Source organism: Vibrio sp. EA2 (assembly GCF_033042495.1).
Classification (GTDB): domain Bacteria; phylum Pseudomonadota; class Gammaproteobacteria; order Enterobacterales; family Vibrionaceae; genus Vibrio.
This window is the reverse complement of record NZ_JAWLID010000003.1, coordinates 172,423-230,093: the sequence shown is the minus strand read 5'-3', so window position 1 is coordinate 230,093 and position 57,671 is coordinate 172,423. Positions and strand designations below refer to the sequence as shown.

Below are 57,671 nucleotides of genomic sequence, written 5' to 3'. Positions count from 1 at the left end.
CAAGCACCGGACAAACAAACTTCACGTAAGCTGGCCATACTTTACCAAACCAGCCTAGAGTAAACTCTGGAAAGCCTTGTTCAAGCTCTTTAATCTTCGAGTTACGGCTCCATACCCAGCCACCAAACAGACAGAACAGTAACGCCGCCGTTGGTTGTAAGTACTGAGTCGCCACGGTTGCCACCAAGCCGAACATAGCGCCGAAGTTATACACAATCACGACACTGAATAGAGCAATCAAGCCACCAAGAACCCAGCTGGTTCCGCTGCGTTTGGTATTAAAGCGTTCACTTACCAGCGCGACCGGACACTCAAGCATCGAAATTGATGATGTCAGCGCGGCAATGGTCAGTAGTAAAAAGAACACGATCGCGAATAACTGGCCAAGTAAGCCCAAGCTATCAAACATCAACGGCAGTACAGTAAATACCAACGTATCTGAGCTAAGGAGCGAACCATCTTCTGCGTAAATCTGCACGCCTTTTTGCATGGCAACAAACATCGCAGGCATGACAACCAGACCAGCGATAAAGGCCACGGCAGTGTCCACTAGAGTTACGTTCATCGCCATTTTAGGCAGGTTCTCTTTCTTACTTAAGTAAGAACCGTAAATCAGCATTGAACAGCCACCAATGGTCAGAGAGAAGAAGCCCTGACCCATTGCAGCCAGGATAAGCTTTCTGTCCCAAATCTTGTCAAAATCCGGTACAAGGTAGTGTTTAAGGCCTTCCATCGCGCCGTTTTGCGTCATGATGTAGACAAACAGCAATGCAAACAAAACGAACAGTGCTGGCATTAAGCGTGTTGACCACTTTTCAATACCTTGTTTAACGCCACCTTGTACGATCAAAACAGTAAGAATATAAAAAGTAATCGTACCAAACAGATTGCGCTCTACACTGAACCCTTTGAACCAGGCAGTAATGGCTTCCAGACCCATGATGTCTGTGATCGCGCCAAGTAAAAAGCAGATCAACCAGCCACCAACAATAGAATAAAATGCAAGTACCGCACTTGGTACACTCAGGCCGATCCAACCAACCATGCCGCCAAATCTTTTACCGACAGAGTTATGGGTCAACGCACGCATACTGTCGACAGGGTTCGCCTGGCCATGACGACCAATCGCCATTTCAACCACAAGCATTGGAAAAGCAACGATAAGAATCATCACTAAGTAAACTAACAAGAATGCACCGCCACCATTACTGGCAGCTTGCGTAGGGAAGCCCCAAATATTTCCCAGGCCCACTGCCGCACCAGCTGCAGCTAAAATGAATCCGAGACGAGAGCCAAAATGCTCGCGAGGCTGAGAAGAAGTTTGTTGTGTCATACCACTCACACAATATATCAATGAACTAGCTAACTAGTACATTATAGAAATATCAACTAATCAGCAAGAGGAACCAGGTTAAATACTCGACAACAAGAACAATCAGCAGACATTCGGTTTGTAAAGTATTACGTACATCTCAATTTTTTCCGTCGTAATACAAGTCACCGTCATTAAATGTTGAGAGATAGAGGAGAATAAATGCTTGAGAGCAAGGCATCAGGTTTATGGGGAATTTAGGCGATTACTTTTAGTAAGAGAGCGCACGTCGGCGCTCTCTTTGATTATGTGCAGAGTTTAAATGGTAAAGACTCGATAATCTTTCAACTCAGGGATTTTCCTCAGGACGTTTTCCTCCTGCTCTGCCATATCATCCAGAGAGTCACACATTTTTTCTGCTTTCTGCTCTATGCCTTTCGAGTGTTCATTGATGCGTTGTTCCACTTTAGCACTCAGCTCCGCCATACTTTCAGACAGTGCCGTCAGGTTAAGACCATCTTCTTCTTGCATCTTCTTGGATAGTGCCTCAAACGCACTGGCTAAGAATTCTTTGTTGAAGATCTCCTGAGCTTTAGCAAAATCGTCTGTCCAGCTTTGTGTCATCGATTCAAAGCTTTCCGCTGGCAGAATAAAGTCACCGTCTTTGTAGTAGCGAGCTTCTACGTCGGCAAAAAACGCTTGTACTGAAGCTTTCACATTATCAAAAGCACCAGGGGCATCCAAACTCTCAGCGACGTCATCAATGATGGCATTTGCCAGTTCTAAACCATCACTCGCTAATTGTTTAGCCTGAGGGATGTATGCATTCATGTTCTCACGGTAGCCTTCAATCGCCGCTTTCTGATCGGCATCGAGTTCGACTTGCTCCCCTTTAATAAACAGGTTGTTTTGTTCATCGACAACCGCTGTATCACCAGTGGATTGATGAATTTCCAAACTCTGTCCATCCATACGAACTTCATTGTTGATGTCCACACGACACTGCGCTGTATAGCCAGAAGCACTCACTACCAGCAATGAAAGTGTAAGAAGTTTCTTCATGTCTTTCTCTTTTATCCAACTTTACTACTGTTAAACATAACACTGGGTTATAGATTTGATGTCAGAAAACCGTCACCACCGAATAACCCATTGTTTTATCGCCAATTTTAACATCAACATCCTCCCCTTCTTCTTTCCCTACCAGTGCTCGACCAAGTGGGGATTTCGCCGTTAAGACAAAGACGTGCTTACCTTGCCACTCCACCGTTAAACCACCAGAGCAAGGGCCGATGAAAAAACACTTTTCATGCAAATCATCGTCTTCGAGCAAGACAAAAGCCCCGACGCCAATCGGTGCATCCGTAAAGTCTCGAATGACTAGCGAACGGTACTGCTGCAACTCTTGTTCACTCTCCTGAACGCGCATTGCCTGACCATGAGCAAGGTAAGACGCCTCTAACGCCAGTGTGTCGTACTTGTGTTCAGGAACAGTCTCTTCATCCGTCGCGGCATCGATGGCTCTTTGGGTAGAAGCGTGCGCAATTTGCAGCTTTTCTTCTAACTGCTGAGTGATAATTTGGACTAACTCGGCTTTGTTCATACTTTTTGGACGCGCGTTATACAATCAGGATATGTTAATGTGCTCTAGTTTATCATCAAAGAAAGGTTTCCCTATTATGCAAAGTCTACCATTTCAGCAAACTCTTCAATCTGTGTTTGGTTTTGACTCATTACGCTCTGGTCAGCAACCAGTCATTGAAGCAGTCATGAATGGGGACTCTGCAGCGGCCATATTTCCAACCGGTTCAGGGAAATCACTTTGTTATCAGTTGCCCGCAACGCAACTGCCAAATCTGACGCTGGTGATTTCGCCACTCCTTGCGTTAATGAAAGACCAGCTTAACTTTTTACAAAGTAAAGGCATTGCGGCCGCGTCAATTGACAGTAGCCAAAGTCGGGAAGAATCTCAGCAAGTAATGGCAGGGGTGAAAAATGGTCAGATAAAAATTCTAATGATTTCAGTCGAGCGGCTCAAGAACGAACGATTCCGTGAGTTTATACGCCAGATCCCGATATCACTAATGGTCGTAGACGAAGCACACTGTATCTCTGAATGGGGACATAACTTCCGTCCCGATTACCTGAAGCTACCGCAATATCAGAGTGAGTTGAATATTCCTCAAACTCTGTTGCTTACTGCTACGGCAACACCTGCAGTTATTAACGACATGCAGCAGAAATTCAATATTGCCAGTAAGAATATTACCGTCACGGGCTTCTACCGCCCAAACTTGGATATCTCAGTCATTCCGTGCACAGAATCCGAGAAACAGACCCAGCTTAACCGCATCGTCGCGACACAACCTACCCTGCCAACCATTGTGTATGTGACTCAACAACAAACTGCCGAGCAGGTGGCAAAAGCGCTTATCCACATCGGAATTAACGCCCATGCTTATCATGCTGGGATGAAAAGCGACGTTCGAGAACAAATTCAGCAGCAATTTATGCAGAGCCAAATTGACTGCATTGTGGCGACGATCGCGTTTGGTATGGGCGTGGATAAGTCAGATATCCGCCGTGTGATCCACTTCGACCTGCCGAAATCAATCGAGAACTACGCACAGGAAATTGGACGGGCAGGACGTGATGGTCAACGCTCTGAATGTATTCTCCTCGGCAATACGTCTGGCTTAACCGTACTGGAGAACTTTGTTTATGGTGATACGCCAGAGCGCACCTCTATCAGGTATGTTTTAGAGCAAGCCCGGGAACATGCTCCACAGTGGGAAATCGTGCCGCTGCGCCTGTCTCGTGAAAGTAATATACGTCAGTTACCACTTAAAACCCTGCTGGTGTATTTGGAGTTAGAGAAAGTCATCGAGGCGAAATACAGCTACTTTGCCGAGTATCGCTTTAAGTTTCTCCAAGACCAGCAATTTATCCTTAATCAGTTTCAAGGTGAAAGACGCCAGTTTGTAGAAGCCATATTCACCTGCTCAACAAAAGCTAAAGTATGGTGTCAGGTAGATTTAGACGCACTCTGGATGCACTATCAGTCAGAACGAAGCCGAGTCGTCGCCGCACTGGATTACTTTCATCAAAACGGCTGGATTGAATTGGAGAGTAAACAATTAACCGATGTGTACGCGGTTCTTCCGACTCAACAAAGCTCGGAGACGCTGGAACAACACCTTTACGACCTGTTTCAATCTAAAGAGCACAAAGATATCGAGCGTATTCATACCATGCTCAACTTGTTCCAATCGTCAGATTGCTTAAGCTATCAGCTCGCACACTACTTTGCGGATCACAACGCGCCGACTCAATGTGGTCATTGTTCGGTGTGTCGCGGACAAGTGGCTGCGTTTCCGGCTCAGGAAAATGAAATCCCCGAGCACAAACAGATCGTCTCCTGGGTGAACGAGTTTGTGCAATTATCTCCAACAGCAATCAGTAATGAGGCCGTAGCCCGATTCTTATGTGGGATCAGTACTCCGCTTATCAGTCAGCTTAAAGCGACGAAAAAGTCCGGCTATGGCGCAATGGCGAATGTATCCTTCGATAAAGTCATCGAACAGGTGAGTAAAGTCCGAGCTTAAAGAAATGGTTCGGAATAGGAGCCGGGCTTAAATACCGTCCTTAGAAAAAACTAAGCTGACGAGCTTGAACTTCAGGCTTGAGCATCACACTCAGGCCTAAAAGGCGTATTTCTCTCCCTTGCTGACGTTTGAGCACGTCTCTCAGCAATACCTTGAAGTCATTTAGCTCAAGCTGAGGGTAGATGTGTTCTATGGTTGTCAGCTGAAAATCAGCAAACTTCACTTTTATGCCTTGCTTGACGATCGACTTATCCGGGCTTGCGCGTTCGAGGCGCTTTTCGAGTTCCGGAAAAAGTTTGCTCTCAATGATCTGCCAGCATTCGTCGTAAGTGGATATATTCTGGCTAAACGTGCGCTCGACTCCGACAGACTTTCGCTCCCGTTCAACCACCACTTCTCTGTCATCAATTCCCTGACTCCGTTTCCATAGCGAAGCACCTTGACGGCCAAACCGACGCAGCAACTCTCGGTAATCACTGTTTTTAATGTCTTCACAAAGGTAGAAACCCGCTTGATGCAGTTTTTCCAAGCTGACTTTGCCCACACCCGGAATTTTCTCCAATGGTAATTTGTCCACGACTTGCTGAACTTTGTCGGGAGGGATCACAAACTGGCCATTGGGCTTGTTCATATCTGATGCGACTTTCGCCAGAAACTTGATTGGAGCGACACCGGCTGAAGCGGTCAAGCCAAGCTCATTCCAGATATCACTTCGAATGGCTTCAGCAATTAATGTCGCGGAGCCATGACAAGCTGTTGCATCCGTCACATCTAAATAGGCTTCGTCGAGAGAAAGCGGTTCTATGATAGGGGTATAGCGCTCAAAAATAGCTCGGATCTGCTGAGACACTTGTTTGTAAATGTGCATCCGTCCGGGTACGACTACAAGATTAGGGCACAGTTGTAACGCCCGGGCAGTGGACATCGCACTGCGCACACCATATTTACGCGCTTCATAATTGCAGGTACTAATGACCCCACGCTGCTTCTCATGGCCACCGACAGCCAGTGCAATGTTCCGGTAGTTTGGGTTATCTCTCATCTCTACGGCAGCATAAAAACAATCCATATCGACATGAATAATTTTTCTGATTCGCTCTGACATAACCCATATCACACTGTTTAAAAATACAGTATAGATAAATTCATGCGCGAAGAAAATGAAAGTTTAGTCACTTAACTGACCGCCAAATCCATAAGGTTCGATAAGCCATTGACTGGCCAGTTATTATATTAAGCTAGTCCCTCAACATGACGTCTAGCTGATCGACTAACTCAGCCCAGTCAGCGTCTTCCTCTATTGCCTGCTTCAAGAAAGCTGACTGTGAATTTGTCCAAAAACTCGCTTCATATATCGGTGCTGAGTCGCGTTTATGTCGATGATTATTCACAAAGTCTTTAATTTCCCTTGGTGAACTGCCCAAGCCAAGCTGCTCAAACAACTCTGTCATACCATGTTGATGCATTTCCATATCTGCCTCCTAACAGGAATACTTATCAAGAGTATATACCCTGTCTGGCTGACGATAAAAAAATAACCCAGCCGAAGGCGGGTTATTTAAATTCGATGATTGTGCGACAACCTTACCGAGTTATGCGATACGGTCTTTTTCCCAAGCTGCCAGCTTTTCTGCGCGCGCGGCTTCACGGGCTTCTCGCTTTTTACGAGCGTCACAAGGCTCTGGGCAGTTACACACTTTTTCAATGCCTACGGCACCAAGACCGCCACAGCTGCCCTTCACCACTTTTTTCTGAAAGATATAGCCGACTGCCATTGCCGCAATAACAGCGACAAACACAGCAAATGTAATTAGAAATGTACTCATACAAACATGCTCACTTCTGTTGTTATTTGTTCATAAACGGCTTGTAGGTTTCTGAAGCCAGTTCTTTAAAGCCATCATCCGTCTTAACGATCATGAAGGCTGGAATGTTATTTTCATTCGCGATAGCCATGCCTTTGTCTTCACCCAGCACCATTAAGCCAGTTGCTAGGCCATCAGCAGTCATCGACGATTTATCCAATACCGTAACAGACACAACTTTGTGATGAATAGGTTTGCCTGTTTGCGGATTTATAATATGAGAGTATCTCACACCATCGCTCTCAAAGTAATTACGATAGTCACCACTTGTTGCAATTGCCATATCACCCGGCTCGATAATTTCTTGAATTGAGCGTTCGTCGACGGTCGGTTTTTCAATAGCAATACGCCAAGGAACACCTTCTCGGTTCACCCCTTTTAGACGCATTTCACCACCAACTTCAACCATATAGTTATCAACACCTTCAGATTGCAGATAGTTAGCAATAACATCAACTCCCCAGCCTTTAGCGATGGTAGAGAGATCAACGTACAAATGTGGGATATCTTTCGACAACTTGTTCCCATCGACAGTTAAGTGATGAATACCGGTATTCGCTTTTCGCTCCGCGAGCTCTTCGTCTGAAGGAACCACATCCGGACGAGCTTCCGGGCCAAAGCCCCATAAGTTGACCAGTGGACCAACCGTTACGTCAAGCGCACCTAATGTCAGACCGTTTAAACGAATCGCTTCTTTCACGACCGTCGCTGTTTGTGTCGATACCTCAAACGGTTCACTCGTCTGGTGTTGATTGAAACGACTCAGTTCGGAATCTTTACGATACGTCGACATCTGGTCATTCACTTCCTCTAACAAACGGTCAATTTCCGTTTGCAGCGCTTTAGGATCAGGGATTCCATCTTGCTCAATGTATTTGATGTTGTACGACGTGCCCATCGTCGGGCCACTTAAATGAATTTGCTCTACAGGCTGTTCACAACCAGCCAAAACCAATAGAGAAGCGAATGCAACAAGCCACTTTTTCACTTGTTTACTCCCATTGTTGTTGAATTGATATTGAAAATGGATCGGTGAGTCTCAAACCCATTGCCAATATCAACTGCTGTTTATGGTTTATTACTTACAAAAAACAATGGCTGACTATAGTTAGCCAGCCATTTCATACGTTTAATTTCCAGTAGTTGGAGTTGTAGCTAGGCGGTAAGTAAACCCAATCCTATGAGCATAGATCGACTATGTGATTTCAGGTTGGGTTTATGAAACCAACAACGCTACAGCTTCAAATACGCCGAAATTTAGCCGCCAAAGTCATCAAGTAGGATGTTCTCATCCTCAACACCTAGATCTTTCAGCATGCCGATAACCGCTGCGTTCATCATCGGTGGACCACACATGTAGTACTCACAATCTTCAGGCGCTTCATGATCCTTCAGATAGTTTTCGTACAATACGTTGTGGATGAAGCCTGTGTAACCATCCCAGTTATCTTCTGGCATTGGATCAGATAGCGCACAGTGCCAAACGAAGTTGTCGTTCTCTTCTTGTAGGCCATCGAAATCTTCTACGTAGAACATTTCACGTTTAGAACGCGCACCGTACCAGAAAGACATCTTACGCTTAGAGTTCAGACGCTTAAGTTGGTCGAAGATGTGCGAACGCATTGGAGCCATACCAGCACCACCACCAACGAATACCATTTCAGCATCTGTATCTTTAGCGAAGAACTCACCAAATGGACCAGAAATCGTACACTTGTCGCCTTCTTTAAGAGACCAGATGTATGAAGACATGATACCAGGTGGTACATCAGGATTATTAGGCGGCGGCGTAGCGATACGCACGTTCAGCATAATAATACCTTCTTCTTCTGGGTAGTTAGCCATTGAGTAAGCGCGGATTGTCTCCTCGTTTACTTTAGACTCATAGCGGAACAGGTTAAATTTGTCCCAATCTTCGCGGTACTCTTCTGGTACATCGAAGTCAGCGTATTTCACGTGGTGAGCAGGTGCTTCAATCTGGATGTAACCACCAGCACGGAAAGGTACTGATTCGCCATCTGGGATTTGTAGCTTAAGCTCTTTGATGAATGTCGCTTTGTTATCGTTAGAGATAACCGTACATTCCCACTTCTTAACGCCGAAGATTTCTTCTGGAAGTTCGATGTCCATGTCCGTTTTCATTGCAACTTGACATGCCAGACGTTCACCTTCGCGAGCTTCACCTTTAGTAATATGGTCAAGTTCAGTCGGTAGAATGTCACCACCACCAGATTTAACTTTTACGCGACACTGACCACATGAGCCACCGCCACCACAGGCAGAAGAAACGAATACACCAGCGCCAGCAAGAGCGCTAAGTAGTTTACCACCTGGTTGTGTAACGATCGCCAAATTAGGGTCGTCGTTCACAGAAATTGTAATGTCACCTGTTGGTACAAGCTTAGACTTAGCGAAAAGAATCACTAGTACTAGAGCCAGTACGATCAGAGTAAACATCACTACACCAAGAATAATGTCCATTGACTATTCCTTAATTGTTGCGGTTTACCCGACTTACAGTTGAACACCAGAGAAAGACATAAAGCCTAACGCCATTAGACCTACAGTGATGAACGTGATGCCTAGACCACGTAGACCTGGAGGTACGTCAGAGTACTTCATCTTCTCACGGATACCTGCAAGAGCAACGATTGCTAGCATCCAACCCATACCAGAACCGAAGCCGTAAACAACAGATTCAGCAAAGTTGTAGTCACGCTGTACCATGAAAGATACACCACCGAAGATCGCACAGTTTACTGTGATCAACGGTAGGAAGATGCCTAGCGCGTTGTACAGAGGTGGGAAGAAACGGTCTAGAACCATTTCCAGGATCTGTACAAGTGCTGCGATTACACCGATAAAGGTGATGAAGTTTAGGAAGCTAAGATCGACACCTTCAACTAGAGCGTTTTCTCTCAGTACTAGGTTGTAAACAAGGTTGTTTACTGGCACTGCGATAGTCAGTACAACGACAACCGCTACACCTAGACCAAAAGAGGTCTTAACCTTCTTAGATACCGCAAGAAACGTACACATACCTAAGAAGAAAGACAAAGCCATGTTTTCGATGAAAATCGATTTAACTAACAGACTAATGTAATGTTCCATGACGTCCTTACTCCTTCGCTTCTACTTGTTCTGGTTTCAGAATACGGATTACCCAGATAAGGAAGCCGATTAGGAAGAATGCTGATGGCGCTAGAAGCATCAAGCCGTTTGGCTGGTACCAACCACCGTTGCTCACTAGAGGTAGGACTTCCATACCAAATAGTTTGCCTGAACCGAATAGCTCACGGAAGAAGCCAACAGTGATAAGAACGAAACCGTAACCAAGGCCGTTACCGATACCATCGATAAGAGATGGGATTGGCGCAGATTTCATTGCGAATGCTTCAGCACGACCCATTACGATACAGTTCGTGATGATAAGACCTACGAATACCGATAGCTGTTTAGAGATATCGTATAGGTAAGCTTTAAGCACCTGGTCTACCACGATTACTAGCGATGCGATGATAGCCATCTGAACGATGATACGTACGCTGTTAGGAATGTGGTTACGGATTAGAGATACCGAGAAGTTAGACAGAGCAGTTACAAACGTTACTGCCAGCGTCATAACAAACGCAGTCTCTAGCTTAGTAGTTACTGCAAGCGCAGAACATACACCAAGAACCTGTAGCGCGATTGGGTTGTTATCCAATACCGGCGCTAGAATGCTCTTTTTAACATTTTGTGCACTAGACATTAGTTCAGACCTCCGTCACGAACTTTTGCTAGGAATGGACCAAAGCCCATATCGCCTAACCAGAAGTCAAATGTGTGTTGAACACCGTTACTAGTTAGTGTCGCACCTGATAGGCCGTCAACACCATGCTCAGAACCTGCTGGCGCACCACCTTTAACCACTTTGATAGCTGGTTGGTGGTTTTCGTCAAACAGTTTCTTACCATCCCATTGAGCGCGCCAAGATGGGTTTTCAACTTCACCACCAAGTCCAGGAGTTTCACCCTGCTCGTAGTAAGTCAAACCTGTCACAGTGTTACCATCGGTAGAGACTGCAACAAAGGCGTACATCATTGACCAAAGTCCCTTACCGTGCATAGGCAAGATAACTTTTTCGACTTCATCTTGATCTTTAACTAGGTAAACCACTGCTGTGTTAGCGCGGCGGCGAATGTCAGCTTTGTCTTCATCTGCAGATAAAGCGATAGATAGGTCTGCGTTTTTAGCCGCATCGCGCTGATCAAATTCAGCGGCGCTTGAGCCATTAGCAGCCGTTTCGACAAAATTACCCGTTTCTAGATCAACCAAACGTGGTTCAATGTATTGTGCAAATAGCTCAGGTACTTTCTTACCTGCTGCATCAATGCCCGCAACTTCAACGATCTTAGATTGCTTATCTAGTACAGCGTTAGCTTTTTGCTTATCGCGTAGACCTACTGCTGCTGTTGATACGATGATTGAACAAACAAGGCTCAACCCGACAACAACACCCAGCGTCTTTTTAATGCTGTCGTTATTACTTGCCATAGCGTGCTTGTCTCCGCTTGATGTTCTTCTCGATAACTAAGTGGTCGAACAGAGGTGCAAACAGGTTCGCGAATAGAATCGCCAGCATCATACCCTCTGGGTACGCTGGGTTAACTACACGAATAAGAACACACATTACACCGATTAGAGCTCCGTACCACCACTTACCTTTGTTAGTAAATGAAGCAGATACAGGGTCTGTCGCCATAAAGAACATACCGAATGCAAAACCACCCAGAACTAGGTGCCAGTGCCATGGCATGTTGAACATAGGGTTAGTATCAGAACCGATCACGTTAAACAGTGTTGATGTCGCGATCATACCAACCATTACACCCGCAATGATGCGCCATGAAGCGATTCGCATGTACACGATCATCGCTGCACCGATCATCAGAGCAAGCGTCGATACTTCACCAATTGAACCTGGGATGTTACCGATGAAAGCGTCCATCCAAGTGATAGGAGCACCAGAAACTGTGTTTACAAGCGCACCGTTACCACCTTGAGCCCATTGGCTAAGCGCAGTCGCACCAGAGAAACCGTCAGCAGCAGTCCATACTACGTCACCCGAGATTTGCGCTGGGTATGCGAAGAATAGGAATGCACGGCCTGCTAGAGCAGGGTTTAGGAAGTTACGACCTGTACCACCGAAGATCTCTTTCGCAACAACAACACCGAAGGTAATACCTAGTGCCGCTTGCCATAGAGGTAGTGTTGGCGGAACGATTAGTGCAAACAGGATAGAAGTTACAAAGAAACCTTCGTTCACTTCGTGCTTACGCACCATACAGAACAGTACTTCCCAGAAACCACCAACGATAAACACCGTTGCGTAGATAGGTAGGAAGTAAGTCGCACCGAGTAACATCTTACTGCCAACGCCTGCATCAGCGGAGATGGTTCCGCCAAACATTTCAGTCAGCCAGTAGTGCCAGTTGCCTGCAACTACTGCCGCTAGTTGGTCACCAGCGTGTAGGTGAGTCAATGCTGCGATAGCTTGGCCACCCGCGTTGTACATACCCCAGAACATTGCTGGGAATACCGCGAACCAAACCATGATCATGATACGTTTTAGGTCAACGCTATCACGAACGTGTGAGCTTTTCTTTGTTACAAGACCCGGCGTATAAAACAGCGTTGCTGCTGCTTCATATAGGGCAAACCACTTCTCGTGTTTACCACCAGGTTCAAAGTGATGCTCGATGTCTTCAATAAACTTTTTAAGAGACATGAAAATTACCCTTCCTTCTCGATCTTATCTAGGCATTCACGCAGTAGTTGACCGTACTCGTACTTACCAGGACAAACAAAGGTACACAATGCTACGTCTTCTTCGTCTAGCTCTAGAGCGCCAAGTGCCTGAGCACTGTCAGTGTCGCCAGCACATAGATCACGAAGTAGCAGAGTAGGCTCCATATCTAATGGCAATACGCGCTCGTAGTTGCCGATAGGAACCATTGAACGATCACTACCATTCGTCGTCGTTGTCATGTTGAACAACTGACCTTTGAACAAGTGACCAAGGAATGAGCGAGTTACAGAGAACTTGTTCTTACCAGGCATTGCCCAGCCGAACAGCTCTTTTTCATAACCTTCACGTAATACAGAAACCTGCACGTGGTAACGGCCTAGGTATGCGTGAGGACCAGTTGCATGTGTACCTGTTAGTACAGAACCAGAAATCACACGAACTTCACCTGGCATTAACTCGTTGTCTGTTACGTCGTCTAGGCTAGCACCTAGCGTCGTACGAACTAAACGAGGGTTATTTACTACTGGGCCAGCCAGAGAAATAACACGATCAGTGTAAAGTTCACCTGTGAGGAACAACTTACCGAACGCGATAACGTCCTGATAGTTGATGCTCCACGCCACATTTTCAGCATTCACTGGGTATAGGAAATGCATGTGGGTGCCAGCAAGACCTGCTGGGTGAGGGCCATCGAAGACGTGTTCTTCAATGTTAGACTGTGAAGAGCGTGGCAAGCTAGTGCCAGATTTACATACGTAAACCTTGTCTTCTGTCAGGGCTGAAAGAATGTCTAGACCAGCAACGAATGCTTCTTGTTGCTCGTTAATTATCAACTCAGGGTTCGCTGCGAGTGGATTAGTATCCATTGCAGTTACGAAAATCGCCTTAGTTGAAGACTCGATTGCTGGAACCTTGCTAAACGGACGAGTACGTAAAGCGGTCCAAAGGCCAGATTCAACCAGTTGAGTCTTGATCACTTCACGATCCAGACCTGAAAGTTGAGCGGCTTCGAACTTATCGAATGTCACCTGCTCTTCACCTGCCACTTCAATCACTACAGATTGAAGGACACGTTTAGCGCCACGGTTAACTTCGATCACTTTACCGGCTGCCGGTGCAGTGAATTTCACGCCAGGGTTCTTCTTGTCTTCAAAAAGAACTTGCGCTTTTTTCACTTCATCACCAACGCGGACATGCATGGTTGGACGCATGCCAACGTACTCTTCGCCAAGCAAGGCGACTTTTTTGATGGTCTTACCATCATTAATCACCTGGGATGGAGTTCCTGCGATAGGAAGATCCAAGCCCTTCTTTATTGTAATCATACGCACTTGCACTACTTTTATCGGGAAAAAGATTCTTTTGATTGCGTAACTTTTAGACACGACATTAGTGTCCGGTTTCAGTGTTGTTTTAAACACTGAAATCGCAACATCCTATTAAAAATCTCGTTACAAGAAATGGTCGAGATTTCTCAGGTGCAATATTCTAGCATTTTTTAGGAACTTGATGCCATGACCAATCCTAAGAATAGAGCGGTTATTTAGGTGGAATAAGGTCTAAAAGCTCAAAGAATACTCATAACTTTGACCAATCGCACAAATACAATATTCCACATATATCGTATGGTAAAACCACATTCACCAGCTGAAACAATCTTTGATTTTCATTCATATGTTGAAACACTGTTAACGTAATTTCTTTAACTTGGCTTACCCTATTCTGTAGTTTTACGCTTGATAAAACGAAAAAAAGATGGTTTTCACCACCTTTCTAAAATTTATTGTAAACGGCGCTAGTGGCCACCACCGACACACATAGGGCTATCTGGCGCGCCATTTTGCTCACTCTTCCACTCTTCATCGGTGTAAGTATGAATCGCTAACGCGTGGATGTGATTATCTAGCTCATCAGCGAGAATTTGATGTACCTGTCGGTGTCTGCCAATCAGTCTATGTCCAGCAAACGAATCGCTGACAACAATCACTTTAAAGTGACTTTCAGAGCCCGGCGGTACATTGTGCATATAGCTTTCATTGATAACCTTTAAATAGCTCGGTTGCAGCTCACTATGCAACTTTTTCTCTATGATTTCTTGGATCATATTCGTTCCTCATCGATTCGAATTTCATAAGTATATACCCAACTCACCGTAACTTGCAGCATCCATAAATACAAACTCACACTGTTGAGGTACTAGTCTGAAAAATTAAATCCTAACCTCAATAAACGCAATAGTTTAACACTCAGAGTTGATTCATGTCTGAGCCGATGACTACCGCAAATACAAGTAAACTCAAAATTTAACAGCTTTTTGTATCTACGCTTGCCATCATTTGCGACAATAATCGCTAGTTTATCGAATCAACCTACGTTTACTTATGAAAACCGAACTGAACCTTCACGGTAGAAGCCTAACCCTTCACCGCTTCCCTAAGCGTTCCAACGAAACACTGCAAGCTTGGGACGCTGGTGATGAGTATCTGATTAATCATGTTGAAGAACTGGCGCTAGCCGATAATCAACATATTGTGGTTATCAATGACAGCTTTGGCGCTTTGGCTTGCTGGTTTTCTGAAAAACATCGTGTGACGTTGATGAGTGACTCCTTTATTTCTCATAAAGGCGCTCAGCAAAACCTTGAATTCAATCAATGCAGAGAAGTGACGTTTCTTAGCACGATGGACGAGATACCAGCAGATGCTGACCTAGTTCTGCTGCAACTGCCAAAAAGCAATCGCCACCTAACCTGGATACTTAGCCAGCTCAGAAAAGTACTCCCTGAGTCATGCCCGGTTATTGCCGTTAATAAAGTCAAAGAGATCCACACTTCGACGCTCAAACTTTTCGAAAAGTATCTAGGTGAAACGAAAACGTCCCTTGCCTGGAAGAAGCACCGCCTGGTTTTCTCCCAAGCCAATGCTCAGCCAATTGTCGAGGTAGACCCGATTACTGCGTGGAGTGTGGATGGCGAGAACATTCAGCTCAAAAATCTGCCAAATGTATACTCAGGCGAAAGTTTAGACTTGGGTGCCCGATTTATGTTGCAGCATATTCCTCAAGATGCTTCCATCAATCATATTGTCGATCTTGGGTGTGGCAACGGCGTACTCTCAGTAAAAGCAGGCCAGCTAAACCCTAATGCTCGCCTGACTTGTGTCGATGAGAGCTTTATGGCGCTGGAATCAGCTAAGCAAAATTTATTGGATAACTTAGGAGAAGGACGAGATATCCAATGCATCGCTAATAACTGCTTAGATGGCTTTGAACACGATAGCTGTTCACTGATCATGTGCAACCCGCCATTTCATCAACAGCAAGCCATTACTGATCACATCGCCTGGCAGATGTTCTGCGATTCAAAACAAGTATTGAACCAAGGCGGACAGTTACTTGTCATAGGGAATCGACACCTAGGCTACGATGCGAAGCTCAAACGTCTATTTGGTGCCAACAATGTGAAACTTGTCGCGTCTAACAATAAGTTCGTGATTTTACAGGCAACAAAAAATCCTGCTAAATTGAACGCAAAATAATAAAGCTCGGTACTGAGCAAAATATTTACAAGGAACAATCAAATGAAAAAATTGCTACTCGCGGCTTCAGTTGCATTGCTGGCTGCTTGTTCAGCCCCTCAACAGGTACAACTGAACCTGATGCCTGAAAGCACTCTTAGCACCAATCCTATTGTACAAGGCAAGACCTACAGTTTGATCAGTAAAGACGTACGCGCCGCTCAGTACGTTGCCTTGGTAGACAATGGTCGCTCGAATATCCTTCCTCTCCACGCGAAGCAAAACTTACGCATCACTTTAGAACAGGCGTTGGAGCAACAGTTCTCATCTCAGGGTTTTCACTCCGACCTGAACAGTAACAATGTGATTGAACTTAAAGTGCAGGAAGCCCTGGTAAACGTGAAGCATTCGGTCATGGATAAAGAAATGGATGCTAAGGTTGTGTTAGAAATTACCGCCGAAAACCCACAAGGGCGATTAGTGAAAACGTACACCGGCAGTGCAAAGCGCTCCGGCACTTTCAGCGCTTCAGATTCTGACATCGAGCAAACCTTAAATGATGTTATTGACCTGACGCTGAAAGAAATCGCTAACGACCCAGAACTTCGCAACTATATGCAGGAGCGATTCTAATGATACGCAAAGCTATTCTTTCTCTGGCACTACTAAGTTGTAGTGTTTTGGCCGGACCTAAGGTCGCGTTCGAAACAACACTGGGCTCATTTACGGTTGAATTAAATGAAGAGAAAGCGCCAATATCGGTGGCTAACTTTCTTAAATATGTCGAAGACGGCAGCTACGAAGGCACCATTTTCCACCGTGTGATACCGGGCTTTATGGCGCAAGGTGGTGGTTACAACCAAGAGATGCAAAAGGTTAATACCTATGAGCCAATCAAAAATGAAGGTAACAATGGCTTAAAGAACGACCAGGCGACCATCGCCATGGCTCGAACCAATGCCCCTGATTCAGCGACACGCCAATTCTACATTAACCTGGCGGATAACGACTTCCTCAACTACACCGCTCGACCACCGGGTTATGCCGTCTTTGGGCAAGTTACCGAAGGCTTTGAAGTCATCCAAAACATGGCAAAACAGCCAACATCTTCATCGGGCCGGATGCGTGACGTACCAGAAACTCAAATCGTTATAACTAAAGCTACATTACTCAAATAGCCACAACCATAAACCCTTTGAATATTCGAAGGGTTTTCTCTTTAAACGGCGTCATTAATTGGATTAATCTATGTCTTCATTGCCTTCCATCACTTGGTTGGAAACGGTAAAAAGTTACCTTGATAAACGTTTGTTATGGGTCTTTATGCTGGGATGCTCAAGCGGTTTCCCGTGGGTATTGATCGGCTCTAATATGTCTGGGTGGCTTAAAGATGCAGGCTTAACCCTGTCTGCTATTGGTTATTTTGGTAGCGTCTTTGCCGTATATGCGATTAACTTTCTTTGGGCACCTCTCGTAGACCGAGTTAAGCTCCCAGTGTTGTACCGCTTACTGGGGCAGCGACGCAGTTGGATTTTCTTTTGCCAAAGTATTGTGCTTGTCGCCACCATACTCATTGCCGATGTAAACCCGGCAGAAAACCTGGCTTTTGCCTCCCTTTTAGCCCTGTGTATTGCAACCGCATCGGCAACACAAGATATCGCTATCGACGCATTTCGTATTGATACCTTTCCAAAATCAGAGGCTTCTAAACTGCCTCAGGCTTCTGCCATGGCGGTCATTGGATGGTGGACGGGTTACTCATTACCGGGATATTTAGCGTTTATCAATGCCGATAGTATTGGCTGGAATGGCGTTTACTACGGAATGGCGCTGATTGTTGTTATTTTAATGGTATTTACGCTGTTGGTCGGCGAACCAAAAACACAACGTGATCAGCTACAGTCTGAAGCAGAACAACGACATAAAGAGGTGGTCGGTTCACGGATTGTTGCTTGGTTTACCGTCACTGTCGTCGAACCGTTTCTTGATTTCTTCAACCGAAACGGCGTGCGCGTCGCGATAACCTTATTGTTATTCGTGTTCTTGTTCAAAATTGGCGAAGCCTTCTTAGGCAGGATGTCGATTGCCTTCTATAAAGATATCGGTTTTAGTAATGAGCAAATTGGCTACTATTCCAAGCTAATCGGCTGGGGTGCAACGATATTCTTTACCTTAGTAGGCAGCATGTTCAATGTAAGGTTTGGCCTGGTTCGTGGTCTGATGATTGGTGGTATCGCTATGTCAGCAAGTAACCTGATGTTTGCCTGGATAGCGTCAGTCGGTCCCAATGAGCATTTGTATTTAGCCACCATTATTGTCGATAACTTTACCACGGCGTTCTCTACTGTGGCGTTTGTCTCGTTCTTAACCTTACTGACCGGGCAAGCATTTTCAGCAACACAATATGCTTTACTGGCGTCCTTAGGCAACTTTGGCCGAACCACACTGGCTTCGTTTAGTGGTGAATTGGTGGATTACCTTAATGACTGGAGTACCTTCTTCATCCTGACAGCGGTTATGGTGATACCTAGTTTGATCATGCTGTATTCGCTACGCCACTACTTTGATGACCTGCTAGAAAAAGCACGCCATAAACACTAAACCTCCAGAAACGAAGAACCACCGCAAAAACGGTGGTTCTTTTTAATACAACATCATAAGTTCATTAGGTTAAGGGTAGAGCCCCTTACCGAACATATTGAAGATTCTTGCCACACCCTGAGTAAATATCATCGGCTCAGTAAGCACGGTAAGACACAAACAGTCTTCCCCAGCCTTTGTATACGGGCTGTGCTTAACAGAGCCATCGCGTATCATCAGGTCTCCCTCTTCGTACTCACCATCCTCATCGCTAAATCCGCCATGTAAGACCAAGGTTGACTCTATTCCTTTGTGCGTATGTTGAGGAATCTGCACATCTTCACTGATATACATGAGGTTCACTCTGGCATCTTCCCCCAAATCGATTTGCGCACTATATACTTTGCCGCCATAGCTTCTCCAAGAGCCGACCAAATCAGAGAAACGGCTCAAGGTTTTGGGTAACTCAAAGCTTTTACCCGCCACGGACACTTTTGCGGAGTCTCGAATAATCACACTGTCGCGCATGGGAGGTGCGTTAACAATGTCATTAAACATGTCATCAAATTCAGGCACGTAAACACAAGGAACGTCACTGACGACATTTGCCTGCGCTGCTTCTACCTGATTGACATAGCCTCGACACTTGGAGCATGTTTCTAAGTGCGTAGCGACCACAAGACCAGAAACCGCATCAATGCTGCCCGAAGCGTACGCTTCTAACAATTTGTTATCTGGATGTTTGTTCATAGTTGCTCCGTATGCATTGAATGTCTTAATTTTTCTACTGCAAGTCTCAGACGTGATTTCACAGTACCAAGTGGGATATCAAATAGTTCTGCCACCTGCTGATGCGGCAACTCTTCAAGATAGACCGCTTGCAACACGTCTCTTTGATTTTTTGGTAATGTATCCAAAAATTTAATTACCTGATCTTTCAACATATCTTGCTCCGGAGAGTAGTGATCGACGAGATCAGGTGGATAGTATTCGGAAGGCCAAATATCATCAGAGTGAATATGTAGCTCTTTGCCCTTTTGTTTTCGTAGTAAGTCAAAACACAAATTACGAATAATTGTGTAAATCCAGGTTGATAATGCACTCTTTTTTCCATCATAAAGGTGTGCTTTGTGCCAGACCGTCGCCATAGTTTCCTGAACCATCTCCATCGCGACTTGCTCATTCCCAACGTGCTTAAAGGCGAATTGTTTTAGTTTGGGCGCATAAAATTGGAACACAAAAGCAAAGGCGTCTTTGTCTCGCGCTTTGACTTTGTCCATATAATCGATCCATTCCTGCCGTCCCAGTTTTTGTCGGCTATCGCTCATCATAATCGGCCTTATCGTCGGGAGGAGTTACCCCCTCCCACTCCGTCCTAGTCTGTGATGTCATCAACTAACAGGTTGAAACCACCATTATTGCCATCGTCTATCGCAACGACTTGATAGACCACACCGTTCATCAGATTCACGGGTACCGAATCTATTGCAACAGTGCCAGGGTCCCCCGCCACGGTCACGGTGACATAATAGGTTCCTTCCTCCACGTAAAGTCCTTGCAGACTTTCTTTGTACGTAAAATTAGCAATGGTTGGATCACTGCCATCTATACCGGTACTGGTAGTGAGATAAATATCTACCATTTCAGCCATCGGATTGGCTGCTGAATGAGTCAGATTTAATGTTGCACTAGTCGCTACTGCTCTTCTCATGTCCTTAACGACTAACGGCTCAATGGCTACAGAAGGATTGACGACACCAACCGCATAGACGCTGTAGTCCATACCGCCTTCCACAGCTAAATCGTCAACGCTAAAAATTGGGTCTGTGGCTGTACCATCAACAAAAACATCAATGTCGTAAGATTGAGGAACAAGATCTAAATAGCCACGAATTTCTTTGAAGGCCAGATCAGCAAGTGGCGCAAACGGCGTACCATCCACATTCACATCAACAGCTGGTGCACCGTCGACGAGATGCCCAACCCGCACTTCAGCCTGGCTACCTATATCCTGAATTATAGAAGATCCCGCACCATCGAGAACGACTAACTTGACGGGAGAAGAACTATTGGAATCACCAGTTTTGATGGCCGCGATGGTTAAATTAGAATTGCCCGCCAATGACAGTGTTCCTGAATCAAACACGACGTCATCGCCTACGGCTAACCTTACTTGATAATCACCCGCGAGAATATTGAGCGCATCCGTTGAACCTTTGTAAGCAAGCTTTGTTACCGGCATTACTGTAGATAAGTCGACGCCCGGCTCTGTAACATAAAGGTCAACCGCAGGGACTCCAGAAGCAGCATGTACAACTTGAACGTCCAGGCTGTTTTCAGTCGCCATCGACTCAGTACTGCGTGTCACAATAAGCGGTTCGACTGGGTTCGGACTTCCATCAGCATCACCGACGACAAATATGGTGTATTTGAGATCGGAGCCGAGATCTAGCACGGTTCTTGGCACTACAGTGGCGACTTCATCACCAGGCAACTGCACATCCACCTGAACGGAGTTACTGCCCTCGCGTACCATTATGTATCCAGAACCAACGCCATAATCGACATCTGTCAGCGTTGCTTTGTCGTTAATCCAAACATTCGCCATTGGCGCATCAGATGATGCGTGTACAGCCTGAACGTTGGCGTACTCAATGGTATCGCTGTCTGAACCACACGCAGCTAACCCCAGAGATGCTATTGTAACCAGAAATGCTTTTCTTGATAGTTTCATAACCGTGCCTCTTTGTTTACAGGGGCTTCAAGTGCTTGATGTAAAAACTGCAATGCAGGAAGACAGTTTTCTGCTCCGGCCAACTTATCGAACAGATGACACTCCAACGGCAGCAGCTCAAGCCAGCGCTGAGTAACCCAAGTTGGGTCATCGTAAAAACGGTGCTCATAAAGTGACCCAAGCTGAGGAAACTCCTCATAAACGTCCGCTAGCTGTTGACTTAAGCAATCAAAGCTGTACAGCTCATGTGGAACAATCCAGTTATCCATCCACTCAACTTCTGCATGCCTTAAACCATCAGAATCTGCTCTGATACGCTGTACCTTAAAGCGCTTTTCACCAACCACTGTGATTCCAAGAAGCCCATCACTTAATGTTTCAAAATCAACAATCCGTACTAACGAACCTATCGAAGAAACATTTCCAACTTCTCTCGGATCGCCGTCATTCCCTACCAGACAAACGCCAAACCCCATATTTTTTGAACAGCATTCCTTCACCATGCGTATGTAACGAGGTTCAAAAATACGCAGATTCATCTTTCCTTCAGGGAGCACAACTGAAGTGAGTGGAAATAACATAACTTCGTTCATCAATAAGTCCTCTTTGCTTCATCGAATAGTACGAAACTCTGTTCACTCCGATCACTAACGGTTTTTGTTGGTTAATCGACTGGCTTAAAAAGTCACGAAAATCGTTACGCAAACGATCAAAATCACATATCTAATGCAATAAAATGCAACAAATAAAAAGTTCCGTAAATAAGACCACCTTTGTGACCCTGATCACCAAAAAGGTTTTGTTTTGCACCTTTTATCACTTTCTTTTGGGATTATTATCGCTATTATTCCCGCCACTTGGAAAACGCAGCATAGATTGCATATTCTGAAATCTTACAAACAAAGAGAGTCCCCTTATGCGTAAATCACTTTTAGCTCTTAGTCTTCTAGCAGCGACTTCGGCTCCAGTAATGGCAGCTGATTACTCTGACGGCGATATCCACAAGAACGATTACAAGTGGATGCAGTTCAACCTGATGGGTGCATTTAACGAACTTCCAGGTTTCCCTGATGGCTCAAACCATGACTACCTAGAAATGGAATTTGGCGGTCGCTCTGGTATCTTCGATCTTTACGGTTACGTTGACGTATTCAACCTAACGTCAGATCCAGGCAGTGATAAAGCTGGCGCTGAAAAGATGTTCATGAAGTTCGCGCCACGTATGTCTCTGGACGCATTAACGGGCAAAGATCTGTCTTTCGGCCCTGTGCAAGAGCTTTACGTTGCATCTCTCATTGAGTGGGGTGGTAACTCTGGTGTAAACAATCAGAAAATCGGTCTTGGCTCTGATGTTATGGTTCCATGGCTTGGCAAAGTAGGCGTAAACCTTTACGGAACCTACAGCGGTAACGATAAAGACTGGAACGGTTACCACTTTGCAACAAACTGGTTCAAACCATTCTACTTCTTCGAGAACGGTTCATTCATCTCTTACCAAGGTTACATCGACTGGCAATTTGGTATGAAAGATGAGTACGCAAGCTCTAGCTACGGCGGCACAATGTTCAACGGCCTATACTGGCACTCTGACCGCTTTGCAGTTGGTTACGGCCTGAAAGGTTTCAAAAACATCTACGGTATCAAAGATGGTAGCGGCGTAGATTCTACCGGTTTCGGTCACTACGTAGCGGTAACTTACAAGTTCTAATAGAACAAATAAGTTTCTTCAGAAATGGCGCTCATCAGCGCCATTTTTATTTGCTTTCCTTTTTCCCCTCATTATCCTTGCAGCAAACCTTTTTAATGAGAGCGTTTGGTGAATATTGTCATCCTTGGTCCTGGAGCGATCGGCTCACTCTGGGCAATAAAATTAAAGCAAGCCGGGCATAATGTGTCTCTTTGGAGCAGAAGTTCAGAAACTCAGCTTTCGTTGCAACTTGATGACTCAGTCGGTGACACTTTCCTAAATAATCACCTTCTTTCTGTAAAAAGTGCTGATTTGATTATGGTGACCGTTAAAGCGTGGCAGGTCGAAGATGCCATTCGCCCGCTTCTTGAACATATCAATCCCGACACCATTATGATGCTGATGCATAATGGTATGGGAACCGCACAACGCGTTTCAGAATCGCTTAAAAACAACCCTATCGTTTTAGCAACCACGACTCACGGAGCCTATAAACCTTGCGAACAAAAAGTGCTGCATACAGGCCATGGCAACACGCAGTTAGGCGGCTTCAATAATTTGGGCAAACAGTGTCAGTTTTTACAGGAAGTAATGCATCACGCCCTACCTGAAGTGAGATGGAACCCAAATATCCATACCGCATTGTGGACTAAACTCGCTATCAACTGTGCAATTAATCCATTAACCGCTATTCATCAATGCAAGAATGGCGCGCTTGCGCAGCAAGAGTTTCAGGATACGCTGCGAAACATTACGCGCGAATTGGTTGAGGTAATGAATAAAGAAGGACTCGATACTGAGTTCGACAATTTGTTCGGGGTTATCATGCAAGTCGTCAATGCGACCGCTGAGAATTACTCTTCAATGAGACAGGATGTTTACCACCAGCGACGCACCGAAATCGACTTTATTACTGGTTATTTATTGCAAACTGCAGAGAAACACCACATCGAGATTCCTGAGAACCTTAGTCTTTACCACCGCATTAAGCAGACAGAAAAAAGCTGGACAGAACAATGAGTGTAAAAATCTTAGTACCTATCGCTCCAGGTACCGAAGAAATGGAAGCCGTGACCATCATCGATATGATGGTTCGAGCTGGATATGACGTGACGGTAGCCAGTGCAGCATTCGACGGGGCTTTAACGATGAAAGCTTCTCGTGGCGTCACGCTAACCGCGGATTGTAAACTGGTCGATATCGCTGATGACGAGTTTGATGTCATTGCACTGCCAGGCGGTGTCGGTGGTGCAGAAGTATTTCGCGACAGCACGGTTATGATAGAAATCCTCAAACAACATATTTATGAAGGAAAACTGGTTGCGGCTATCTGTGCTGCTCCAGCGCTGGTATTACAACATCATAATCTTTTCCCTAAAGCACTAATGACTTGCCACCCAAGTTTCCAGTCACACATCCCTGAAACGAACTGGCGAAGCAAACGCGTGACTATCGATATCAACCATAACCTGATCACCAGCCAGGGGCCGGGAACCGCGTTAGAATTTGCGATGGAAGTGATCATTAAGCTATCGGGGAAAAAGCACGCATGGAGCATCGCCGAACCTATGGTAACCATTCCGACTTTGCATTATCACAAGATTGGTGACGAGTAATGTTTGATGTTAATACGGTTCGCCAGCAGTTTCCCGCTTTAAAGCAGTCCATCAATGACACACCTCTGGTTTATCTTGATAGTGCCGCCACCACCCAAAAGCCTCAGTGTGTGATTGATGTCATCAGCCACTATTACAGTGCTCAAAATGCCAATGTGCATCGTGGCAGCCACAGCTTAACCGCGAATGCCACCAGCCAGTTCGAAGCGGCTCGTGAAACCGTCACCGGTTTTATTGGCGCGGCCAGCTCGAAAGAAATCATCTGGACACGTGGAGCGACCGAAGCGCTCAATTTGATCGCTCAGACCTATGCTCGCAGTAATTTACAAGCTGGTGACGAGATATTAATCAGTGAAATGGAGCATCACGCCAACATCGTGCCATGGCAGATTGTTGCAGAGCAGACCGGTGCTAAAGTCGTTAAAGTTCCTATGACTGCCGACTGCCAGTTTGATATGGACGCATTTAAATCGCTGTTGTCTGAACGTTGTAAAATTGTGGCGTGTGCACAAATCACTAACGTCACCGGTTCACGTCAGCCTATCGAAGAAATTACCACCCTAGCACATCAGTTTGGTGCCGTTGTTGTTGTAGATGGTGCTCAAGGCATCGTGCATGAGCCGCTAAACCTTGCTGAGCTGGATATCGATTTTTATGTATTCTCAGGACATAAGCTCTATGCCCCAGCTGGGATTGGCGTGCTTTATGGCAAGTTAGCTTTACTAGAAGCGATGCCACCATGGCATGGTGGCGGAAAAATGGTCGAGAAAGTATCGTTTGAGAAAACCACCTTTTCAGATCTACCCGGAAAGTTCGAAGCAGGCACACCAAATGTCGCTGGTGCTATCGCGCTCGCAAAAGCGATTGAGTGGTATCAGGGATTTGACCATCAAGAAGTGGAAGATCACCTGCACGCTCTACAGAACAAAACATATCTCGCACTCAGCCAGATGGATGACATTCGCATTCTTGGTTACCAGCCGAAAGCATCAGTGCTGACATTTGTCATGGATGGTGTGCATCACCAAGACATTGCGACACTGCTTGACCAGCAAGGTATAGCTGTACGTGCCGGACACCATTGTGCCCACCCGTTAATGGATGCGCTCAAAGTAAAAGGAACCGTACGTGTCTCTTTTGGTATCTATAATACGGAAGAAGATGTTGATAGGCTGATTACGGCAGTCGAGAAAGCGGTAGAGATGTTGTAAGGAAGGGACTAGGTTGGAAGGTCCTAGATCCTAGATCCTAGATCCTAGATCCTAGAGGGAGATTGCTGGAAATAAAACGATAAACTTAAATACTTTGATTTGCTTTTTGGGAATACAGATTACTGAATACAGATTTTATTTCTCTTTCCGTAATCAGTATTCCAAAGAAACAAACACCGCAACCTACGTTTATCACTGAACTGACAGCATCTTCCCTAGAACCTAGAACCTAGGACCTAGCCACCTAGGACCTAGTCACTTAATCACCTAGGACCTTTATTTCTTCAACAATCGCTTTCAGACCATTACCACGAGATGGACTTAAGTGAGCAATCAAACCCAGTTGCTCAAAATACGCATCGATGTCAAACGCTTGGATTTGCTCAGCGGTTTTTCCGTCATATGCCGCCATGACCAAAGCAATCAACCCACGGACAATACGTGCATCAGAATCAGCGCAGAAATGCCAAACACCATCCTGCTGCTTGCTCACCAACCAAACTAAGCTTTCACAGCCTGACACCGTGACTTGTTCTGATTTCAGCGCTTCGGGCATTTGAGGTAATTTCTTTCCCCACTGGATAACTTGGCGGTAGCGATCTTCCCAGCCTTTAAACTGCTGCATCGTCGCGACAATATCGTCACTTGTTATCTCAGAACCAAATGGTGAAACTGGGAAATCAGTCATGATGTGTACTTCTCTTTGTTATTACTTCTTATACTTTTGAATCAGCTTTTCTACTATGCGTGAAACCGCAACAAAGCCAAACGTTGCTGTCACTACGGTTGCCGCGCCAAATCCGCTTGCGCAGTCCATTCGCTTAGGTCCTTCTGCCGTAGACTTCACACCACATACCGAACCGTCCGCTTGTGGGTATTTTAGCTGCTCGGTAGAGAACACGCAGTCAATGCCAAATTTACGCGCAGGATTCTTCGGAAAGTTATGATGGCGACGCAAGGTATCTTTGATCTTTTTCGCGAGCGGATCTTGAATCGTTTTGGTTAAATCGGCCACCATGATTTGCGTTGGGTCAACCTGACCACCCGCGCCACCCGTGGTGATCACTTTAATCTTATTGCTACGGCAGTAAGCCAATAATGAAGCTTTTGCTTTCACACTGTCTATCGCATCCAACACGTAGTCAAAGTCTTTGCTCAAGTACTCATGCTGGTTGTCTGGCGTGATGAAATCGTCAATCAGATTCACCTTACATTCAGGGTTAATCAGCTTAACGCGCTCGGCCATCACTTCAATTTTGCTTTGGCCAACCGTTCCAGACATGGCGTGAATTTGACGGTTAATATTCGTCACGCATACGTCGTCCATATCAATCAGTGTCAGCTCACCAATACCTGTACGCGCAAGGGCTTCGACTGCCCAGGAACCAACACCGCCAATACCAATCACACACACATGCGAAGCACGAAGAATTTCTACCTCGCTGTTACCATAAAGACGACGAGTGCCGCCAAAGCGTTGATTGTAGTTGTCGGAGGCCGGAGTATCGAGTTCGCGCATATTGAAATCCAGATGATCGATAGAAAAACAAAGAGTGCGATTTATACGCACTCTTTGAGAAAATGTCTAGACAAGAGAGCTCTCGTCGCTCTTATCAATCCGCTATTGTATCTTTTCTGGTGATAAAGCCCAAGGCGCTTGCGTTGGCGTGTTTTCTAATCCTAGCTTCCAGACACGGCCAAAGTGCTTGTAATGGCCAGCTTCGATTCCCGCTCTTGCACCAATACCATGATACAGATCCAGATGATTACGTTTTACTGCGCCACCCGTATCAAGAACAAGCAGAATGCGAAGTTGATGCGCGCCGCTCCAGGTTCCGTCAGCATTAAGCAGCGGGACTTCTGCCAGAACCGGCGTCCCCATAGGAAGAATAGAACGGTCACCAGCCACGGATGCCATTGGCAGTAATGGAATGCCCGCCGCCCCTGTCACTGGCGCTTCAGCTTTAGGAGCAAAGAACACATAAGACGGGTTTTGCTCTAACAATTCACGAACAGTCGCTTCATCGTTTTCCATCACCCAGTCTTTGATGGCTTTCATCGACATTTCTTCACGTGGCACTTCACCACGTTCTATCAAAATTCGCCCGATACTCACGTACGCTTTGTTATTCTTCCCTGCATAAGCAAAGTACTCCAACGTATCATCATCTTCGAAATGAACGTAGCCACTGCCCTGCACTTCCATCATAAATGGATCAATACGATTTGGAGCATAACCAAGTACCAGCCCTTTACCCTCTAAAGCACCATCATAGATCTCGGCTCGGGTCGGGCAATCAGAGGAACAATTCGGCTTAGCATAAACTGGGTATTTAAAGAGGTTATTTGGCTGATGACGCAACTCCATCACCGGAGAAAAGTACCCCGTGAACAGTACGTTACCTTTTTTATCGCCCCCACCTAGCTGTGCCGCCTGAATACCATAAGCGCTGAGCACACTAGTGTCGCCACTTTGCTGAGCCCACTCACTCAATCTGTGATACAGCGGTTGGTACATCTTCGCCATAGAGGGAGATTTAATCAAAACCTGCTCAACTTGCTTGTTGAACTCGGTAAAGTCGCGAGGCTTGTTCGACTCAACCACGTCCACTTTATTGAGAATTTGAGGAAACTCACCATCGATGTATTGATGGGCAAGATCGTTTTTCTGAGCACAACCAAACAGAAGGCCTAGAGTAACAATAGGAAGAAGTTGTTTTAGCACGTGATTATTCCGTAATAAAAGATAGAAAGAGGATGGCAAACAAAGACAGGCAACGCAATTGAAAAGCCACGTCAAAGTGTTTCAAAACTAGGTCAATTGTGTAATCTGCTGTGATTTAATCCAATTAAACTCGAATAAACAGCATGATAGCAGGAGAGTAAGTGAAGGAGTGTCCAGACAATGTTTGAAATTACGTTCACTGAACGGTCACTAAATCGCAACGGCAATAAATACGCGTTTAACGCAGTTCGATGCCTTGGCTTCCTTCTAAACGGAAAATAGGTCGATAATACGCGTTGGCATCTAACTTCATTTCTGTGTGCTGCTGTCCAATAAACTCAAAACGGCGAACGCTCGACCCAACCCGATAAGAAAATGAATGTCCATCAAATTCAAAACCGGTCGCAACCGTAGCGCCATTAACCGTGACACCTCTTTCGCTGACGACAAAAACCTCACGCGCATAAGGTGCGACTTCCTGCTCGATCCACTTTCCATATATGGCTGATTCTGGTACAGATGGATTGATATATCGGGAGAACAAATCACTGTAAAGCATGCCTACTATAACGGCTCCAACCGCTGTGGTAAGCATAAGAAAACGCTCTATTGCCTTGCGAAACTTAGACGTTGTTGATGAGTTGGCTTGGGGCTGAGTAGTAATCTTTACATTCCTGTTTAGGGTTAAAGAGATGGTAACCACTGATAGCGGAAAGGCTGGTGTATTTTATCCTTCCTCCTATTATTCCCCAAAGGAAGACTATCGATATATTTGTCCTTTATTCCAAAAAATTCGCCTTGATATTAACTGAATAAAAAGACATTATTTAAGCATAAATAAACACAAGGAATGGCAGTAGTGAAAATTCGTAGTACCGCTCTCGTTAAAGGGTTCCGCCAATCAACCCCCTATGTAAATGCACACCGTGGTAAAACCATGGTGATCATGCTCGGTGGAGAAGCGGTCGCCCACAGCAACTTCGGCAACATTATCAATGATATTGCTTTAATGCATAGCCTTGGCATCAAAGTGGTGGTGGTATATGGTGCGCGTCCGCAAATTAACCAATTATTGGTAAAACAAAACCTTACTACGCCATACCACAAAGACATCCGAATTACTGATGAAGAAGCCTTATCTGTTGTTATGCAAGCCGCAGGACAACTGCAACTAGCGATTACTGCACGCCTTTCCATGAGCCTGAACAATACGCCAATGGCGGGTACAGAGCTAAGTGTGGTATCTGGCAACTATATTATTGCTCAACCTCTGGGCGTCGATGATGGCGTTGACTACTGCCACAGTGGACGCATTCGCCGCATTGATACTGATGCGATTAACCGCACTCTCGATCAAGGTTCTATTGTGCTGCTTGGCCCAATCGCCAGCTCCGTCACCGGTGAGTGTTTTAACTTACTTTCTGAAGAGGTCGCCACACAGCTTGCGATTAAATTAGGTGCGGACAAGTTGATTGGCTTCTGCTCTGAGCAAGGTGTGATTGATGACAACGGCAATGCTGTCGCGGAACTACTCCCTATCGAGGCAGAGCATGTTATCAAAACCTTAACGGAAAAAAGCTCACCAGATTCAGACTACTACACAGGTACGCTACGTTTCTTGAAAGGCTCGATTGCCGCTTGTCGTGCGGGCGTACCACGTAGCCATTTGATCAGTTATAAAGTCGACGGTGCCTTAATTCAGGAACTGTTCTCTTTTGATGGTATTGGTACTCAAGTCGTGATGGCGAGCGCAGAGCAAGTCCGCCAGGCCAATATCGACGACATTGGCGGCATTTTAGACTTAATCCGTCCATTGGAAGAACAAGGTATTTTAGTCAGACGTTCGCGCGAACAATTAGAGCAAGAGATTGGTAAATTCACTATCATCGAAAAAGATGGATTGATCATTGGTTGCGCGGCCTTATATCCATACGCGGAAGAGCGTAAAGCAGAAATGGCTTGTGTGGCGATTCATCCAGATTACCGCGACGGCAACCGTGGTTTGCTATTACTGAATTATATGAAGCACCGTTCAAAGTCAGAGAATATCAATCAGATTTTCGTCCTGACTACACACAGCCTGCATTGGTTCAGAGAGCAAGGGTTCTACGAAGTGAGTGTCGATTACTTACCGGGAGCCAAGCAAGGCTTGTACAACTTCCAGCGTAAATCAAAAATCTTAGCGTTGGATTTATAAACATTAAAAAAGACCGAGTGCATACTCGGTCTTTTAGTTTCTAGTTGGCTAGTCGCTGCACCAATCCACTGGCTCGCGTTGTTTTCACCTTTATTCCTCGTTTCAGCACATTCAGTTCCGCATAAAGCGCCAAACGTTTCTTGGCTCGGGTGATGCCTGTGTAAATCAGCTCACGGGTTAATATCGGGCTAAAATCTGGCGGCAGAATCATTAAGGTGTAATCAAACTCACTGCCCTGCGATTTATGAATTGTCATGGCGTAGGCCGTTTCATGCTCTGGCACTCGGCTTGGCAGTACCGACTTAACACTACCATCAGGGAGTTCGAAAAAGACTTTCAAACGCTGCTCTTCTTCGCTGTCATCCCGCATACAAATACCAATATCACCGTTATACAAACCTAAACCGTGATCATTGCGCGTAACCATCACAGGTCTGCCGTGATACCAAATCTCATCCTGCACCTTAATCAGCTTACGTGCTGCAAGTGCTTTCTCTATGCGCTGGTTTAACCCAGCCACACCAAAGTCACCTTCGCGAATCGCACAAAGCAGTCTGCACTGGTTAAATGTGTCTAACACCGCTTTGGCTTTTCGGGTTAACGTTTCAGGTTCTCCAGTATTTGGATCCTGCTCTTGCTGCCCTATACGCTTCAGATAACGACCGTATTCTTGTACTAACGTCTGCATCATCTGATTGTAGTTTTGGCTACTCAGAGCAAAATGTTCGATATCTGAAAAGTCTCGCGCCCAGACATTGTCCACACTGGCCGCAGAACCTAAGTTCACCGCTTTCGCTAATTGACCAATCCCCGAGCGAGCATCAAATCGGTAACTCTTTTGCAGCATACACAGACTGTCTGCAATACTGGACACACTATTGCTGCTGTGAGCCAAGGTGTCAAAACCGGTCAGCTTAGCGATGGCCGAAGCCTGCTCTTTGCCATACCCCAAAGCGTGGAACGAACAGATATCGCCCAACACTGCCCCCGCTTCTACCGAGGCGAGCTGATCTTTATCACCAAGCAGGATCAGTCGAGCATGCTTAGGCAATGCATCGACCACTTTGTACATCATGGGTAAATCGACCATCGACGCTTCGTCAATGACTAAGATATCCAGATGCAGTGGGTTCTGCTTGTTATGACGGAACTCCGCGCTATTCGGGATCGCGCCCAACAAACGGTGCAAGGTGCTCGATTCAGTTGGGATTTTGGCTTTTAACTCAGGAGAAACCGGTAGCTCTTGCACTGCTTTGCCAATTGACTCGGTTAATCGTGCAGCCGCTTTACCCGTCGGAGCCACCAGCTTGATGGTTAGATTCTTCTCTTGTGCGGCCTGCTCTATCAGGGCGGCAAGCAATTTGGTTACCGTGGTCGTTTTACCGGTTCCCGGCCCGCCAGAAATCACTGCAAATCGACGCGTTAGCGCGACTGCTGCCGCGACTTTTTGCCAGTTTACACAAGCAGAAAGTGGCACAAGTTCATCCAGTGGTTGTAAATCATGAACTTTGGTAGCTTGGCTTAAAACCGCATCAATCGCAGGCCAATCCAACGCGTCGCTTGCGACAACATCAAGGTGGTCACATACCAATTGCTGGCGCAGAACTTGGTTGTTATTGCCCGCTTCATTCGCTTTAGCTAGAGCGTTAAAAAGAAAATGATATTGACGCGCAAACAGATGGTTAAGCAGCTCAGATAATCGCGTAAACTCTTGCGGCAGCAAGCTAACCGCCGCACCCAGTTGATTGAGCTTTTCCGCCAATGTCACTTCATAGTGCCAGTAACGGTGTAAATACAAACGCTCACCATCGAACATTAGAGGCAGCGCTTCTCCCTGTGCGCCAACCAAACTGGAATTTTCCAACAATTGGGGCCAATTAATGCCTTGCAGTTGAGTATTGAGCGTTAACGCTGCCTCACCGAACAGCCCCAACTTACTGGCTAAATCAGTAGGCTGACCTTGCGCATCGCAGAGAGGCAAACAGATATGTCCTTTACCAAGCTCACTACTGACGACACCAGCGATAAACGCCAGTGCCTGACCGTCTGATTGCGATTCACTCTGCACACCATTAGTTTGAGCATAAAGAAAACGTGCGAATTGGAAATCGAGCTGACGAATAGCACCTTTGTGTGCCAAGCGTTCAAGTGTTACCAGCAGGTTATCTTGGTTAGATGGAAGATTGTTATTGGTCGTCATTACAGTAGCTCCATCTGCCCAGCCTGAGTCGATCGTGTTTCCAGTGCTTGACCATCAATCAAACGATCCATCTCATGTAAAAATTCTAACGTTGGTTTGGCGGAAAAAATACCGTGATCGCTTTGCCCATCCATGCCGCGTAAGAACAGGTAATACACGCCACCAAAGTGCTGATCGTATTGATAATTAGCCAGTCGACTGCGCAAAAAGCGATGTAGTGCTAAAGCATAAATCTGATACTGCAAATCGTAACGGTGATCCGCCATGGCAGATTTTAGTGCTTCACCATGGTAGTGAGTCACATCGTCGCCAAGGTGGTTCGATTTCCAGTCCAGCACGTAGTACTTGCCTTGATGCTCAAACACCAAGTCGATAAAGCCTTTGAGCATGCCTTGAACCGTTTGGAAACCTAAATCTCCCGCTTTGGCAGACAATGGGTCATGTCGTTGAATCACACGGTTCAGCGCCGGAGCGGACAACACTTCAATCGGCAGCAGAAACTCCATCTCCACCAGACGCTGCGATGGTGCTTTTTGATTAAGCAGCAATGACTTTCCGTCTAATGGCGTGGCAAGCACAGTATCAATCAGCTGTTGTAAAATTGGCAGCCACTCTTCATCCAACTGTTCACTTTCCATCAAGCCGAGAATGATTTGGGTATTCTCTTCCGTCGTGGCTGGCTGAGTAAACTCAATTTCCTCGAATAAGCTGTGAAGGAACGTCCCCGGACGCGCGCCTCTTGGGAAGGTGAAAATAGAACGCTCAGGCTCAGCCAAATCCTCTTCGTCTTGCTCGTCAGAAGAGTCAATATCAAAGCCAATAATCTCAATGGTGGCGTCGTGTTCAGTCTGATGAGAGCCCTGCTTGACCAAACCAGAATAACTGGTGATACGCCAGTTTCTATCGATTGGGTTTTGTAGCTCTTTAGCAGTCAGGTTATGCACCTCTTCCTGTGGCGCTACATACATCTCTTCGAGCTGCTTTGGCGGCTCCCCTAAAACGACGCAATCGAGTTTATCTTGCTGCTGTTTTAAACCCTGGTACAGATCGTGGATTCCGCCCTCTTGACCATTTTGCACCAAGTAGCCGATTGCACTGCGGTGAACACCAGTTGGTTCTTTGGTTGAGCGTCCGTTACGCAAAGGCGAAGCACCAATAAAGCAGGCATACACGGCGCGCGTTAATGCTACATATATCAGACGCAGGTCTTCGGCTAAACGCTCTTTGTCCGCTTGCTGCATTGATGCATCGTTACCGGTGATATCCAGAACAGTGCGATCATTGGCGGCGTCGTAGTATTTGGCTTCGCTGGCTTCTCGGTAACTGAACACAAACGGCAGAAAGACCAGGTCATATTCCAAGCCTTTTGATTTGTGAATAGTGACGATTTGCACCAAATTACGCTCGGACTCCAAACGTTGGATTTGGTCGTCACTGCCGCCCAAACCATTTTCCGCATCACTGATAGACTGAGCCAACCAGCGCAGCAGCCCATGATCACTATCTAATTCGTTACTGGCTTGCTGAAGGAGTTCACCGATGTGCATTAAATCGGTAAGTACTCGCTCACCATTCTCTCCTTGTGAGCTTGCGCCTTCTTCTAACAATCGTTCGGCAATATGGCGTTTGCTGATCACCGCACGCAGCATGGGTAATACCCCACGTTGAACCCAAAGTTTGCGATATTCTTTGAATTCATTAACTGCGTTTTCCCATACGATTTCATCGTTATTGAGTGCATCCAGGCTGGCAGCATCCAATGCAAACAGTTCAGAGGCGAGACTCGCACGCAGCGCTCGGTCATTTTCCGGTGTCAGTACCGCTTGCAGAAGACGCTGCAGATCTTGAGCAACCGAGCTGGTAAACACACTGTCTCGGTTAGACAGATACACACTGGCAATGCCTTGATCGGCCAACGCCTGTTTAATCATTCGGCCTTCGTTACCAGTACGAACCAGTACTGCGATATCGCCAGCTTGAACGGCTTTCTCTTTTTCACCGTTCACCAGACACGCTTGCCCCAGCTGAGCCTGAGTCAAAATCGTTTGGATTTGGCTCGCGGTTGCCTCCGCCATTCGAGTCAAATATTCGCCTTTTGGCAGCGGTTTTTCTTCAGCGTTTTGCAACCAATAAGTCAGTGCTGGTTGCTTTTGACCACCCATAGTCCAAATGCGTTTTTCGGCATTTGGACTGTAGTTGACGGGTAAGAAAGGAATGTCCGAATCATAGATAAATGGGCTGTCTGGCAAGGCAAACACTTGGTTCACTGCCTGCACCATATCCGCACTTGAACGCCAGTTCGTTCCTAGCGTGTAGTGGGCACTTACTTGGTTACGAGCTTTAATATAAGTGAAAATGTCTGCGCCACGGAAACCATAAATCGCCTGTTTCGGGTCACCGATCATAAACAAACCGCATTCTGGATTGTTCAGATAGATACGACTAAAAATACTGTATTGCAACGGGTCGGTATCTTGGAATTCATCAATCATCGCGACCGGATACAAAGTGCGAATTCGCTCAGCCAGTAGCTCGCTTTCATCGGTATCGATAGAAGCAGAAAGTTGAGTCAGTAAGTCATCGAAAGAGAGCCACTGCTTCTGATTTTTCGCACTGGCTAACATCACGCGACAGTGTTCAATCGCATGAGCCAACAGTGGCGCTTTTAAGCTAATTGGATTGGCAAGAAAAGCCTCAATCGCTGCAAAAACGGCGTGCTGCGGCGCACTGCCTTTGGGTGTTTTTTCCGACAGGATATTTTGCGCAAACTTTTCCAGCTTGTCAGGATATTCATAACCTGTGGTTTCTGTTGCTGCCCAAGCATTCACTGCCTCTAACCAGGTCGGCAGAGACTTTTTGGTGTAGCTGCGTTTGTTGATGTCTGAATCCGAAATCAGCGCTAAAAAGTCATCCTGGCTATCTCGCCATTGTGCTTTCAGCTCATCGATTTTTTTCAGATTCTCAGTATGAACATCGGCCAAACTGCCTTGCATCGCAGGTACAGAAAGGCTTAACGGTGCGCCTGTTAAGTAATTGCTGATGTCAGACAACAGTGCAGATGGAGAACCCCACAACTGACGAATTTCCCCCGCTAAAGTAAACGGCAATGGGTAGAAGTTACGTCGCCAATAGTCAGCCACCACCTGAGCTTTAAGGTGGCTTTCGTCCGTCACGAACTCGTTATTAAATCGGCTGCCAGATTCAAAAGCATTTTGTGTCAGCATGCGCTGGCAAAAACCGTGAATGGTGTAGACCGCTGCCTCATCCATTTGACGCTCTGCCTGGAGAAGAATTTCCGCCGCTTGCTTGTGATCGTCGAACTCACTAAGCAAAGGCTGAATGACTGGATCGGAACTCTGTCCGCGAGCAAAAGCGATACGCGCATCATGGATTCTCGCCCTGATACGATCGCGCAACTCCGCTGTCGCCGCTTCGGTAAAGGTCACAACCAGAATTTGATCAACGGTAAGCGGGACGCGATGTTTGGTCTCTGCACTGCCGTGACCAAGCAAAAGGCGCAGGTATAAACCCGCAATAGTGAAGGTTTTGCCCGTACCCGCGGATGCCTCAATTAACCTCGCACCATGTAAAGGAAACTTCATCGCTTCTAGTGGTGTTGGCTGCGGTTGCCCAGTGGCTTCTAAATCATGGTTAGGTAGCTCTGCACCTGACATTTGATCCATAACGCTGAATCTCTCCGGATTATCAACTGATAGAAGTGTGATCTATCGTTAAAAATTCTATTTATATGTTTACCAAGTTGGATAATTTAGGGCTTTGTGGGATCTTTCTCACGGTTATCCATCTGTTGCACCGTTAGTATGCGCCTCACGAGATAAGCCAAGCCTTTTAGGCGGCAACACTCAAATGAATTAAGCAAAAGTATCATGGTCCCTCTGACCTTGTGGCCGTACAGCGAACGCCCTACACAAAATAATGATTTTCTGGCGGCCACCCTACTCTCCCTTTACTCTATCCAACTGTCCTTGCTACGCTTTTATATCGTCCGCATCTTGAACCGCTAAACGCGCACCTTGCAGCACCAACGCCGTCAATAAGCGTACTTCTTTCGCCAAATCATCATTCCAAGCTGGCCAAATACGTGCAATATACGCATTGTTTCCTTCGCCTGAACTCATGTAGCCATCGTTGAATGTATCTGCCATTTTCTTCAAAGATTTCTCTTCGTCGTCAGCCCAGTGTCCACGACTAAATCCGGCTTCAACACATGCTAACGCCGTCTGCGGGAAATAAGGCAAAGGCTTAGTCATGCCTTCAAAGAACAGACGAACCACTTCCGTAAGTAATTGCTTGGCATACTGCGCGTCAGCAATTTCCGGGTAGATTAAATGAACCGCACCTTCTTTGCGGTCATAGCCAATAATATGGGTTTTCTTGGCATGGCCCGAGGCTGACATGGCAAGATGATCAATCCAAGCGGCCAGATAATCCTGTGAACGAACCCTACCGCTACGGTAGCGAATCAACCCGGATTGGTAACACTGAGTAAGCCAACCTGTCAGGCGAACTTTTTTCTCATCGCCTTCATTGCCTTCGAATAACGAGTCAAAGGTCAGATCGATTTCTAAGTCGTCTTGAGGTGCGCCAGCTAAAAACGCCAGTTTGTCCACCAGCTCTTCAGCCTGAACTCGGTTAGTTTCAAACTCGATATCACCAAACGCACCGACTGGTAACTTACCTTGTGCACGTTGTTGACTCATAAAGTGCTTAAGCACATCTGTTTTCTTCTCTGGCTGTGTCAACGTGGTTTCGAGCAAGGTTTCTAACAGCTCATCACGCATTTGATAGCTTTCCAGCCCACCGAGTACAAATGGCTCATCATCTTCCATGACTGGCAATGGTGGCTCAAATACCACTTTTAAGCGGCGATTAAAAAAGTACTGTACTGGTAAGCGCCAAAAACGTTGCAGCTCGACTAAATCGAGCTCTAGTGGGAACGTGGCTCCCAGCAGATAATCGTCCAATGCGCGATTAAAGTCATGACGAACGTAGCCTTGAGATTGGCTACTTTGGGTTAACGCCGCCGGAATCCACTCTTTGGCGTAGCTGGAATGCATCCCCTGAAAGGCACTTGGGCTAAATGGCACCATGGCGTGCGTATTGACCAGCGCTTTCAATAAATTATCGCCAGACTCATCAACCGGTAAACCTTCATCACCGCCTAAACAGTAATTTTGGTGACAGTATTCCATCAACTCAGAAACCAGCACTGACGGTACGCGCTCGGTGTTGTCTTGAATCGAACGACCGACATAACTGATGTACAGCGTTTGCTGTGCGGACAACATTGCCTCTAAGAACAGGTAACGGTCATCATCTCGGCGAGAACGGTCACCCGGCTTAGTTCTGCCCGTCATCAAGTCAAAACCTTCCGGCGGCATGGAACGCGGATAGACGCCATCATTCATTCCAAGCAGACATACGGTTCTAAATGGAATGGAACGCATTGGCATCAGGGTACAGAAGTTCACTTGGCCGGCAAGGAAACGCTGGCTGACCCGCGTACCGGACAGTTTATCTTGCAAATATTGGCTGATGATTGCTGGTGACAATACCTCTTCGAATGCAGCATCAGCGAGCTGTTCTTTCAGTTGGCTAAGCGTATCGCGAATGGATTTGAGTGCCATTTCGCCTTCCAACTCGACTGAGAAGAAGTCATCCAGCAGTGTAACTAAAGTTTCTCGCCAGCCATCAATCGTCTGAACATGAGAGAGTTTGCGGCGATAAGTACTGATTTGTTGGATAAAATGCGCCAATTTACCAGCAAGCTCAGCGCCCATACCTTGCACTTCGTTGTACGGAGATAAACTGCCTTGCTCGGTTTCAAACAAACCTGCCGACTCTGGCATCGCATAGCCGAGCAACATGCGTTGAATACCAAACTGCCAGGTGTTTTGACGCGTTTCCGGCAGTTCAAATTCGCGTCCGGTATTGGCATCCAATCCCCAACGAATACCCGAGGCTTCAACCCACTGTTTAGCTTGTAAGAAATCGTCTTCACTTAGCTCAAAACGCTTCAAAATCGCCGGAGTTTCCAGCAGTTCAAGTAATTCCGATGCCAAGCAGCGCGTGTTCGGTAGGTTTGCCAACTGCATAAATGCCGCAAGAATCGGGCTCTCCTGATCCGCCGTTCGGTCTGAAATCGAATATGGAATAAAACGCTCACCCGGCGCATTACCAAATACTGCTTGAATTGCGGGACTGTAGGCATTGATGTCCGCAACCATGACGATAATATCGCGTGGTTTTAAGCTCGGATCAGCATCGAACATCGCCAGAAGTTGATCATGAAGCACTTCAACTTCACGCATTGGACTGTGACAAGCGTGTAGACTTAGCGATTTGTCGCCCAGACTAACCACTTGCTTGTGGCCACTATGCTCAATCTGCTGGTCGTCCTGGTGTTCCTCAAGGTTTAAAATATCCGCTTGCAGTTGATGGAGCAGACTATCACGCTCGACATCAACAAACGCTTCAATCTCATGGGACTCCAGCTGAGATAGCAGATACATGTTATCGCGGCCAAGTTTGCCCATCGAAGCCAATAGACTGTTTCCGACCACATCAGTGTGCAGTTCGTCGAGCACATTGTCTTCTACAGACCCTTTCAACTGCTCGGTTTCGCCTTGTACTTCAGAGTGATCTTCCTGCCAAACTACATGCTGACGATGTTTCGCTGCCAAGCGAGCCAGATATTTGCGGTCACGAACCTCACCCCAGTAGTAACGACACGGGTTGGTGAACATCAAATGCACGTCGATGTGTTCGCCTATCGCTTTTAGCGCATCCATGTAACGTGGTGGTAAAGAGGAGATACCAAAAACAAACAAACGCTTGGGTAAGTGACCGAAATCACCACTAAAATTCTCAAGCGTGTCGATAAAGTGCTCATAAAGGTTGGCACGATGATAAGGAGATTGCCCCAGCGACACCGTGTGATCGTACAATGCTTGCCACAAAATTGCCTGCCACGGATGTTCCTCTTCCAGCTCTGGTACACTCTGACCCGCTTCCCAGTTTGCGATCCATTCCGGACGGTATACCAGGTAGCCATCAAATATATCGGCAATTTTTTCTGCCAGCTGATACAGCTTGGAGTTATCACTGTCGTCTTTGAGATATTGCGCCAACGGTGAAAACGTCTCTTGGTTTAGAAGCCCTGGTAACAGGTGCATCAACTTCCACGTCATGGCTTCTTTGTTAAATGCACTGCGTTTTGGCACATCAGGCAATACCTGAGTGAACATTTCCCAAATGAAGGTCGCAGGGAGCGGAAAATCGATGTTCGCCGCCACACCAAACTCTTTGGCCAGTTCCATTTTTAACCACTGAGACATACCCGGACTTTGAACCAGAATTTGTTCTTTTTCGAACGGGTTTTCCAGCGGACTGATGCGAATCAGTTCAACAAGAAGTGATTTGAGAACGTCAACTTGGTTGGAGTGATAAACAGTAAACAAATTGGGAACACCGAGTGCCGATTGAAACTGTTAGCTAGCTTAGCACAGCCCCATTTAAACCCGCACTCTTCTCTTGACTCGAAATAACAAAAGGTTAGATATCGCCCAAATTCCCATATTTCATCATTCTGTTCGCACATACCCATGGTTGCAGCAACATCCGATCTGGACGAACAAGATAATTACAACAATTATTACACTGTTAATGAATTGTTAATTCATAATTTAAACAGGCTCAAACATAACCTTACCAGACATTATGTGTATCAAAGGGGGATCAGATACGCACTGGATAAGAAAGTAAGGAATTGACGATGGATTACATTAATGACTACTACCACTCTTTTCTTGATTCTGTATCCAGCGCAGAAACTTACAGCCAGATCGGTATTATCTTATGCATCTATTTACTGGCTTTTATTCTCGCTAATCGTGTCTATAAGTATGCTCCCATCCTGAGAAATCCCCCGTCACCACCAAGTAACTTCCCTATTCGCCACTTAATCTACCGTTGTGGGAAGCTGTTATTCCCTATATTCGCAATAGTACTGTTACGGATTTCGCTCGAATTCAGCCAGTTCTATATTGAAGATGGCTGGGTAATCAAAGTCGCTTTTGCCGTCGCTGTTTTGCTGCTTTTTCATTCTTTCATCACTCTGGTTATCACCAACCCACTGGTTGCCACCGCTTTTCGCTGGATAGGAATGCCGATTATCATTTTTTATGGCGTTGGCCTACTCGACGACATCATCGATGTTCTTGAATCGATGTCGATCGACTTGGGAAATATCCATATATCAGCCTATGGCCTGGCCAGAACATTAATTTTCGGTTCGTTACTTTTCTGGCTCGGACGCGTATCTAACGCAACAGGTCAAACCATCATCCGCAAACAAAAGTCTCTAGATTTTCGTACTCGTGAAATCGTCGCTAAAGTATTTGAAGTGGCACTGTTCTTCACCGTTATCCTATTGATCCTGCAACTTATGGGTATCAACCTGACGACGCTAGCCGTATTTGGCGGGGCTGTCGGCGTTGGGCTTGGTTTTGGCTTGCAGGCCATTGCCTCCAACTTCATTTCCGGGATTATCATTATTTTTGACCGTTCGATTTCAGTCGGTGATTACATTGAGCTTGAAGATGGCCGGACCGGGGTGGTGACCGAACTAAATATGCGCTCAACCACCTTAGAAACCTTTGATGGTAAAGATATTGTCGTTCCAAACGAAAAGTTTATATCCAGCTCATTTACCAACTGGACGCATAAAAACACCAAACAGCGTTACCGCGTTGACTTTTCCGTCGCCTATAAAACTGATGTACGCAGTATGGTTGAGTTGATAAAAGAAGCAGTAGCATCCCATCCACAGGTATTGAGTGGTCCTAACGTCCCATTTGAAGAGCGACCGGACTGTGAAATCGACAGCTTTGGCGACTCTGGGATCAATATGTTTGTCGAGTTCTGGATGGAAGGCATTGACGACGGTCGCAATCGGGTTGGAGGAGACTTATTGCTGATCATTCTCGAAACTCTGCAAGACAATGGTATTGAGATCCCATTCCCGCAACGAGATATTCGTGTGGTTTCTACCAATGATACTGACGAGCTTCAACGCAAGCGTTAGGTACGGCACTCCCATTACTACGCTTGCACTTCGTTTCAAACTATCTAATGATTGAGAACCCACGTTCAGATTAACTAAACATCAATCTATGGCCAGTCACATCTCACTCAAACAACTCAAGGTGTTTACCACCATCACTCAGCACAACACGCTGACGGCTGCCTCCGAGAGCCTCTACCTATCGAAGGCTGCGGTAAGTATGGCGCTGTCTGAGCTAGAAAAGCAGATAGGGCATCACCTGTTCGATCGGGTCAATAACCGACTGATTCTCAATCAAGAAGGGCAAAAGCTGCTTCCTTTGGCGGATGAACTGTTAAACCGAGCCAAAGACATTGAGAGTATTTTTGAAGGCGACCATGCCCTATCCGGTCAGCTACGAATAGGAGCCAGTGATACTATTGGCAATCAAGTTGCGCCCTACCTTCTGAGTGCCTTTCGCCAACACACCAATCACAGCTCGCAAAGCCTGTTTATTTCAAACTCGGCGCAGATATGTGACAAACTGACTGATTATGAGCTGGATATCGCCCTGATCGAAGGTAAAACGCTGCATCCTGAGCTTCAGTCGTCACAATTTAGTCAAGATGAGATGTGCGTAATCTGCCCGCCAGATTATCCCGCAGCGCACGAAGGTATGATGAATCTGGCAGAGCTGGAAAACAGCGAATGGATATTGCGCGAGGCAGGATCTGGTTCAAGAGAGTTCTTTCTACGCGTGATAGCCCCTCGTCTAGAGCAGTGGCACGAGGCATTTCAACTCAATACCACTGAAGCACTCATCAACTCCGTATCTGCAGGTTTAGGGCTTGGCTGTTTGTCACGTTTATCAGCCGATCCGGCAATTCGCGAAGGCCGTGTAAAAGTTCTTGAAATGCCGCTGGATATGAAACGTCGCTTCTGGCTGTTAGTGCACAAAGAAAAATATCAAAGTCCACTGCTAAAAACCTTTATCGAGTTTTGCCAGAGTTGGCCGTTTCCTGCAAATACTAATAAATAGTTCAATAGCTGGTCAGTTAGCTCTACCCACTTCGCATTCTTAGTTCACTAGGGTCTGTGACTCTAGACTTAGCTGGTCAAAAACTGTATAAAAAGCCAGTATCAATTCACCAAATTAGGGGACTAACCATGGCTGTAATAGTCAAGTACGTGGTAGAACGCAATGGAGAAGAGAAAATGACTTTTACCTCTAAAGCGGAAGCTGACGCCTATGACAAAATGCTGGATATGGCGGACGAGCTATTCTCGCTGCTAGGTAAGAGTGAACTTCTTGAAGACGAAACTAAGCAAGAAGATCTTGCCATGTTCCTTGCGCAAAACAAAGAAGAAGTGCTTTACGCTTTAGGCGCAAAACGTAAACCTGCACCAAAGAAAGCTAAGAAGCTTGAAGCTGTCGAAGAAGACAAAAACGAAGACGCTGCATAAGCTTTACTAAAGAATTCTAGGTCCTAGGATTCTAGGTCCTAGATCCTAGAAAGAGCTAGTTGGCATAACCAATACAACAATTTACTGTTCAGTACTCTGTAATCCGTATCCCAAGGAAACAAATACCGCAGCTTATACTTATCACTAAACCAACCGCATCCTCCCTAAAACCTAGGATCCTAACCACCTAGGCCCTCTTTCTCATCAGACAGACATATCTCTTAAAAGACAAAAGGTATCCATCTACAGACTTTCTGTATTTCACCTCTTTAAACTCCCTAACAGTGTCTTTATGATGACTATCAACTTAATTAGATTCTTGTCAGTGAACAGACGAGACCAGACTCAACAGACGGAGATCAACTATGGCTTTCTTTTCTCTAGCCTTTGGTACGGCAACTAAAAACCGTGACGGTAAAATCATCGAAGCGTTTTTTCCAAACCCAGTTCTTAACCCAAGCGACGAGCTAGTAAACGCGCTAGCGGCGGTAGCTGGATACGAGCAAGGCAACCAAGCTATCGAGATCTCTGCGGCACAAAGCGCAGAACTTGCAGCAGCTTTCGAAGCAAACGGCGATGCTGCAAACGCATCTTTCGCAACTAAAGCAGCAGAATCTGCACAACCACTTGTTTTGGTTATCCTAGCGTCTGACGAGCAGCCACAATCTGTTGCTGAAGGCTTCCTAAAACTGCAACTAATCTCTAACCGTCTGGTTAAGCCACACGGCACAGTACTGGATGGCATCTTCGGTCTGCTACACAACATCGCGTGGACAAACGAAGGCCCAATCGACCTGCCTGAACTGGCAGATCGTCAAATCGAAGCTCGTTTGGCTGGCCGCGCACTAAGCGTAGATTGTGTCGACAAGTTCCCTAAAATGGTCGACTACGTGGTACCAACTGGTATTCGTATCGCTGACACATCTCGCGTACGTCTTGGCGCACACGTGGGTGAAGGTACAACAGTTATGCACGAAGGTTTCATCAACTTCAACGCAGGTACAACAGGCGTGAGCATGGTTGAAGGTCGTATTTCTGCGGGTGTTCTGGTTGGTAACGGTTCAGACATCGGTGGTGGCGCATCTATCATGGGTACGCTATCAGGTGGCGGTACAGTAGTGGTTTCTATCGGTGAGAACTCACTACTGGGCGCGAACGCGGGTCTTGGTTTCCCACTAGGTGACCGTTGTACTCTTGAGTCAGGCCTGTACGTAACTGCGGGTACTAAAGTACGTATGCTGGATAAAGAAGGTAACGAAGTAGAAATCGTTAAAGCTCGCGACCTTGCTGGCGTATCTGACCTATTATTCCGTCGTAACTCTCAAACAGGTCAGGTTGAGTGTCTTGCGAACAAGAGCGCGGTAGAACTGAACAGCGAACTGCACGCAAACAACTAATTTTTTGAATTAGAATTGAAAAATCCCCCGGCCGGAAATGTCCAACTTTATGGGGTCACTTCAAAACGGCTGGGGGGATTTTTGTTTCTGTTACTTTGCGATATCCGTTACTTATTCAAGAAACTTACCGCTTTGTCTGGGAAATCTGTAAACAAACCATCGATTTTCACCTGATTGTAGAAGATATCCATCATACCTTCGAAGCTATCGGTGTAAGCAGGAATGCGCCCCGGATCGGCACGGAAAGTATAAGGATGCACCTGTAAACCGGCATCTTTTGCTGCTTTCATCAGTGGTTTGATAATGATGTTATCTTGGGTTGATTTATCATCCACCAGCATCGGTTTCCAAGGGCCAATCCCCTCTGCATAACCGGCGACTTTCTTCATACCACCCGCCTCGAACATCCAATCGTAGTCATATGGTGTTGCAGTATCGTCCTTGTAGACCATAGTTTCATTCCAGTCGGTGTAGGCCATCAGCTGAACAAGCTTTAGATCCATCCCCATTTCTGGCATCAACTCGCTGTTGATACGTTGAAGTTCGTTGGCGTCAAAACATTGCAGATATACTTTATCCTCTTGCGAATCATACCCATACTGTTTTAACACCTTCAGAACCGCTTTGGAAATGTCTTTCCCTTCATGACGGTGGAACCAAGGTGCTTTGATCTCCGGGTAGATACCGATATCGTAACCCAGAGTTTTGTTGAGCCCCTGAATTAACTCAATTTCTTCAGCAAACGTAGGGACAGTAAAATCAGATTTCCACATAGGGAATCGAGTTGGATACCCTGCCACTTTGTTACCGTTGTCGTCGATATTAAACCCTTCTGTCACTCGCAACGATTTTATTTCTGCCAAAGTAAAGTCAATCGCGTAGTAACGGCCATCTTTACGTGCGCGATCCGGAAAACGTTCAGCAACATCGGTAACGCGATCAAGATAATGGTCATGCAGTACCACTAAGTGGTCATCTTTGGTCATAACCACATCTTGCTCAATAAAGTCTGGTTTCATAGCATAAGCAAGCGCTTTGGCTTCTAACGTGTGCTCGGGTAAGTAACCGGACGCGCCACGGTGAGCAATCACAATAGGTTTCGCAATCGCTCCGGCAGATAGGCTAAGAGCCAAAAAAGTAAGGCATACTGACGTTGTTTTCATTTTAATTTCCTTGAGTTAGCGAAGAGGCAGTATTCCACTGCCTCTTTAAATAAATATTACGCTAGCGCTTCCTTTTCGCGCTCTTTCTGCTCGTGATGTGCGCGTTCGCCCAAAAATGCATAGGACAAACACAAATTGCGATTAAACAAAATCCACTCTAGTTCGCTGGAGAGAAAATAAAAACTATTGTTACAGAAATTCAGCCCCTGATTTCAAACGAAAGGAACATTCGCAAACGCTCAATCAAGATAAGCCAAGAGCGATATGTTTATTACCAATGTAAACGAAGAGTGATCTGACACCTCCTCTTCCATGACTGTAGATTAGGTCCTTATCGCCTTTTACCATACACAGTTCGTTTCAGCAGCCCAGTTTAATCCTTTGTAATACCTTACGTTACCTAACTATTTAGGGTTAATTATTACGCAAAACCAGTGCAACAAATCACCTTTCACGCAGCCTCCTCACAAAACTCATCTTACCAGTTTCCCATTCCTATTCGCATCGGTAACATAAATGAAGCATCACATCTAAAAATTCAAAAATGATGATTGGTAACTTTCTTTTATGACTAAAAGATGCGCCATTTAACAAAACATAAGAGTTTGATTAACATTTTTATGCTCAAACGCTCACTTTTAATGTTCGTTTGTTTTCGAAAAGGAATTTATGTGCACAATACTACCGTGCTAGATAAGCAAAAATAACTAAAGGACTCTTACCATGACAACCAACAAACACCCTTCTCTGTTCGGAGAATGTTTGGCCGAATTTATCGGTACAGGATTACTTATATTCTTTGGCGTTGGCTGCGTCGCAGCCCTAGTGTTAACTGGCGCATCTTTTGGACAATGGGAAATCAGTATAATGTGGGGCTTAGGTGTTGCCATCGCGATTTACTGTACAGCCGGCGTTTCAGGTGCTCACATTAATCCAGCGGTGACCATTGCTCTTGCCATGTTCCATGGCTTCGATAAAGCCAAAGTGTTGCCATATATCATCGCTCAATTACTTGGCGCGTTTTGTTCCGCAGCTTTGGTCTACAGCTTGTACGCCAACCTCTTTACTGATTATGAAATCGCACACAATTTCGTTCGTAGTAGCCAAGAGGCCTTAGCGACAGCGGGAATTTTCTCTACCTATCCACATGCTTCTCTCTCTTTCATGGGAGCTTTTGCTGTCGAATTCGTAATTACTGCGGTATTAATGTTTGCGATTCTTGCGCTGGGTGATGAAAGCAACGGTGCCTCTCGCGGAGCCATGAACCCACTATTGATTGGTATTCTTATTGCTGTTATTGGTGGTTCACTTGGTCCATTAACGGGATTCGCGATGAACCCAGCTCGTGACTTTGGACCAAAATTGTTCGCCTACTTTGCAGGCTGGGATTACGCACTGACTGGCGCGAAAGATATTCCTTACTTTATTGTTCCAATTCTCGCTCCAATTGCAGGTGCATGCTTTGGTGGCTGGCTATATCCGAAAGCGATTGCCGCGTATCTTCCACAACAAGGTCACGGCTGTACGATCCCGAATCAGTGTGAGACAGAAGAGACAGAACAAGCTCGCGCTTAATACTATTGCACCCCGAACATTTACTAAAATATAAATAACGAAATAAAAGGATTCTTACCATGACTGAGCAAAAATACATTGTTGCCCTGGACCAAGGTACGACAAGCTCTCGCGCAGTAATTCTTGACCACGATGCGAATATCGTCAGCGTGTCTCAGCGCGAATTTACTCAGATTTACCCACAAGCAGGCTGGGTAGAGCACGATCCAATGGAAATCTGGGCAACACAAAGCTCAACCTTGGTTGAAACACTCGCTAAGTCAGGCATCCGCAGCGATCAACTAGCAGCCATTGGTATTACAAACCAACGTGAAACCACCATTGTCTGGAATAAAGAAACCGGTAAGCCAGTCTACAACGCTATCGTCTGGCAATGTCGACGTACCGCAGAAATTTGCGAAGACTTAAAACGCCGTGGCTTAGAAGACTACGTTCGTGATAACACTGGCCTAGTGCTTGACCCTTACTTCTCTGGTACCAAAGTGAAGTGGATTCTTGATAACGTCGAAGGTGCCCGTGAAGACGCGGAAGCAGGCAAGCTGTTATTTGGTACGGTTGATACCTGGCTGGTTTGGAAAATGACCCAAGGCCGCGTACACGTAACGGATTACACCAACGCTTCGCGTACGATGTTATTTAATATTAACGACCTATGTTGGGACCAAAAGCTATTGGATGAGTTGGGTATTCCGGCGTCAATGATGCCTGAAGTAAAACGTTCATCTGAAATATACGGCAAAACCAACATTGGTGGTAAAGGTGGTACGCGTATTCCTATTGCGGGTATTGCTGGTGACCAACAAGCCGCGCTTTACGGCCAGATGTGTGTAAAAGCAGGTCAGGCGAAAAACACCTACGGTACGGGTTGTTTCTTGCTGATGAATACTGGCCAGGAGAAAGTCACCTCAACGCACGGCCTACTCACTACTCTGGCATGTGGCCCGAAAGGTGAACCTGCATACGCATTGGAAGGTGCAGTATTTATGGGCGGCGCGTCAATTCAGTGGTTGCGTGACGAACTTAAGATTCTTAACGGCGCAGAAGACTCTGAATACTTCGCAACCAAAGTAGACACGTCAAACGGTGTGTACGTCGTCCCGGCTTTTACAGGTCTTGGCGCTCCGTACTGGGATGCATACGCACGTGGCACGATTGTTGGCCTGACTCGAGGTGTAAACTCCAACCACATTATTCGAGCAACCTTGGAAGGCATCGCTTATCAGACTCGCGACGTACTGGATGCGATGCAAGCCGACTCAGGGATCAAGCTTAAAAACCTCCGTGTTGACGGCGGAGCTGTTGCAAATAACTTCTTGATGCAATTCCAGGCTGACGTGTTAAATACACAAGTACTTCGCCCGCAAGTTACTGAAGTGACAGCATTGGGCGCCGCTTATCTGGCAGGACTGGCTGTGGGATATTGGGATAGCCTCGATGAACTGCAAGATAAAGCCGTCATTGATCGTACATTCGAACCTCATGAAGACGAAGAAAAACGCAACCGTCGCTACAAAGGCTGGAAGCGTGCAGTGAAATGTGCTCAAACCTGGTCAGAACTTCACGACGAAGACGATTAATCCCCTACAAACACGAACAAAGAGCGCCATTCGAGCGCTCTTTTTGCGTCTTATCCCCGATTCCTTGATCGCTTTACTTCTCACAACGCGCAAATTCGAGCACAATATCTGCAAATTACTCAATATATTTCGAATGTTAAGCATTGGGAGCTAGCTACCCGTGCACAATGGAGTCGTAAGTGAAGCAAATACCTAGACACCAGCAGATTGTCGAGTTGGTGAAAAAACAAGGCTATGTCAGCACGGATGAGTTGGTTGAACGATTCAATGTCAGCCCACAAACCATCCGACGCGATCTCAATGAACTCGCCGACGATAACAGAATTCGCCGCTATCATGGTGGCGCGACCATCCCTCTCAGCTCAGAAAACACCTCTTACAACACACGTAAAGCACTGAACTTCAATGAAAAAGATGTTATTGCAGAAGAGGTTGTCAAACACATACCAGATGGCGCGACGCTCTTTATTGATATCGGGACAACGCCGGAAGCGGTTGCACGAGCACTCAATAAAAACCACAAACAACTTCGAGTGGTCACTAACAACATCAACGTTGCGACCATTCTTTACCCTAACCCAGAAATCAAAGTGATACTGGCTGGCGGCGAAGTTCGTAACCGCGATGGTGGTATTGTCGGTGAAGCCACTCTGGACTTCGTAAAACAATTCCGCCTCGATTTCGGTATTCTCGGAATCAGTGGTATTGATTTCGACGGTTCACTGCTGGATTTTGATTACCATGAAGTAAGAGTAAAGCAGGTTATCATCGATAACAGTCGCAGCGTATTTCTGGCCGTAGACCACACTAAGTTTGGCCGTAATGCGATGGTGAAACTGGGCAATATCGCTCAGTTAAACATGATATTTACCAATAAGCAGCCACCTGAAGAAATTCTGTCCATTTTAAAAGAGGCTTCTATCCCGCTCGAAGTCGTCAACGCAAACGTGGCGACAGACGAAGAAAAATAAATAATTCGCTCAAACTTGAACCTTTAAATGACCTCTGCCTTACTTAGACAGAGGTTTTTTTTGTGCCCAAATCACACAAAACGCTCAAAAACGAAAATAACAGATGACCACAAACGAAACCTAAGATAGGATTACATTATGTTCTAAAATGCTCGTTCGCTCACCAAAGAGGTCAAATTTATGAGTATACAAAAAAATGCTTCCACAACTGACTCATCCACTCCTTTAGACTTGATCATTATCGGTGGCGGCATTAATGGGGCTGGTATCGCTGCTGATGCTGCAGGCCGTGGATTGAGTGTTGGTTTGTATGAAGCTAACGACTTTGCATCTGCAACGTCTTCAGCAAGCTCCAAACTTATTCATGGTGGATTGCGCTACCTTGAACACTACGAGTTTCGTTTAGTTTCGGAAGCGCTCGCAGAACGAGAAGTAATCCTTCGCAAAGCACCTCATGTTGCGTTACCTATGCGTTTCCGTTTACCTCATCGTCCATTTTTACGTCCAGCGTGGATGATCCGCTGTGGTTTGTTCCTTTACGATAATTTAGGTAAACGCACAACGCTCCCAGGCAGCAAGACCGTGAATCTGGCAAAATCTGGCTTGTTAAAACCAGAGATCAAAACAGGATTCGAATACTCTGATTGTTGGGTAGATGATGCTCGCTTAGTTTTACTTAACGTTCTCGCAGCACGTGAAAACCATGCAGAAGTTCGTAACTACTGCCGGGTAGAAAAAGCGCATCGCGAAAGCGGCATCTGGCATGTCACTATCCACGACACAATGACGGATCAACGTTTTGAACGTAAAGCGAAAGCTCTGGTTAACGCCGCAGGACCGTGGGTAAAACAGTTCTTTGATGAAGGACTAGAGCAAGCTTCTCCACGCAATATTCGTTTGATCAAAGGTTCGCACATTGTTGTGCCTCGTATTCACAACGAGCCTCAGGCTTATATTCTGCAAAATAAAGATAACCGTATCGTGTTTATGATCCCGTACTTGGATAAGTTCTCGATCGTCGGTACCACGGATGTCGAATATAAAGGCGACCCACGAGAAGTCGCGATCTCTGATGACGAAGTCGATTATCTGATCGACATTGTTAACCAACACTTTGTCCACCAGCTATCGCGCGAAGATGTGGTTTGGACATACAGCGGTGTACGCCCACTGTGCGATGATGAGTCAGACTCGCCACAAGCAATCACGCGAGACTACACACTGGAACTTGATGCGGAATTCGATCACGCTCCATTACTTTCAGTTTTCGGCGGTAAACTAACGACTTACCGAAAACTGGGTGAAGCGGCGATGAAAAAGCTGGCACCATTCCTGCCACAAATGGGCGGTAACTGGACAGCAAACCAAGCTCTGCCGGGTGGGAACTTCAGCTGCAGCCGTGAGCAACTGGCGAAGCAAATTCACACTAAGTACGCCTGGGTACCAGAAGCGCTCGTCCTGCGTTACGTCACTCAGTTTGGTACACAAACATGGGAACTAATGAAAGGTGCGGCAAGCGAAGCCGATTTAGGTCAAGTCTTCTCAACACAAGCAGGTGGGGTATATCAACGTGAAATTGACTACTTGATGAACCATGAAATGGCCCTGACTAAAGAAGACATTTTATGGCGTCGTACCAAGCTCGGGCTCTATATGAGCGACGAAGAAAAACAGGCTCTGGCTGAGTACTTAAAAGACAAGTTGCAGCAGAAAGTCGTCAATCTCTCCCAAGTTAGCTAATTGCTTATCCCCTATACAAAGCCTGCTTCGAGCAGGCTTTTTTGTTTTAGCGCCCCCATGCAAATTTTTCGTAGACTTTTCAATTGAAATGAAATCATACTTATTCAAAAGACGTCTACTGCAAGTAATCTCATGATAAGGAAAAGAATATGGGGTTTATGATTGAGCATTGGGACTTTTCAAACCCGATAGCGACTCAAGAAGCGACAACATCACAAGACATCAAAGCGAAACATTGGTATCACTGCGAAAGGTTACATCCTGACATTCGTGGCTGGCTGGAGCAAAACCAAGTTCCTAAAGCAACTGTCGATCATTTACTCGCCGATGAGAGTCGTCCCTCTTTTCACCCTCTGGACGACGAAAACTTCATGTTGATTCTGCGTGGCATCAATATGAATGAGAATGCGTCTCCAGAAGATATGCTGAGTATTCGGATTTTATATTTCCAAGGTGCGTTGATTTCAACACGGAAAATCCCTTCGCGTGCGATTATGGAAATCCGCCAGGCCTTGGCTGAACAGAAGGGACCAAAGAGTTTGGCAAGTCTGCTGAATCAAATTATTGAAGGGTTGAATGGTAAGATTGACACTTACTTGGATACCATTGAAGAAACCCTGAATAATTTCGACGTGAATGACGAGTCCACCTATAAGCATATATCTGCTCAAAAGGCGCTTATTTCTATTAAACGCTTTATACGTCCACAGCAATATGCAATCCGTGATTTGCTTGAATCAAGTTCTGACCTGGTGGTTTCCAGACCCCATCAGTATCGATTCGCGCACAACAACATTACTCGCATTAACGAAACCATCGACTTTTATCTGGGTGAAGTTGCATTGTTCCAGGAAGAGATTAAGCATAATCGGGATGACAAAACCAATAAGAACAGTTATTTGTTTACACTGGTTGCTACAATCTTCTTACCAACCAGTTTCTTAACCGGCTTACTGGGTATTAATATCGGCGGCATGCCTGGCGTCGAATCTTCAGTCGCCTTCACTTGGTTCTGTGTGGCTTTGATTGTCATCTTTGCTCTGGAGTGGCTACTATTAAAACGCTTTGGCCTAACCAACAAAAGCGACGACGAGTAGTTTCGTTCAAATACAAAAAAGAGGAGATGTGCTCTCCTCTTTTTTGATGCTTGCAGCTTTACCCTGGATGACCGTCGGCACGCGGGGTAACCAGCATAAAACCGAATCGCCACACAAACATGCCAAACGCTAATATCCAAAGTCCACCGCTGATGTCTATCCACAACATCATTCTGGCAGGGTCGAAAATCACTGCAAAACTGCGAACCACCGCCGCGGCAATAATAGCAGCGAAAGCGATACTCATATTTGGTCCTTTGTAGATCATACGCCCCGTGTGTCCCATAGTGACACGCGAAATCATCGCTAGAATTAAACCGCCTAAGGCACCTATCGCAAATAAGTGAATCAGGTTATGACTTGCAAATCCATCCCCCCAAGCTCCACGCAAAAGTAAACTCGCAGGTAAACATAAATACGCCGCATGCAATGACCAAACCAGTGGCTCACTTAAGGTTAACCACGGTTTCCAGCGCAAGAAACGGACTAACTGAGCAATACCTGCAAACACCATCAAAGGTTTCCCCAGTTCAGAAAAGGTGACGGGGAAGAAGCTTAATATAAACAACATCACTAATGGCAGGTTAGCCAGCCAGTCAAGCCACACCAACGGTTGCGCCTTTTCGAAATTAAATCGACGGGCGGTAAAGAATGGAATGACCCGAGCCCCCATTACCGACAATAGCAAAGTAAACCACCACAACATGGCGTGCCAAACCGCCGAAGAAGAAAATGGCGGCATGCCCTTCACCGTTGCATAGCTGGCAAAGTTAGCAAAGATCGCCAATAAGAACAGCGGGACAAAAAACAGGTTTCGCCAACCTTTGGACTGATAAACGCGAATACCGACCTCATAAGCCACAAAAAGTAAAAATAACGCCTCAATAATACTGGTTAGCCACAGAGGTACCGACGTCCAGAGCAATATTCGCGGGGCCAGCCACAAGGCAAAAATAATCAAAAGTGTGTAGTGTTTGGTGCCATTTATGCCGGTCCAGTTTTGTACCGCAGTCAGCACAAACCCAGCAACGATTGCCATTGAAAAGCCAAATAACATTTCATGTACATGCCACCAAAGTGCCGGTACGGCCAGTGCGTTTGGCTGTCCGGTCTGGAACATCCAAACCCACAAGGCAATCGCGACGATGGCATAGATAGCGCCAAATAAGAAAAACGGCCTAAACCCTAAACGCAGCCATGCGGGGATTTTCTCTTCCACTTTTTTATCGGTGATATTCAGCATTATTTTTCCCTCACGCTGGATTCGATGCTGGGTGATTCAACTACAGAATCGATGCTACCACAAACATACATTAAAAATACATGTTTGTGATCAAGATTACACTTTAGGGGTAAATTTGTGCTTCAGCGTCAGGTTAGGTATAAAGAAATAGAGATTGAAAGAAATAAAGAAAGGGACGCAATAAGATGTACATATTTGGCTATGGCAGCTTGATCAATTCCGCCTCAAGAAAGTTGACAGGGCAAACCGGAGTCGCAATCCCGGTCATTGCGCATGGATTAGTGCGCTATTGGGGCAAAATTGATGACTCTTACACCTTATCTCCACTGGTCGTTAACGAAGGACAGGGACAAGTCAATGGTGTGCTACTTGAAGTCAATGAAGAAGCGTTAGCCGAATTCGATCGCCGCGAACGTGGTTATCACCGTATTCAAATTCGCCCCGATCAAATTGAAACAGACCAGTCATTTAATCGTGAGCATAAAATTTGGGTATATGTGAAAGATGAACCACTGCCACCCTGCACTAATAGCCCTATCATGCAAAGCTACGTCGATACCGTTTTGGCGGGCTGTTTAGAAGTGTCCCACGCTTTTGCTGAGCACTTTGTTATGCATACCGTGGGTTGGCAACATGCGAAAGAGAATGATCGCCACCAGCCAAAGTATGGCAATCTCGCGGGTGTCCAAGATCACCACTATGAGTTGATTGATGATCTAATCGCACAGCATGTTTAGTTTTGACCTTAATTAGGTAACACCTTTTTATTTCCCCTACCAAACTGATTCCCGATGACGACAAAAGTGCTGAGTCGGGAGTCAGCCTCTCATAAAAAAATAACGTTTACACTGAAATAAATTCATTATTTACATGAAGTAAGCGTTCAATACCACATAAACTAACAGGCCAAATTGCACTAGTTACACATTGGGTGTTTAATACGTTCTGTCAAATGTTCTCGTCCAGAAAGGTCAAATATGGCAACCATCAAAGATGTTGCAAAAGAAGCTGGCGTATCGGTCGCCACCGTCTCTCGCGTGATCAATAAATCACCCAAGGCAAGCCAAAACTCGATTGATTCGGTTACACAAGCGATGAGCAAGTTGGGCTATCGTCCAAATGCTGCCGCCCGGGCACTGGTCAGCCAAAGTACCGATACGATTGGTGTATTGGTAAGCGATGTATCCGATCCGTTCTTTGGTACCTTAGTAAAGTCCGTCGATAACGTGGCACGTGAAAACGGAAAGCACATATTGATTGGCAATGGTTACCATAATGCCGACGACGAGCGCCGAGCTTTAGATTTATTGGTCAACAGCCGCTGTGATGCTCTGGTCATTCACGCCAAGGGGCTGTCTGATGAAGAACTGATCGCCTATGCTAAGGAAGTCAAAGGAATGGTGATCATCAATCGCCATATTCCACAATTGGCCGAACGCTGTATTTCTCTCGATAACCGCAAAGGGGCGTTCTTAGCCACTGAATATTTGATTCGTCATGGGCATCATAAGATCGCTTGTATCGCCTCTTCTCATGATATCGAAGATACCGATGAGCGCTTGCAAGGCTACCAGGCAGCACTAAAAGAACACGGTATTGAGCTATCCAAAAGCTACGTCGAATATGGTGAGCCAAACAATGACGGTGGCGAAGTCGCTATGACCAACCTGTTGACTAAGTCTCTTGAGATAACGGGGGTGGTTGCCTATAACGACTACATGGCCGCAGGCGCTTTAGCCACGTTGGATCAAAACGGCATAGAAGTTCCACAACAAGTTTCAATGGTAGGGTTTGATGACGGACTCATTGCCCGCTTCGTCCATCCAAGCTTGACCACGATTCGCTACCCGATTGAGATGATGGCCGAACGCGCGACCCGCTTAGCGTTAGCACTTTCTCGTGACGAAAAAGTGGAAGATGAAACGATCATTTTCAGCCCGACTTTGGTTCGTAGAGATTCTGTGGCGAAAGTATAAATGAATATTTGAGTGGCGGATCTTGATGACGGTGGTGACTGGCTTGGTTTGAAAAAACGGTGGGCCTATTACCAACCTAGTTAAGTCACTGCTCATCTCGTTACTTACGTCAATGATCAACAACTTAGTTAGGTTGGTAACCGCCCACCCAAAATGCTATCTAAAATTCAAACTGATAAACAGTTCGGTGCTGATAGCAACCCCCAGAGCTCAACACCCCACTGTTGAGCTCCCATTCTGGTTTGTTTGGCCCATCCGGAAAATACTCGGTTTCCAAAGCCAAACCATCATATAAGTCGTATACTTTGCTCGCCCCAGACGCGCCACCTAGAAAGTTTCCGCTATAAACCTGAATCGCAGGTTTGGTGGTTTTTACTTTCATGACGACATCTTCTTTTGGCGCTATCAATACCGCAGCAACAGACACACCATCACTCACATCAGGCTTAAGCACAAAGGCGTGATCATAGCCACCAGCGGTCTTCTGATCTTGCTCTGCAAGGAAGTCTTTCCCAATCAACTTAGGCTCAGTGAAATCAAAGCTTGTTCCTGCCACAGGCTTTAACTCACCGGTTGGAATTAACCCCGCATCGGTAGGTAGGTAGTATGCTGCATTCATCTGCAATGTATGAGCTAGCGCATTCTCGTCGCGACCTTCTCCCGCTAAATTGAAATAAGCGTGATTGGTTAAATTCACCGGGCAAGTCTTATCGACACTCGCTCCATATTCGATGATCAACTCATTATCATTCGATAAGGTATAGGTCACTTTGACATCAAGGTTGCCAGGGTAACCTTGATCGCCATCGGGAGAATTCAGCATGAACACCACTTGCTGAGCACTTTGCTCCACAATCGTCCAGCGCCTTTTATCAAACCCATTTAAGCCACCATGAATCGCGTTTTCACCATTATTGATGTCAAGTTGATAGCGCTGTCCATCCACTTCAAACTGACCTTTCGCGATACGATTGGCGAAGCGACCAACAATAACGCCAAAGAACGCATTCTGCTTCATGTGTTCTGCCATATTGGCTGAACGCAACAACACTTCGCGATGCTCTCCATTGATTGGAAGCGTGCAACTCAGCCACGTCGCGCCAATATCCATAAACGATGCTGTCATGCCATTTTCATTGGTGAGATGGAATAACGTCGCTGGTTGACCATCAAACGATGGGGTTTGTGCCATCGCCTGTTCTAACTGTCCAAAGTATGCTTTCATCACGTTCCCTTAAAGAACCTCAACCAGACCAGCACCTTCTTTTGCCTGGCAAACGTAAATTGATTCTTTCAGACCCGTTGCTGCTTCATACTTAGCTTCAACCGTAGCTTTCACATCATCAACCAATGATGGTGGAACCAA

General features: G+C 46.0%; 49 protein-coding genes and 1 pseudogene (1 of these 50 running past the window's edge). 21 read left to right on the top strand and 29 right to left on the bottom strand.

Translation table 11 applies throughout. From position 1 onward, the window contains the following. From RXX31_RS09010 to RXX31_RS09000, 3 genes are all read right to left on the bottom strand, one after another. Positions 1 to 1,333: the 5' portion of a sodium-dependent transporter gene (locus tag RXX31_RS09010; protein WP_317588845.1), read on the bottom strand. The gene continues 32 nt to the left of window position 1, outside the view; 1,333 of the gene's 1,365 nt are visible here — the first part of the coding sequence; the start codon lies at positions 1,331 to 1,333; its stop codon lies off the left edge, out of view. A 297-nt stretch (positions 1,334 to 1,630) separates the two neighbouring features. After that, a complete protein-coding gene (locus RXX31_RS09005; RefSeq protein WP_317588843.1) occupies positions 1,631 to 2,374 on the bottom strand; it encodes a YggN family protein in 744 nt (247 codons plus the stop codon). Positions 2,375 to 2,435: 61 nt separating this feature from the next. Then, positions 2,436 to 2,915, bottom strand: a complete 480-nt coding sequence (locus tag RXX31_RS09000) for a GreA/GreB family elongation factor (RefSeq protein WP_317588841.1) — start codon at positions 2,913 to 2,915, stop codon at positions 2,436 to 2,438. A gap of 76 nt (positions 2,916 to 2,991) precedes the next feature. Between RXX31_RS09000 and RXX31_RS08995 the strand changes: the two genes are divergently transcribed. Then, a complete protein-coding gene (locus RXX31_RS08995; protein ID WP_317588839.1) occupies positions 2,992 to 4,917 on the top strand; it encodes a RecQ family ATP-dependent DNA helicase in 1,926 nt (641 codons plus the stop codon). A gap of 40 nt (positions 4,918 to 4,957) precedes the next feature. Here the strand turns inward: RXX31_RS08995 and dinB are convergent, their stop codons facing one another. From dinB to bolA, 11 genes are all read right to left on the bottom strand, one after another. Further along, entirely contained in the window at positions 4,958 to 6,022 is a 1,065-nt protein-coding gene (gene dinB / locus RXX31_RS08990) for a DNA polymerase IV (RefSeq protein WP_317588838.1), read from the bottom strand. A 133-nt stretch (positions 6,023 to 6,155) separates the two neighbouring features. Next, entirely contained in the window at positions 6,156 to 6,389 is a 234-nt protein-coding gene (locus tag RXX31_RS08985) for a DUF2789 domain-containing protein (RefSeq protein WP_317588837.1), read from the bottom strand. Between the two features lie 120 nt (positions 6,390 to 6,509). Further along, a complete protein-coding gene (gene nqrM / locus RXX31_RS08980; RefSeq protein ID WP_005436655.1) occupies positions 6,510 to 6,743 on the bottom strand; it encodes a (Na+)-NQR maturation NqrM in 234 nt (77 codons plus the stop codon). A gap of 22 nt (positions 6,744 to 6,765) precedes the next feature. Beyond that, a complete protein-coding gene (locus RXX31_RS08975) occupies positions 6,766 to 7,770 on the bottom strand; it encodes an FAD:protein FMN transferase (protein WP_317588834.1) in 1,005 nt (334 codons plus the stop codon). A 269-nt stretch (positions 7,771 to 8,039) separates the two neighbouring features. Next, the gene (nqrF, locus tag RXX31_RS08970; RefSeq protein WP_317588832.1) at positions 8,040 to 9,263 is read right to left on the bottom strand and encodes an NADH:ubiquinone reductase (Na(+)-transporting) subunit F; all 1,224 of its coding nucleotides are present in this window, start codon (positions 9,261 to 9,263) and stop codon (positions 8,040 to 8,042) included. Between the two features lie 33 nt (positions 9,264 to 9,296). Then, the gene (nqrE, locus tag RXX31_RS08965) at positions 9,297 to 9,893 is read right to left on the bottom strand and encodes an NADH:ubiquinone reductase (Na(+)-transporting) subunit E (protein WP_317588831.1); all 597 of its coding nucleotides are present in this window, start codon (positions 9,891 to 9,893) and stop codon (positions 9,297 to 9,299) included. 7 nt (positions 9,894 to 9,900) lie between these two features. Further along, positions 9,901 to 10,533 carry an NADH:ubiquinone reductase (Na(+)-transporting) subunit D gene (locus RXX31_RS08960; RefSeq protein WP_237315166.1) on the bottom strand — a complete coding sequence of 211 codons (633 nt, stop codon included), beginning with the start codon at positions 10,531 to 10,533 and terminating at the stop codon, positions 9,901 to 9,903. Beyond that, positions 10,533 to 11,318, bottom strand: a complete 786-nt coding sequence (locus RXX31_RS08955) for a Na(+)-translocating NADH-quinone reductase subunit C (protein ID WP_317588830.1) — start codon at positions 11,316 to 11,318, stop codon at positions 10,533 to 10,535. The genes RXX31_RS08960 and RXX31_RS08955 overlap by 1 nt, the downstream gene beginning before the upstream one ends. Beyond that, positions 11,308 to 12,552, bottom strand: a complete 1,245-nt coding sequence (locus RXX31_RS08950; RefSeq protein WP_317588829.1) for an NADH:ubiquinone reductase (Na(+)-transporting) subunit B — start codon at positions 12,550 to 12,552, stop codon at positions 11,308 to 11,310. Before RXX31_RS08950 ends, RXX31_RS08955 begins: the two co-directional genes overlap by 11 nt. A 5-nt stretch (positions 12,553 to 12,557) precedes the next feature. Next, positions 12,558 to 13,898 (bottom strand): Na(+)-translocating NADH-quinone reductase subunit A, encoded by a 1,341-nt coding sequence (locus tag RXX31_RS08945; RefSeq protein WP_317588828.1) that lies wholly within the window; start codon positions 13,896 to 13,898, stop codon positions 12,558 to 12,560. A 470-nt stretch (positions 13,899 to 14,368) separates the two neighbouring features. Further along, complete coding sequence (bolA, locus tag RXX31_RS08940; protein ID WP_237315170.1) at positions 14,369 to 14,677, bottom strand: transcriptional regulator BolA; 309 nt, start codon at positions 14,675 to 14,677, stop codon at positions 14,369 to 14,371. Positions 14,678 to 14,954: 277 nt separating this feature from the next. Here bolA and RXX31_RS08935 point away from each other — a divergent pair, with 277 nt between their 5' ends. The 4 genes from RXX31_RS08935 (at position 14,955) to RXX31_RS08920 (ending at position 18,689) form a co-directional block, all read left to right on the top strand. Beyond that, positions 14,955 to 16,109 (top strand): methyltransferase, encoded by a 1,155-nt coding sequence (locus RXX31_RS08935; protein WP_317588827.1) that lies wholly within the window; start codon positions 14,955 to 14,957, stop codon positions 16,107 to 16,109. A gap of 42 nt (positions 16,110 to 16,151) precedes the next feature. Further along, complete coding sequence (locus RXX31_RS08930) at positions 16,152 to 16,721, top strand: YajG family lipoprotein (RefSeq protein ID WP_317588826.1); 570 nt, start codon at positions 16,152 to 16,154, stop codon at positions 16,719 to 16,721. Further along, entirely contained in the window at positions 16,721 to 17,266 is a 546-nt protein-coding gene (locus RXX31_RS08925; RefSeq protein ID WP_317588825.1) for a peptidylprolyl isomerase, read from the top strand. The genes RXX31_RS08930 and RXX31_RS08925 overlap by 1 nt, the downstream gene beginning before the upstream one ends. 70 nt (positions 17,267 to 17,336) lie before the next feature. After that, on the top strand, positions 17,337 to 18,689 hold the full coding sequence (locus RXX31_RS08920) for an AmpG family muropeptide MFS transporter (protein WP_317588824.1): 1,353 nt from the start codon (positions 17,337 to 17,339) through the stop codon (positions 18,687 to 18,689). A gap of 69 nt (positions 18,690 to 18,758) precedes the next feature. Here RXX31_RS08920 and RXX31_RS08915 read toward each other — a convergent pair whose 3' ends face one another. The 4 genes from RXX31_RS08915 to RXX31_RS08900 are packed head-to-tail and all read right to left on the bottom strand — an operon-like array spanning position 18,759 to position 21,995. Beyond that, the gene (locus RXX31_RS08915) at positions 18,759 to 19,418 is read right to left on the bottom strand and encodes a ChrR family anti-sigma-E factor (RefSeq protein ID WP_317588823.1); all 660 of its coding nucleotides are present in this window, start codon (positions 19,416 to 19,418) and stop codon (positions 18,759 to 18,761) included. After that, entirely contained in the window at positions 19,415 to 19,999 is a 585-nt protein-coding gene (locus tag RXX31_RS08910) for an RNA polymerase sigma factor (RefSeq protein ID WP_317588822.1), read from the bottom strand. The genes RXX31_RS08915 and RXX31_RS08910 overlap by 4 nt, the downstream gene beginning before the upstream one ends. A gap of 44 nt (positions 20,000 to 20,043) precedes the next feature. Next, positions 20,044 to 21,402, bottom strand: a complete 1,359-nt coding sequence (locus RXX31_RS08905) for a DUF4397 domain-containing protein (RefSeq protein WP_317588820.1) — start codon at positions 21,400 to 21,402, stop codon at positions 20,044 to 20,046. Beyond that, the gene (locus tag RXX31_RS08900) at positions 21,399 to 21,995 is read right to left on the bottom strand and encodes an LON peptidase substrate-binding domain-containing protein (RefSeq protein WP_317588819.1); all 597 of its coding nucleotides are present in this window, start codon (positions 21,993 to 21,995) and stop codon (positions 21,399 to 21,401) included. The genes RXX31_RS08905 and RXX31_RS08900 overlap by 4 nt, the downstream gene beginning before the upstream one ends. Positions 21,996 to 22,318: 323 nt before the next feature. Between RXX31_RS08900 and RXX31_RS08895 the strand changes: the two genes are divergently transcribed. The 4 genes from RXX31_RS08895 (at position 22,319) to csdA (ending at position 25,916) form a co-directional block, all read left to right on the top strand. Next, on the top strand, positions 22,319 to 23,110 hold the full coding sequence (locus RXX31_RS08895) for an outer membrane protein OmpK (RefSeq protein ID WP_317588818.1): 792 nt from the start codon (positions 22,319 to 22,321) through the stop codon (positions 23,108 to 23,110). Positions 23,111 to 23,218: 108 nt separating this feature from the next. Next, the gene (gene panE, locus RXX31_RS08890) at positions 23,219 to 24,109 is read left to right on the top strand and encodes a 2-dehydropantoate 2-reductase (protein ID WP_317588817.1); all 891 of its coding nucleotides are present in this window, start codon (positions 23,219 to 23,221) and stop codon (positions 24,107 to 24,109) included. Next, positions 24,106 to 24,705 (top strand): DJ-1 family glyoxalase III, encoded by a 600-nt coding sequence (locus RXX31_RS08885; protein ID WP_317588815.1) that lies wholly within the window; start codon positions 24,106 to 24,108, stop codon positions 24,703 to 24,705. The genes panE and RXX31_RS08885 overlap by 4 nt, the downstream gene beginning before the upstream one ends. Then, complete coding sequence (gene csdA, locus RXX31_RS08880; protein ID WP_317588813.1) at positions 24,705 to 25,916, top strand: cysteine desulfurase CsdA; 1,212 nt, start codon at positions 24,705 to 24,707, stop codon at positions 25,914 to 25,916. The genes RXX31_RS08885 and csdA overlap by 1 nt, the downstream gene beginning before the upstream one ends. Before the next feature lie 259 nt (positions 25,917 to 26,175). Here the strand turns inward: csdA and csdE are convergent, their stop codons facing one another. From csdE to RXX31_RS08860, 4 genes are all read right to left on the bottom strand, one after another. Further along, complete coding sequence (csdE, locus tag RXX31_RS08875) at positions 26,176 to 26,604, bottom strand: cysteine desulfurase sulfur acceptor subunit CsdE (protein ID WP_317588812.1); 429 nt, start codon at positions 26,602 to 26,604, stop codon at positions 26,176 to 26,178. A 21-nt stretch (positions 26,605 to 26,625) separates the two neighbouring features. Next, the gene (gene tcdA / locus RXX31_RS08870; RefSeq protein ID WP_317588811.1) at positions 26,626 to 27,435 is read right to left on the bottom strand and encodes a tRNA cyclic N6-threonylcarbamoyladenosine(37) synthase TcdA; all 810 of its coding nucleotides are present in this window, start codon (positions 27,433 to 27,435) and stop codon (positions 26,626 to 26,628) included. Positions 27,436 to 27,537: 102 nt separating this feature from the next. After that, complete coding sequence (gene mltA / locus RXX31_RS08865) at positions 27,538 to 28,641, bottom strand: murein transglycosylase A (protein WP_317588810.1); 1,104 nt, start codon at positions 28,639 to 28,641, stop codon at positions 27,538 to 27,540. Positions 28,642 to 28,879: 238 nt separating this feature from the next. Continuing rightward, positions 28,880 to 29,335, bottom strand: a complete 456-nt coding sequence (locus tag RXX31_RS08860) for a DUF2850 domain-containing protein (protein ID WP_317589335.1) — start codon at positions 29,333 to 29,335, stop codon at positions 28,880 to 28,882. A 165-nt stretch (positions 29,336 to 29,500) separates the two neighbouring features. On the opposite strand from RXX31_RS08860, the gene argA reads away from it, so the two are divergent. Continuing rightward, positions 29,501 to 30,838, top strand: a complete 1,338-nt coding sequence (argA, locus tag RXX31_RS08855) for an amino-acid N-acetyltransferase (RefSeq protein WP_317588809.1) — start codon at positions 29,501 to 29,503, stop codon at positions 30,836 to 30,838. 40 nt (positions 30,839 to 30,878) lie between these two features. Here argA and recD read toward each other — a convergent pair whose 3' ends face one another. The 3 genes from recD to recC all read right to left on the bottom strand — a co-directional run bounded on the left by recD (position 30,879) and on the right by recC (position 40,519). Continuing rightward, positions 30,879 to 33,038, bottom strand: coding sequence for an exodeoxyribonuclease V subunit alpha (gene recD, locus RXX31_RS08850; protein ID WP_317588807.1), 2,160 nt, complete (start codon positions 33,036 to 33,038; stop codon positions 30,879 to 30,881). Further along, positions 33,038 to 36,712: an exodeoxyribonuclease V subunit beta gene (gene recB, locus RXX31_RS08845; protein WP_317589334.1), complete on the bottom strand. Its 3,675-nt coding sequence runs from the start codon at positions 36,710 to 36,712 to the stop codon at positions 33,038 to 33,040. The genes recD and recB overlap by 1 nt, the downstream gene beginning before the upstream one ends. Positions 36,713 to 37,027: 315 nt before the next feature. Further along, entirely contained in the window at positions 37,028 to 40,519 is a 3,492-nt protein-coding gene (gene recC, locus RXX31_RS08840) for an exodeoxyribonuclease V subunit gamma (RefSeq protein WP_317588806.1), read from the bottom strand. Positions 40,520 to 40,833: 314 nt separating this feature from the next. On the opposite strand from recC, the gene RXX31_RS08835 reads away from it, so the two are divergent. From RXX31_RS08835 to dapD, 4 genes are all read left to right on the top strand, one after another. Continuing rightward, complete coding sequence (locus tag RXX31_RS08835) at positions 40,834 to 42,144, top strand: mechanosensitive ion channel family protein (protein ID WP_317588805.1); 1,311 nt, start codon at positions 40,834 to 40,836, stop codon at positions 42,142 to 42,144. An 88-nt stretch (positions 42,145 to 42,232) separates the two neighbouring features. Further along, positions 42,233 to 43,141 (top strand): LysR family transcriptional regulator, encoded by a 909-nt coding sequence (locus RXX31_RS08830; RefSeq protein ID WP_317588803.1) that lies wholly within the window; start codon positions 42,233 to 42,235, stop codon positions 43,139 to 43,141. A 128-nt stretch (positions 43,142 to 43,269) separates the two neighbouring features. After that, positions 43,270 to 43,566: a YebG family protein gene (locus tag RXX31_RS08825; protein ID WP_317588802.1), complete on the top strand. Its 297-nt coding sequence runs from the start codon at positions 43,270 to 43,272 to the stop codon at positions 43,564 to 43,566. 365 nt (positions 43,567 to 43,931) lie between these two features. Beyond that, entirely contained in the window at positions 43,932 to 44,963 is a 1,032-nt protein-coding gene (gene dapD / locus RXX31_RS08820; RefSeq protein ID WP_317588801.1) for a 2,3,4,5-tetrahydropyridine-2,6-dicarboxylate N-succinyltransferase, read from the top strand. Positions 44,964 to 45,070: 107 nt separating this feature from the next. Here dapD and glpQ read toward each other — a convergent pair whose 3' ends face one another. Next, positions 45,071 to 46,126 (bottom strand): glycerophosphodiester phosphodiesterase, encoded by a 1,056-nt coding sequence (glpQ, locus tag RXX31_RS08815; protein ID WP_317588799.1) that lies wholly within the window; start codon positions 46,124 to 46,126, stop codon positions 45,071 to 45,073. 723 nt (positions 46,127 to 46,849) lie between these two features. On the opposite strand from glpQ, the gene RXX31_RS08810 reads away from it, so the two are divergent. The 5 genes from RXX31_RS08810 (at position 46,850) to RXX31_RS08790 (ending at position 53,086) form a co-directional block, all read left to right on the top strand. Then, positions 46,850 to 47,701 carry an MIP/aquaporin family protein gene (locus RXX31_RS08810; RefSeq protein ID WP_317588798.1) on the top strand — a complete coding sequence of 284 codons (852 nt, stop codon included), beginning with the start codon at positions 46,850 to 46,852 and terminating at the stop codon, positions 47,699 to 47,701. A 59-nt stretch (positions 47,702 to 47,760) separates the two neighbouring features. Continuing rightward, positions 47,761 to 49,278 (top strand): glycerol kinase GlpK, encoded by a 1,518-nt coding sequence (gene glpK / locus RXX31_RS08805; RefSeq protein WP_317588796.1) that lies wholly within the window; start codon positions 47,761 to 47,763, stop codon positions 49,276 to 49,278. A 179-nt stretch (positions 49,279 to 49,457) separates the two neighbouring features. Further along, positions 49,458 to 50,249 carry a DeoR/GlpR family transcriptional regulator gene (locus RXX31_RS08800; RefSeq protein ID WP_317588795.1) on the top strand — a complete coding sequence of 264 codons (792 nt, stop codon included), beginning with the start codon at positions 49,458 to 49,460 and terminating at the stop codon, positions 50,247 to 50,249. Between the two features lie 180 nt (positions 50,250 to 50,429). Next, the gene (glpD, locus tag RXX31_RS08795) at positions 50,430 to 51,989 is read left to right on the top strand and encodes a glycerol-3-phosphate dehydrogenase (protein WP_317588794.1); all 1,560 of its coding nucleotides are present in this window, start codon (positions 50,430 to 50,432) and stop codon (positions 51,987 to 51,989) included. Between the two features lie 149 nt (positions 51,990 to 52,138). After that, entirely contained in the window at positions 52,139 to 53,086 is a 948-nt protein-coding gene (locus RXX31_RS08790; RefSeq protein ID WP_317588792.1) for a CorA family divalent cation transporter, read from the top strand. Positions 53,087 to 53,144: 58 nt separating this feature from the next. Here the strand turns inward: RXX31_RS08790 and RXX31_RS08785 are convergent, their stop codons facing one another. Beyond that, complete coding sequence (locus RXX31_RS08785) at positions 53,145 to 54,329, bottom strand: NnrS family protein (RefSeq protein WP_317588791.1); 1,185 nt, start codon at positions 54,327 to 54,329, stop codon at positions 53,145 to 53,147. Between the two features lie 185 nt (positions 54,330 to 54,514). On the opposite strand from RXX31_RS08785, the gene RXX31_RS08780 reads away from it, so the two are divergent. Together RXX31_RS08780 and RXX31_RS08775 are read left to right on the top strand one after the other, a co-directional pair. Then, positions 54,515 to 55,066 carry a gamma-glutamylcyclotransferase family protein gene (locus RXX31_RS08780; protein WP_317588790.1) on the top strand — a complete coding sequence of 184 codons (552 nt, stop codon included), beginning with the start codon at positions 54,515 to 54,517 and terminating at the stop codon, positions 55,064 to 55,066. A 240-nt stretch (positions 55,067 to 55,306) separates the two neighbouring features. Next, on the top strand, positions 55,307 to 56,305 hold the full coding sequence (locus RXX31_RS08775) for a substrate-binding domain-containing protein (protein ID WP_317588789.1): 999 nt from the start codon (positions 55,307 to 55,309) through the stop codon (positions 56,303 to 56,305). A gap of 160 nt (positions 56,306 to 56,465) precedes the next feature. Here RXX31_RS08775 and galM read toward each other — a convergent pair whose 3' ends face one another. Together galM and RXX31_RS08765 are read right to left on the bottom strand one after the other, a co-directional pair. Continuing rightward, the gene (galM, locus tag RXX31_RS08770; RefSeq protein WP_317588788.1) at positions 56,466 to 57,530 is read right to left on the bottom strand and encodes a galactose-1-epimerase; all 1,065 of its coding nucleotides are present in this window, start codon (positions 57,528 to 57,530) and stop codon (positions 56,466 to 56,468) included. 9 nt (positions 57,531 to 57,539) lie between these two features. Continuing rightward, positions 57,540 to 57,671 (bottom strand): annotated as a pseudogene (locus tag RXX31_RS08765) (galactokinase); the annotation flags it as partial.

What these genes read in the sequence shown, in the direction of transcription:
- RXX31_RS09005 (WP_317588843.1), bottom strand. Translation starts at nt 2,374, where the DNA reads ATGAAGAAACTTCTTACACTTTCATTGCTGGTAGTGAGTGCTTCTGGC.
- RXX31_RS09000 (WP_317588841.1), bottom strand. Translation starts at nt 2,915, where the DNA reads ATGAACAAAGCCGAGTTAGTCCAAATTATCACTCAGCAGTTAGAAGAA.
- RXX31_RS08995 (WP_317588839.1), top strand. Translation starts at nt 2,992, where the DNA reads ATGCAAAGTCTACCATTTCAGCAAACTCTTCAATCTGTGTTTGGTTTT.
- dinB (WP_317588838.1), bottom strand. Translation starts at nt 6,022, where the DNA reads ATGTCAGAGCGAATCAGAAAAATTATTCATGTCGATATGGATTGTTTT.
- RXX31_RS08985 (WP_317588837.1), bottom strand. Translation starts at nt 6,389, where the DNA reads ATGGAAATGCATCAACATGGTATGACAGAGTTGTTTGAGCAGCTTGGC.
- nqrM (WP_005436655.1), bottom strand. Translation starts at nt 6,743, where the DNA reads ATGAGTACATTTCTAATTACATTTGCTGTGTTTGTCGCTGTTATTGCG.
- nqrF (WP_317588832.1), bottom strand. Translation starts at nt 9,263, where the DNA reads ATGGACATTATTCTTGGTGTAGTGATGTTTACTCTGATCGTACTGGCT.
- nqrE (WP_317588831.1), bottom strand. Translation starts at nt 9,893, where the DNA reads ATGGAACATTACATTAGTCTGTTAGTTAAATCGATTTTCATCGAAAAC.
- RXX31_RS08960 (WP_237315166.1), bottom strand. Translation starts at nt 10,533, where the DNA reads ATGTCTAGTGCACAAAATGTTAAAAAGAGCATTCTAGCGCCGGTATTG.
- RXX31_RS08955 (WP_317588830.1), bottom strand. Translation starts at nt 11,318, where the DNA reads ATGGCAAGTAATAACGACAGCATTAAAAAGACGCTGGGTGTTGTTGTC.
- RXX31_RS08950 (WP_317588829.1), bottom strand. Translation starts at nt 12,552, where the DNA reads ATGTCTCTTAAAAAGTTTATTGAAGACATCGAGCATCACTTTGAACCT.
- RXX31_RS08945 (WP_317588828.1), bottom strand. Translation starts at nt 13,898, where the DNA reads ATGATTACAATAAAGAAGGGCTTGGATCTTCCTATCGCAGGAACTCCA.
- bolA (WP_237315170.1), bottom strand. Translation starts at nt 14,677, where the DNA reads ATGATCCAAGAAATCATAGAGAAAAAGTTGCATAGTGAGCTGCAACCG.
- RXX31_RS08935 (WP_317588827.1), top strand. Translation starts at nt 14,955, where the DNA reads ATGAAAACCGAACTGAACCTTCACGGTAGAAGCCTAACCCTTCACCGC.
- RXX31_RS08930 (WP_317588826.1), top strand. Translation starts at nt 16,152, where the DNA reads ATGAAAAAATTGCTACTCGCGGCTTCAGTTGCATTGCTGGCTGCTTGT.
- RXX31_RS08925 (WP_317588825.1), top strand. Translation starts at nt 16,721, where the DNA reads ATGATACGCAAAGCTATTCTTTCTCTGGCACTACTAAGTTGTAGTGTT.
- RXX31_RS08920 (WP_317588824.1), top strand. Translation starts at nt 17,337, where the DNA reads ATGTCTTCATTGCCTTCCATCACTTGGTTGGAAACGGTAAAAAGTTAC.
- RXX31_RS08915 (WP_317588823.1), bottom strand. Translation starts at nt 19,418, where the DNA reads ATGAACAAACATCCAGATAACAAATTGTTAGAAGCGTACGCTTCGGGC.
- RXX31_RS08910 (WP_317588822.1), bottom strand. Translation starts at nt 19,999, where the DNA reads ATGATGAGCGATAGCCGACAAAAACTGGGACGGCAGGAATGGATCGAT.
- RXX31_RS08905 (WP_317588820.1), bottom strand. Translation starts at nt 21,402, where the DNA reads ATGAAACTATCAAGAAAAGCATTTCTGGTTACAATAGCATCTCTGGGG.
- RXX31_RS08900 (WP_317588819.1), bottom strand. Translation starts at nt 21,995, where the DNA reads ATGAACGAAGTTATGTTATTTCCACTCACTTCAGTTGTGCTCCCTGAA.
- RXX31_RS08895 (WP_317588818.1), top strand. Translation starts at nt 22,319, where the DNA reads ATGCGTAAATCACTTTTAGCTCTTAGTCTTCTAGCAGCGACTTCGGCT.
- RXX31_RS08885 (WP_317588815.1), top strand. Translation starts at nt 24,106, where the DNA reads ATGAGTGTAAAAATCTTAGTACCTATCGCTCCAGGTACCGAAGAAATG.
- csdA (WP_317588813.1), top strand. Translation starts at nt 24,705, where the DNA reads ATGTTTGATGTTAATACGGTTCGCCAGCAGTTTCCCGCTTTAAAGCAG.
- csdE (WP_317588812.1), bottom strand. Translation starts at nt 26,604, where the DNA reads ATGACTGATTTCCCAGTTTCACCATTTGGTTCTGAGATAACAAGTGAC.
- tcdA (WP_317588811.1), bottom strand. Translation starts at nt 27,435, where the DNA reads ATGCGCGAACTCGATACTCCGGCCTCCGACAACTACAATCAACGCTTT.
- recD (WP_317588807.1), bottom strand. Translation starts at nt 33,038, where the DNA reads ATGACGACCAATAACAATCTTCCATCTAACCAAGATAACCTGCTGGTA.
- recB (WP_317589334.1), bottom strand. Translation starts at nt 36,712, where the DNA reads ATGTCAGGTGCAGAGCTACCTAACCATGATTTAGAAGCCACTGGGCAA.
- RXX31_RS08835 (WP_317588805.1), top strand. Translation starts at nt 40,834, where the DNA reads ATGGATTACATTAATGACTACTACCACTCTTTTCTTGATTCTGTATCC.
- RXX31_RS08830 (WP_317588803.1), top strand. Translation starts at nt 42,233, where the DNA reads ATGGCCAGTCACATCTCACTCAAACAACTCAAGGTGTTTACCACCATC.
- RXX31_RS08825 (WP_317588802.1), top strand. Translation starts at nt 43,270, where the DNA reads ATGGCTGTAATAGTCAAGTACGTGGTAGAACGCAATGGAGAAGAGAAA.
- dapD (WP_317588801.1), top strand. Translation starts at nt 43,932, where the DNA reads ATGGCTTTCTTTTCTCTAGCCTTTGGTACGGCAACTAAAAACCGTGAC.
- glpQ (WP_317588799.1), bottom strand. Translation starts at nt 46,126, where the DNA reads ATGAAAACAACGTCAGTATGCCTTACTTTTTTGGCTCTTAGCCTATCT.
- RXX31_RS08810 (WP_317588798.1), top strand. Translation starts at nt 46,850, where the DNA reads ATGACAACCAACAAACACCCTTCTCTGTTCGGAGAATGTTTGGCCGAA.
- glpK (WP_317588796.1), top strand. Translation starts at nt 47,761, where the DNA reads ATGACTGAGCAAAAATACATTGTTGCCCTGGACCAAGGTACGACAAGC.
- glpD (WP_317588794.1), top strand. Translation starts at nt 50,430, where the DNA reads ATGAGTATACAAAAAAATGCTTCCACAACTGACTCATCCACTCCTTTA.
- RXX31_RS08790 (WP_317588792.1), top strand. Translation starts at nt 52,139, where the DNA reads ATGGGGTTTATGATTGAGCATTGGGACTTTTCAAACCCGATAGCGACT.
- RXX31_RS08785 (WP_317588791.1), bottom strand. Translation starts at nt 54,329, where the DNA reads ATGCTGAATATCACCGATAAAAAAGTGGAAGAGAAAATCCCCGCATGG.
- RXX31_RS08780 (WP_317588790.1), top strand. Translation starts at nt 54,515, where the DNA reads ATGTACATATTTGGCTATGGCAGCTTGATCAATTCCGCCTCAAGAAAG.
- RXX31_RS08775 (WP_317588789.1), top strand. Translation starts at nt 55,307, where the DNA reads ATGGCAACCATCAAAGATGTTGCAAAAGAAGCTGGCGTATCGGTCGCC.
- galM (WP_317588788.1), bottom strand. Translation starts at nt 57,530, where the DNA reads ATGAAAGCATACTTTGGACAGTTAGAACAGGCGATGGCACAAACCCCA.